The 57,671-nt window shown below is 40.7% G+C and carries 54 protein-coding genes (1 of these 54 running past the window's edge); 13 read left to right on the top strand and 41 right to left on the bottom strand.

What is annotated here, in order from left to right:
- Positions 1–303 carry the 3' portion of a preprotein translocase subunit SecA gene (locus AWN68_RS17520; RefSeq protein WP_068418737.1) on the top strand. Its footprint begins 2,061 nt before the window's first position, so 303 of the gene's 2,364 nt are visible here — the last part of the coding sequence; its start codon lies beyond the left edge, outside the window; it ends in the stop codon at positions 301–303.
- A 158-nt stretch (positions 304–461) separates the two neighbouring features.
- A complete protein-coding gene (locus AWN68_RS17515; protein ID WP_068418734.1) occupies positions 462–1,415 on the top strand; it encodes an aldo/keto reductase in 954 nt (317 codons plus the stop codon).
- A gap of 148 nt (positions 1,416–1,563) precedes the next feature.
- Here AWN68_RS17515 and AWN68_RS19050 read toward each other — a convergent pair whose 3' ends face one another.
- Together AWN68_RS19050 and AWN68_RS17505 are read right to left on the bottom strand one after the other, a co-directional pair.
- The gene (locus tag AWN68_RS19050; protein WP_157716320.1) at positions 1,564–1,713 is read right to left on the bottom strand and encodes a hypothetical protein; all 150 of its coding nucleotides are present in this window, start codon (positions 1,711–1,713) and stop codon (positions 1,564–1,566) included.
- 960 nt (positions 1,714–2,673) lie between these two features.
- Positions 2,674–2,865 (bottom strand): cold-shock protein, encoded by a 192-nt coding sequence (locus AWN68_RS17505; RefSeq protein ID WP_068418728.1) that lies wholly within the window; start codon positions 2,863–2,865, stop codon positions 2,674–2,676.
- Positions 2,866–2,926: 61 nt separating this feature from the next.
- Between AWN68_RS17505 and AWN68_RS17500 the strand changes: the two genes are divergently transcribed.
- Positions 2,927–3,445 carry a SixA phosphatase family protein gene (locus AWN68_RS17500; protein ID WP_068418725.1) on the top strand — a complete coding sequence of 173 codons (519 nt, stop codon included), beginning with the start codon at positions 2,927–2,929 and terminating at the stop codon, positions 3,443–3,445.
- A 154-nt stretch (positions 3,446–3,599) separates the two neighbouring features.
- Here the strand turns inward: AWN68_RS17500 and AWN68_RS17495 are convergent, their stop codons facing one another.
- The 16 genes from AWN68_RS17495 to AWN68_RS17415 form a co-directional block, all read right to left on the bottom strand.
- Complete coding sequence (locus tag AWN68_RS17495; RefSeq protein ID WP_068418722.1) at positions 3,600–4,652, bottom strand: M20 family metallo-hydrolase; 1,053 nt, start codon at positions 4,650–4,652, stop codon at positions 3,600–3,602.
- Position 4,653: 1 nt separating this feature from the next.
- Positions 4,654–5,439 carry an acetylglutamate kinase gene (gene argB, locus AWN68_RS17490; RefSeq protein WP_068419134.1) on the bottom strand — a complete coding sequence of 262 codons (786 nt, stop codon included), beginning with the start codon at positions 5,437–5,439 and terminating at the stop codon, positions 4,654–4,656.
- A 5-nt stretch (positions 5,440–5,444) separates the two neighbouring features.
- Positions 5,445–6,395 carry an N-acetylornithine carbamoyltransferase gene (locus AWN68_RS17485; RefSeq protein ID WP_068418720.1) on the bottom strand — a complete coding sequence of 317 codons (951 nt, stop codon included), beginning with the start codon at positions 6,393–6,395 and terminating at the stop codon, positions 5,445–5,447.
- A gap of 58 nt (positions 6,396–6,453) precedes the next feature.
- Positions 6,454–7,581: an aspartate aminotransferase family protein gene (locus tag AWN68_RS17480; RefSeq protein WP_068418717.1), complete on the bottom strand. Its 1,128-nt coding sequence runs from the start codon at positions 7,579–7,581 to the stop codon at positions 6,454–6,456.
- A 9-nt stretch (positions 7,582–7,590) separates the two neighbouring features.
- Positions 7,591–8,544 (bottom strand): N-acetyl-gamma-glutamyl-phosphate reductase, encoded by a 954-nt coding sequence (argC, locus tag AWN68_RS17475; protein ID WP_068418714.1) that lies wholly within the window; start codon positions 8,542–8,544, stop codon positions 7,591–7,593.
- Positions 8,537–9,739 carry an argininosuccinate synthase gene (locus AWN68_RS17470; protein ID WP_245658029.1) on the bottom strand — a complete coding sequence of 401 codons (1,203 nt, stop codon included), beginning with the start codon at positions 9,737–9,739 and terminating at the stop codon, positions 8,537–8,539. Before AWN68_RS17470 ends, argC begins: the two co-directional genes overlap by 8 nt.
- Positions 9,729–10,409, bottom strand: a complete 681-nt coding sequence (locus AWN68_RS17465; RefSeq protein WP_068418711.1) for a GNAT family N-acetyltransferase — start codon at positions 10,407–10,409, stop codon at positions 9,729–9,731. The genes AWN68_RS17470 and AWN68_RS17465 overlap by 11 nt, the downstream gene beginning before the upstream one ends.
- 332 nt (positions 10,410–10,741) lie before the next feature.
- Positions 10,742–11,350 (bottom strand): YkgJ family cysteine cluster protein, encoded by a 609-nt coding sequence (locus AWN68_RS17460; RefSeq protein ID WP_068418708.1) that lies wholly within the window; start codon positions 11,348–11,350, stop codon positions 10,742–10,744.
- Between the two features lie 110 nt (positions 11,351–11,460).
- Positions 11,461–12,174 (bottom strand): hypothetical protein, encoded by a 714-nt coding sequence (locus AWN68_RS17455; protein WP_068418705.1) that lies wholly within the window; start codon positions 12,172–12,174, stop codon positions 11,461–11,463.
- 24 nt (positions 12,175–12,198) lie between these two features.
- Positions 12,199–12,969 (bottom strand): LytR/AlgR family response regulator transcription factor, encoded by a 771-nt coding sequence (locus tag AWN68_RS17450; protein WP_068418702.1) that lies wholly within the window; start codon positions 12,967–12,969, stop codon positions 12,199–12,201.
- Positions 12,966–13,994 (bottom strand): sensor histidine kinase, encoded by a 1,029-nt coding sequence (locus tag AWN68_RS17445; RefSeq protein ID WP_068418700.1) that lies wholly within the window; start codon positions 13,992–13,994, stop codon positions 12,966–12,968. Before AWN68_RS17445 ends, AWN68_RS17450 begins: the two co-directional genes overlap by 4 nt.
- 19 nt (positions 13,995–14,013) lie before the next feature.
- Positions 14,014–14,703: a hypothetical protein gene (locus AWN68_RS17440; protein ID WP_068418698.1), complete on the bottom strand. Its 690-nt coding sequence runs from the start codon at positions 14,701–14,703 to the stop codon at positions 14,014–14,016.
- A gap of 64 nt (positions 14,704–14,767) precedes the next feature.
- Positions 14,768–15,412: a hypothetical protein gene (locus AWN68_RS17435; RefSeq protein WP_245658028.1), complete on the bottom strand. Its 645-nt coding sequence runs from the start codon at positions 15,410–15,412 to the stop codon at positions 14,768–14,770.
- Positions 15,413–15,872: 460 nt separating this feature from the next.
- On the bottom strand, positions 15,873–18,038 hold the full coding sequence (locus AWN68_RS17425) for a TonB-dependent receptor (protein ID WP_084362921.1): 2,166 nt from the start codon (positions 18,036–18,038) through the stop codon (positions 15,873–15,875).
- Between the two features lie 290 nt (positions 18,039–18,328).
- The gene (locus AWN68_RS17420) at positions 18,329–20,962 is read right to left on the bottom strand and encodes an ABC transporter permease (protein WP_068418688.1); all 2,634 of its coding nucleotides are present in this window, start codon (positions 20,960–20,962) and stop codon (positions 18,329–18,331) included.
- The gene (locus AWN68_RS17415; RefSeq protein WP_068418685.1) at positions 20,956–21,294 is read right to left on the bottom strand and encodes a PadR family transcriptional regulator; all 339 of its coding nucleotides are present in this window, start codon (positions 21,292–21,294) and stop codon (positions 20,956–20,958) included. The genes AWN68_RS17420 and AWN68_RS17415 overlap by 7 nt, the downstream gene beginning before the upstream one ends.
- A gap of 195 nt (positions 21,295–21,489) precedes the next feature.
- Between AWN68_RS17415 and AWN68_RS17410 the strand changes: the two genes are divergently transcribed.
- Both AWN68_RS17410 and AWN68_RS17405 read left to right on the top strand, forming a co-directional pair.
- A complete protein-coding gene (locus AWN68_RS17410; RefSeq protein WP_068418682.1) occupies positions 21,490–22,293 on the top strand; it encodes a hypothetical protein in 804 nt (267 codons plus the stop codon).
- Positions 22,290–23,342 (top strand): YCF48-related protein, encoded by a 1,053-nt coding sequence (locus AWN68_RS17405; RefSeq protein ID WP_068418680.1) that lies wholly within the window; start codon positions 22,290–22,292, stop codon positions 23,340–23,342. The genes AWN68_RS17410 and AWN68_RS17405 overlap by 4 nt, the downstream gene beginning before the upstream one ends.
- 9 nt (positions 23,343–23,351) lie before the next feature.
- On the opposite strand, the gene AWN68_RS17400 is transcribed toward AWN68_RS17405, so the two are convergent.
- Entirely contained in the window at positions 23,352–24,089 is a 738-nt protein-coding gene (locus AWN68_RS17400) for a nitroreductase family protein (protein WP_245658027.1), read from the bottom strand.
- Complete coding sequence (locus AWN68_RS17395; RefSeq protein WP_068418676.1) at positions 24,082–25,533, bottom strand: SLC13 family permease; 1,452 nt, start codon at positions 25,531–25,533, stop codon at positions 24,082–24,084. Before AWN68_RS17395 ends, AWN68_RS17400 begins: the two co-directional genes overlap by 8 nt.
- A gap of 420 nt (positions 25,534–25,953) precedes the next feature.
- Here AWN68_RS17395 and sucD point away from each other — a divergent pair, with 420 nt between their 5' ends.
- The gene (gene sucD / locus AWN68_RS17390) at positions 25,954–26,829 is read left to right on the top strand and encodes a succinate--CoA ligase subunit alpha (protein WP_068418673.1); all 876 of its coding nucleotides are present in this window, start codon (positions 25,954–25,956) and stop codon (positions 26,827–26,829) included.
- Positions 26,830–26,877: 48 nt separating this feature from the next.
- Here the strand turns inward: sucD and AWN68_RS17385 are convergent, their stop codons facing one another.
- From AWN68_RS17385 to AWN68_RS17315, 15 genes are all read right to left on the bottom strand, one after another.
- Positions 26,878–28,080, bottom strand: coding sequence for a M20 metallopeptidase family protein (locus AWN68_RS17385; RefSeq protein WP_068418670.1), 1,203 nt, complete (start codon positions 28,078–28,080; stop codon positions 26,878–26,880).
- Positions 28,077–28,601, bottom strand: coding sequence for a hypothetical protein (locus AWN68_RS17380; protein WP_068418667.1), 525 nt, complete (start codon positions 28,599–28,601; stop codon positions 28,077–28,079). The genes AWN68_RS17385 and AWN68_RS17380 overlap by 4 nt, the downstream gene beginning before the upstream one ends.
- The gene (gene secA, locus AWN68_RS17375; RefSeq protein ID WP_068418663.1) at positions 28,594–31,947 is read right to left on the bottom strand and encodes a preprotein translocase subunit SecA; all 3,354 of its coding nucleotides are present in this window, start codon (positions 31,945–31,947) and stop codon (positions 28,594–28,596) included. The genes AWN68_RS17380 and secA overlap by 8 nt, the downstream gene beginning before the upstream one ends.
- A gap of 69 nt (positions 31,948–32,016) precedes the next feature.
- On the bottom strand, positions 32,017–32,784 hold the full coding sequence (dapF, locus tag AWN68_RS17370) for a diaminopimelate epimerase (RefSeq protein ID WP_245658026.1): 768 nt from the start codon (positions 32,782–32,784) through the stop codon (positions 32,017–32,019).
- Positions 32,785–32,918: 134 nt separating this feature from the next.
- Positions 32,919–33,278: a 50S ribosomal protein L19 gene (rplS, locus tag AWN68_RS17365; RefSeq protein ID WP_068418660.1), complete on the bottom strand. Its 360-nt coding sequence runs from the start codon at positions 33,276–33,278 to the stop codon at positions 32,919–32,921.
- Positions 33,279–33,364: 86 nt separating this feature from the next.
- Entirely contained in the window at positions 33,365–34,042 is a 678-nt protein-coding gene (gene trmD, locus AWN68_RS17360) for a tRNA (guanosine(37)-N1)-methyltransferase TrmD (protein WP_068418657.1), read from the bottom strand.
- A gap of 2 nt (positions 34,043–34,044) precedes the next feature.
- Positions 34,045–34,578 (bottom strand): ribosome maturation factor RimM, encoded by a 534-nt coding sequence (gene rimM / locus AWN68_RS17355; protein WP_068418654.1) that lies wholly within the window; start codon positions 34,576–34,578, stop codon positions 34,045–34,047.
- Positions 34,579–34,589: 11 nt separating this feature from the next.
- Complete coding sequence (locus AWN68_RS17350) at positions 34,590–35,234, bottom strand: 30S ribosomal protein S16 (protein WP_068418651.1); 645 nt, start codon at positions 35,232–35,234, stop codon at positions 34,590–34,592.
- A gap of 145 nt (positions 35,235–35,379) precedes the next feature.
- Positions 35,380–36,573 carry a DUF4221 family protein gene (locus AWN68_RS17345; protein WP_068418648.1) on the bottom strand — a complete coding sequence of 398 codons (1,194 nt, stop codon included), beginning with the start codon at positions 36,571–36,573 and terminating at the stop codon, positions 35,380–35,382.
- 32 nt (positions 36,574–36,605) lie between these two features.
- Positions 36,606–37,736, bottom strand: coding sequence for a DUF4221 family protein (locus tag AWN68_RS17340; RefSeq protein ID WP_157716318.1), 1,131 nt, complete (start codon positions 37,734–37,736; stop codon positions 36,606–36,608).
- 109 nt (positions 37,737–37,845) lie between these two features.
- The gene (locus AWN68_RS17335) at positions 37,846–38,295 is read right to left on the bottom strand and encodes a hypothetical protein (RefSeq protein WP_157716317.1); all 450 of its coding nucleotides are present in this window, start codon (positions 38,293–38,295) and stop codon (positions 37,846–37,848) included.
- Positions 38,292–39,449: a DUF4221 family protein gene (locus AWN68_RS17330; RefSeq protein WP_068418640.1), complete on the bottom strand. Its 1,158-nt coding sequence runs from the start codon at positions 39,447–39,449 to the stop codon at positions 38,292–38,294. Before AWN68_RS17330 ends, AWN68_RS17335 begins: the two co-directional genes overlap by 4 nt.
- 9 nt (positions 39,450–39,458) lie before the next feature.
- Positions 39,459–39,749 carry a hypothetical protein gene (locus AWN68_RS17325; protein ID WP_068418636.1) on the bottom strand — a complete coding sequence of 97 codons (291 nt, stop codon included), beginning with the start codon at positions 39,747–39,749 and terminating at the stop codon, positions 39,459–39,461.
- 10 nt (positions 39,750–39,759) lie between these two features.
- Positions 39,760–40,911 (bottom strand): DUF4221 family protein, encoded by a 1,152-nt coding sequence (locus AWN68_RS17320; protein ID WP_068418634.1) that lies wholly within the window; start codon positions 40,909–40,911, stop codon positions 39,760–39,762.
- A gap of 2 nt (positions 40,912–40,913) precedes the next feature.
- Positions 40,914–41,210, bottom strand: coding sequence for a hypothetical protein (locus tag AWN68_RS17315; RefSeq protein ID WP_068418631.1), 297 nt, complete (start codon positions 41,208–41,210; stop codon positions 40,914–40,916).
- Positions 41,211–41,603: 393 nt separating this feature from the next.
- On the opposite strand from AWN68_RS17315, the gene AWN68_RS17310 reads away from it, so the two are divergent.
- The 3 genes from AWN68_RS17310 to lpdA are packed head-to-tail and all read left to right on the top strand — an operon-like array spanning position 41,604 to position 47,336.
- A complete protein-coding gene (locus AWN68_RS17310; RefSeq protein ID WP_068418629.1) occupies positions 41,604–44,354 on the top strand; it encodes a 2-oxoglutarate dehydrogenase E1 component in 2,751 nt (916 codons plus the stop codon).
- Between the two features lie 6 nt (positions 44,355–44,360).
- Positions 44,361–45,905, top strand: coding sequence for a 2-oxoglutarate dehydrogenase complex dihydrolipoyllysine-residue succinyltransferase (gene odhB, locus AWN68_RS17305; protein ID WP_068418626.1), 1,545 nt, complete (start codon positions 44,361–44,363; stop codon positions 45,903–45,905).
- Positions 45,906–45,935: 30 nt separating this feature from the next.
- A complete protein-coding gene (gene lpdA / locus AWN68_RS17300; RefSeq protein ID WP_068418623.1) occupies positions 45,936–47,336 on the top strand; it encodes a dihydrolipoyl dehydrogenase in 1,401 nt (466 codons plus the stop codon).
- A gap of 87 nt (positions 47,337–47,423) precedes the next feature.
- Here the strand turns inward: lpdA and AWN68_RS17295 are convergent, their stop codons facing one another.
- Entirely contained in the window at positions 47,424–47,849 is a 426-nt protein-coding gene (locus AWN68_RS17295; protein ID WP_068418620.1) for a hypothetical protein, read from the bottom strand.
- 193 nt (positions 47,850–48,042) lie between these two features.
- Between AWN68_RS17295 and carB the strand changes: the two genes are divergently transcribed.
- Together carB and AWN68_RS17285 are read left to right on the top strand one after the other, a co-directional pair.
- Positions 48,043–50,856, top strand: a complete 2,814-nt coding sequence (gene carB, locus AWN68_RS17290) for a carbamoyl-phosphate synthase large subunit (RefSeq protein ID WP_068418617.1) — start codon at positions 48,043–48,045, stop codon at positions 50,854–50,856.
- A gap of 6 nt (positions 50,857–50,862) precedes the next feature.
- On the top strand, positions 50,863–51,099 hold the full coding sequence (locus tag AWN68_RS17285) for a hypothetical protein (RefSeq protein ID WP_068418614.1): 237 nt from the start codon (positions 50,863–50,865) through the stop codon (positions 51,097–51,099).
- A 139-nt stretch (positions 51,100–51,238) separates the two neighbouring features.
- Here AWN68_RS17285 and AWN68_RS17280 read toward each other — a convergent pair whose 3' ends face one another.
- The 4 genes from AWN68_RS17280 to AWN68_RS17265 form a co-directional block, all read right to left on the bottom strand.
- The gene (locus AWN68_RS17280; RefSeq protein ID WP_068418611.1) at positions 51,239–52,435 is read right to left on the bottom strand and encodes a 6-bladed beta-propeller; all 1,197 of its coding nucleotides are present in this window, start codon (positions 52,433–52,435) and stop codon (positions 51,239–51,241) included.
- Positions 52,436–52,478: 43 nt separating this feature from the next.
- Positions 52,479–53,156 carry a CPBP family intramembrane glutamic endopeptidase gene (locus AWN68_RS17275; protein ID WP_068418608.1) on the bottom strand — a complete coding sequence of 226 codons (678 nt, stop codon included), beginning with the start codon at positions 53,154–53,156 and terminating at the stop codon, positions 52,479–52,481.
- 153 nt (positions 53,157–53,309) lie between these two features.
- On the bottom strand, positions 53,310–54,389 hold the full coding sequence (locus AWN68_RS17270; RefSeq protein ID WP_068418606.1) for a 3-oxoacyl-ACP synthase III family protein: 1,080 nt from the start codon (positions 54,387–54,389) through the stop codon (positions 53,310–53,312).
- A gap of 10 nt (positions 54,390–54,399) precedes the next feature.
- A complete protein-coding gene (locus AWN68_RS17265; protein ID WP_068418603.1) occupies positions 54,400–54,999 on the bottom strand; it encodes a TetR/AcrR family transcriptional regulator in 600 nt (199 codons plus the stop codon).
- 173 nt (positions 55,000–55,172) lie between these two features.
- Between AWN68_RS17265 and accD the strand changes: the two genes are divergently transcribed.
- On the top strand, positions 55,173–56,015 hold the full coding sequence (accD, locus tag AWN68_RS17260; protein ID WP_068418600.1) for an acetyl-CoA carboxylase, carboxyltransferase subunit beta: 843 nt from the start codon (positions 55,173–55,175) through the stop codon (positions 56,013–56,015).
- Between the two features lie 135 nt (positions 56,016–56,150).
- Here the strand turns inward: accD and AWN68_RS17255 are convergent, their stop codons facing one another.
- Positions 56,151–56,369 carry a PLDc N-terminal domain-containing protein gene (locus tag AWN68_RS17255; RefSeq protein ID WP_068418597.1) on the bottom strand — a complete coding sequence of 73 codons (219 nt, stop codon included), beginning with the start codon at positions 56,367–56,369 and terminating at the stop codon, positions 56,151–56,153.
- A 234-nt stretch (positions 56,370–56,603) separates the two neighbouring features.
- On the opposite strand from AWN68_RS17255, the gene AWN68_RS17250 reads away from it, so the two are divergent.
- Positions 56,604–57,581, top strand: a complete 978-nt coding sequence (locus tag AWN68_RS17250; RefSeq protein WP_068418594.1) for a radical SAM protein — start codon at positions 56,604–56,606, stop codon at positions 57,579–57,581.
- Positions 57,582–57,671 lie beyond the last annotated feature (90 nt).

Below are 57,671 nucleotides of genomic sequence, written 5' to 3'. Positions count from 1 at the left end.
TCGCCTTCAACTGAATTTCACAAAATTATGGCCGAGGCATTTATTAAAATGATGGAGGACCTGGATGAACGCATAGAGCAGGAAATTCTTGAAAAGGTAATGGACAAAAAGGGAAGAGCTCTGTTGATGGATCTTTTATCAAATCCGTCCTCAACATATACCGAACTCATCACCGATCAACCCTTTGGTGAATGGGCTGAGCTATTATACATTCCAACTTCAGGAGCAGACATTGGGCTTTCAAAGTTATTTTTCTGGCCTATTCTAGGCATTTTCCGCAAGAAAAACGATACTCCTACGTAATGAATACAGTCTCAAAAAAGTACAGTTAGTGGATATGTTTCCACAGACACATCATGTGGAGAATATTATGCTGTTGATAAGGAAAAGATAAATGCAAAAATCAATGAACTGACAGCGTAGTTCATTAGTTTAGGGGGTAAAATTTCTTTAGAGGCATTATGAACCAACTGATATTTAAGAACGGAGATGTATTAGAAGCCATCGGACTCGGAACTTGGAAGTCTGAACCAGGCGAAGTTTATCAAGCGGTTAGAACAGCCATTAAACTAGGCTATCGCCATATTGACTGCGCTTGGATTTACCAAAACGAAGCCGAAATTGGAAATGCTTTTGCCGATGCCTTTTCCGATGGTGACGTAAAGCGCGAAGATCTTTTTGTGACTTCAAAACTTTGGAATTCATTCCACGCACCAGAAGATGTGGAGCCTGCTTTACAAGAATCCTTGAAAGCCCTGCAATTAGACTATTTGGACCTGTACTTAATCCACTGGCCGATTGCGCATAAAAAAGAAGCCATCAACCCTAAAACTGCTGACGACTTTATACCGATTGACGAAATGCCAATTGCAGACACTTGGAAAGCCATGGAAGCCTGTGTAGATAAGGGCTTGGTAAAACACATTGGCGTTTCAAACTTCAATATTCCTAAGCTGAAAAAGCTGATGGAAACCGCCATCATTCAGCCAGAAATGAACCAAGTGGAGTCACATCCTTATTTGGCTCAAAACGACTTATTGCACTTCTGTATAGAGAACAACATTCATTACACCGCTTATTCTCCTTTAGGTTCAAAGGACAGGGCAGAAGGAATGAAGGGGCATGACGAGCCAGATATGTTTGAAAACCCTGTGGTTAAAGCAATTGCTGAAGCCCATAATGTTCATCCTGCTCAAATTTTAATCAAATGGGCAGAAGCCCGAGGCACTGCTGTAATTCCAAAATCGGTAAACCCAGAAAGATTAAAGAAGAATTTGAAGTCGGCTAAAATTGAATTGAGCAAAGAAGATATGGCCAAACTGAACAAGCTTGACAAAGGCTATCGATTCCTGAATGGTAAGTTTTGGGAGCGAGAAGGCGGAAGTTATACCGCAGATGGGCTTTGGAATAACTAGCCCTGCCTAGCACCTATTAAAATTCTTTAAAAATCAGCGTTGGAAACAAGGCTGGTTTTTTTATACTATTTCCTTTCCTCGCTTATTGTAAATATTAATTGAAGGATATGATAAGGAAGTACAAGCATGTGCTCTAACCTGCTGTTGATTAATTAAAAAGGCTCCATAACCAAAGGGTAATAGCAAACACAATTAGCACTGCTAACACTTTCCAACCAAACCTAGAAGCTGGGCCGAAAACATTATCTTCAAACTCAGGCTCTTTTTTATCTTCAGTTATTTCTTTCCGGCTCTTCATCTCCCCTGTCTTTTGTTTTATCGAGTCCAGTCCGTAAACTTACTCACTCAGTACTCCAACTGGTTGAAGCGTCTCGCTACGATCAAGAACACAGCCTAGTATAAAACCCTTATTTCAATTATACCTTTTTGATTTTTAAATCTCTTGTGCTAGGAAAACTCCAGCCTAAATGATGCACTTAAAGTGCATAACAAAATAGGTACTCACCGCAGGTAAGCACCAGTTATCGCAGTGGGCAAGTGAGCGTCAGTTGGTGTGTTTAAAATGGATAACAAAACAGGTGCTAAGCACGGGTAAACAGCATTGCTACTAGATCAAAACCATCAACAGAACTGCTGACAATAAAAAATAAAGTATGCTTAAGATCGTATGAGCTTTCTTTTCGCTTCTATGTCTCTGGTTATACGCGTTAAGTATCTTTTTATATTTCCCATCTCTTATGAACACAAAATAATTTAACAAGGCAGTGGATATAAACACAAAAATCATAGGTGTATAGCTCTCAAAAAACACATCTGCTTCTTTGATATCCAACATCATTAAGGCTAGCGACAAAACAGCAACATTGATCGATACAAACAGAGTTAATACCATGCTCGCTATTTGCTCCGGGTTATAGTCTCCTGAAGGTGTCTTGAGGGTGAACTGATAAAGTTTGATATAAAGTATTTTGTAAAAGCTCATAATCGGATAAAGACAAAAGCAAGAGAGGAACTCTGTTTTCTGCTCACTGGTCGAACTGTCTCCCTGCAACCACATGCATTGCCTAATATAAAAAGCTTATTTCAATTATACCTTTTTGATTTTCAAAGCTTACTTCCACTGGATTATAATAACCCACCAAACCTATAAAAACAGAAGAGGTTACACCATTGCTGATGTAACCTCTTTGTGTTTTTATGATCTACAAAAAAACCCCGACTAGTCGGGGTTCTGTAATCAAAAATCTATAATTTTTAACTATATTTTCTTGACATTCACAGCGTTAAGACCTTTACGGCCTTCTGCTTTCTCGAATTCAACTTTATCATCTTTGTCAATGGCATCGATTGTACCAGAAACATGAATGAAAATTTCTTCGCCTGTTGCGTCATCAACAACAAAGCCGAAGCCTTTGTCATTGTTGAAGAATTTTACTACTCCTGTATTCATTGTAAATTGTAATAAGTAATTAATAATTTTATTTGTATTACGACAAATGTAGCCATTAGTTATGAAATCCAATAAAACAGGCAATAAAAAACTGTATATCGTCCGACATGCCAAATCTAGTTGGGGGAATGCGCATCTATCTGATTTTGAGCGACCTTTAAATCATCGGGGTGAAAATGATGCGCCAGATATGGGGCAGCGACTGGCCATGAAAGGCGTCAAACCATCGCTTATAATATCCTCTCCTGCCAACAGGGCGTTAACGACAGCAAAAGTCATTTCTGCTAAAATCGGTTACCCTGTTTCGGACATTATGGAAGAAGAAAGGCTTTATCATGCATCTACCAGAACTATAAAAACGCTGTTGAGCCGAGTGGCTGATGAACACGATACCGTCATGATTTTTGGGCATAACCCCGGGCTGACCTACTTGATCAACGAAATCAGCAATTTTGATTTAGACAATTTACCCACCTGCGCTGTTTGTGGTATTGAATTCGAAATGGAAAGCTGGAAAGATATTCAAACCACCCGAGGTCATCAATTCTATTACGATTACCCGAAATCGAAGAAGGATTGACAGTCTAGTTCCTTCGTAAACTCAGGATGAAAAGTGCGCATAGTTAGGCGCAGCATTATAATCAAACCGAAGCGCTGAAACTGAAGGCTACTTCTTTTCATTCCCTGAGCTCCGAGACTTCGGAGAAGGGTCTAAATTTCAAGGCTAATCTCAATCACAAAACCTGCTTCAAGAGTTTAATATAAAACTCAATCCCCTCTTCTATTTCATGAATGAAAACAAATTCATCGGCTGTATGCGATTGTGCAGAATCTCCAACACCGAGCTTTAATGAAGGATAAGGCATCAGCGCTTGATCAGACATTGTTGGAGAACCATAGGTCCTTCTACCCAGAGCAATTCCCGCCTGAACAATCGCATGATCCATTGGAATGGAGGAAGGATTCAATCTAGTCGACCTTGGCTCCACTTTCGATTTGATATGTGCTCTAATAATCTCCAGAATTTGGGTATTCGAATAACAATCTGTACTACGCACATCCACCACAAACTTGCATTCATCCGGCACTACGTTGTGCTGCTGGCCTGCATTAATCATTGTCACCGACATGCGCACTGGCCCCAGTGTTTGAGAAATTTCATCAAAGGTATAGGTGCGAAACCATTCAAGATCTTTCATGGCTTTGTAAATGGCATTTTCGCCTTCGTTTCGGGCAGCGTGGCCAGATTTCCCTGTAGCCACACAATCCAACACCATCAATCCTTTTTCTGCGATCGCCAAATCAAGCAAAGTAGGCTCGCCCACTATGGCGAAATCTATATCGCCCAATTCTTCTAGAATACTTTCCACCCCATTCTTCCCAGAAATTTCTTCTTCGGCCGAAGCCGCCAAAATCAAATTGTATTTGAGGTCAGGCGCATGATAGAAATGGAGAAAACAAGCCATAAGGGAAACCAAACTCGCTCCAGCATCATTGCTTCCCAAGCCGTAAAGTTTACCGTCTTCCACCTCAGGAGAAAATGGATCTTTGGTGTAGCCTACATTCGGTTTTACAGTATCGTGATGCGAGTTGAGCAGAATGGTAGGTTTCCCCGCATCGAAATGTAAGTTCTTCACCCAAATGTTGTTACCTTTTCTTTGGGTTGAAATTCCTTTATCCTGAAAAAAGGCTTGAATCAAATCAGCCGTTTTATCCTCTTCTTTACTCAAAGAAGGAGTCGCAATAAGCTGTTTTAGTAAATCGAGTGCCTCGTTGAATAACTGCATTTTAATTGCTGATTAGAGTTCCAGATTGGTCATTGGCTAAGGCTGATAAGTTTTCAAAAGAACCGATTCTCACCGATTTAGCGCCATGCGTCAATGCCAATAAAGCACAATCCATTTTGGGAAGCATGCCTTCATTAATCACCCCACTCTCTTTTAACCCCGCAACTTCTGCCCTCTTAATTTCAGAAATTACAAGCTTGTTTTCGAAATCGGAAAGCACACCAGGTTGCTCGAAGCAGTAAATCAATTTCACTTCAAATTGCTGGGCTAAAGCAGCGGCCACCGAAGCCGCAATGGTATCGGCATTCGTATTCAGCATATGGCCTTCGCCATCGTGGGTCAAAGGAGCTAAGACTGGAATAAGTCCAGAATCGATGAGTTTTTTGAGGATCTCAGTATTGATATTTTCTGGCTTTACATCGCCCACAAATCCATAATCAATTGCTCCAATGGGTCTTTTTGTGGCTGGAATTACATTGGCATCTGCACCAGTGAGCCCAATAGCGTTTACCTTCAAGGCTTGAAGTTTACTGACGATTCGCTTGCTCACCAAGCCACCATACACCATGGTCACCAAGTCAATGGTTTCCGCATCGGTGATTCTTCGTCCGTCAATCATTTTGGGTTCAACGCCTAGCTTCTTGCCAAAGTCGGAAGCAATTTTTCCACCTCCGTGAATTAGAATTTTCTCTCCTTCTAAAGTTGAAAACGATTTTAGAAAAGCATTTAAAGCTGACGCTTCATCAATGACCTTTCCCCCAACTTTAACAATGGTAAGCTTTTTCATATTCATTAAATCTGGGGCATTAACAATTCATGAAACACCGCTTGAGCAGCGTAAACTCTGTTTTCAGCTTGTTCTAAGTGAATGGCATTTGGGCCATCCAAAATTTCATCTTTAATTACCAAGCCTCTTCTTACAGGCAAACAGTGCATTACTTTTGCGTTATCAGTCAATTTCAATTGCTTCGAACCGAACGTCCAGCTTTCATCTTGAGATAAAATTTGTCCATAGTCATCATAAGACGACCAGTTCTTTACATACACAAAATCAGCTCCTTTAAGCGCTGCTTCTTGGTTATGAAAAACCGAGATTCCTTGCCGAAACTCTTCAGCTAAATCATAGCCTTCTGGATTGGCAATACTGAAATCAACTTCAGCTTTTCCCATCCATTCCGCAAAAGAATTGGGAACAGCTTGAGGCAAAGCTTTTACGTGTGGTGCCCAAGTCAGCACTACTTTGGGTTTGCGGGTTGCAGTCCATTGCTCTTTGATCGTAATCAAATCTGCCAAGCTCTGTAATGGATGTCTGGTGCCGCTTTCTAAACTCACAATCGGCACACCCGCATATTTGATAAATGCATTCAGCAATTTTTCCGAATAGTCCGCTTCTTTCGATTTCAGTTCAGGAAAAGTACGCACGCCCAACACATCGAAATAACGTCCCATCACGGCTGCGGCTTCCTTAATGTGTTCGGCCTTATCGCCATTCATCACCACGCCATCCTCGAACTCCAATGCCCAGCCATCTTTCCCGATGTCGAGCACAATGGCCTGAGCTCCTAGATTTTGAGCTGCCACTTGTGAACTCAAGCGCGTCCTCAAACTCGGGTTGAAGAAAATCAAACCGATTCTTTTGCCTTCGGCCAGTTTGGTTTGAAAAGGATTTTCCTTTAACGACAAAGCCTTTTCAACCAATGTATTAATGTTTTGTACGTCTTTTACTGAAGTGAAATTTTTCATTCTTTCTAATTCGTCACAGAAATGAATTTCTGGATTTTGGGAGCGTCTTTCTGACCCCCTATTTGTTTAATTCTTTACTTAATGCAGCTAAAAACTGATCCAGTTCGGCCTTGCTAATGCTCAGCGGTGGCAATAATCGAATCGTGTTTTTATTGGAAGCCGAACCCGTGAAAATGCCATATTCAAAAATCAATGTTTTGCGCAAAGCGGCCACATCAAAATCAAATTCGGCACCGATCATTAAGCCCTTTCCTCGGACTTCTTTCACTTCTTTAATTTTCTTCAATTCGGTTTCGAGATAAACGCCCATTTCAGCAGCATTCTTTAACAAGTGCTCTTCTTCTATCACTTCCAAAACCGCAAGCGAAGCGGCACAAGCCAAATGATTTCCTCCGAAAGTAGTGCCCAACATACCATGCCAAGGCTCAATTTCTGGTGAAATCAAAACACAGCCTACTGGAAAACCATTGCCCATTCCTTTCGCCATGGTAATAATATCGGCCCTTACTATAGAATGCTGGTGAGCGAAAAACTTACCTGTTCTTCCAGTCCCTGACTGTACTTCGTCTAAAATTAATACGGCTTCATAGCTGTCACACAATTCTCGTGCTTTGGCTAAAAAGGCATCACTCGGTGTATATAGACCAGCGACTCCCTGAATTCCTTCAATGATCACACCTGCTACGTCATCGTCAAAAGCTTCAGTCAATGCTTTCAAATCGTTCAAAGGCACAAAAACCACCTCGTGACCATTGTTGAATGGCGCTACGATTTTCGGGTTATCTGTTGCGGCAACCGCTCCAGAAGTTCTGCCATGAAAAGCATTTTCCACTGCAATAATCTTACGATTCCCAGTATGGAATGAAGCCAATTTCAATGCATTCTCATTGGCTTCGGCACCAGAGCTACACATGAAAAACTGGTAGTCGTAGTAGCCAGAAATTCGGCCCATGGCCTCGGCCAATTCTTCTTGAAGTGAATTTTGAACCGCATTGGAATAGAAACCAATTTTAGATAATTGATCTGTAATTCGTTTCACATAATGCGGGTGGGTATGGCCAATGGAAATAACCGCATGGCCACCATATAAATCCAAATACTCTTTCCCTTCCTTATCCCAAAGTTTAGCTCCAAGCGCACGCACAGGCTCAATTGGGTAAAGGGGATAAACATCAAATAATTTCATAGTTATCAATTAAAAAGCACTTGGTTTTAGGTTTAAACCTAGTTTTTCAGGAAAGCCAAACATCAAATTCATGTTCTGTACGGCCTGACCACTAGCACCTTTTAGTAGGTTATCAATGGCAGAATGGATTACCAAATAGCTGCCATGTTTTTCAAGATGAAGCACACATTTATTGGTATTCACCACTTGCTTCACATCAATGGCCACATCGCTTACCCAAGTAAACGGATGGTCTTCATAATATTCTTTATACACCTGAATTGCTTCTTCCAATGGCCACTCGCAATGCTGATAAGCTGTCACAAAAATGCCTCTAGTAAAGTTTCCTCTATAAGGCACAAAGTTGATCGGTTTATCGAACCAAGGTTGAAGTTGTTGAAGGCTTTTTCCTGTCTCCTCCATATGTTGGTGGGTGAAGACTTTGTAAGCCGAAACATTGCTGTCGCGCCAGCTAAAATGCGTACTGGCAGAAGGTTGAACACCTGCACCTGTCGAGCCCGTCATGCCTGAAAGGTGTACCTCTCTTAACATTCCGTTATAGGCCAAAGGCAGCAACGCCAATTGGATGGCAGTAGCGAAACAACCAGGATTGGCCAAGAAACGGGCATTCTTAATTTCATCACGATTGAGTTCTGGCAAGCCATAAACGGCCTCATTACTCATTCTAAAATCATGGCTCAAGTCAATAATCTTGACAGTGCCTGGCACTTGATTCTCCTTCATAAATTCTGAAGAAGCGCCATGCCCCATGCAAAGAAAAAGCAGGTCAATATCGAAATGGATCTGATCCGTAAAGTTCAGTTCGCTGTCTCCCAAAAGATCGGTATGCACATTGTGAATTGGCAAACCTACCTGACTTCGGCTATGCGCAAAACTGACGTCCACCTGAGGGTGATGAATCAGTAAACGCAGCAACTCGCCTCCTGTGTAGCCTGCTGCTCCAACTATTCCTGCTCTAATCATTTTCTTGATTTACTTGGTGGTAAATGGCACTTTGGTTACCGAAAATCTTAGCGAAGCCTTTTACGTCATCACCCGTCCAAGCATTGTTCATTTCTCCGTAGTTGCCAAACTTGGCCGACATCAGATCATGCTCAGATTCGATTCCGATCAATTGATAGCGGTAAGGCAAAAGCTTGAAAAACGCCTTGCCTGTCACAAATTTCTGACTGCTTTCCATCATGCTTTCCAAATCGCGCATTACAGGGTCCATAAACTGTCCTTCGTGCAGCCAGTTGCCATAAAAAGCGGCCACTTGGTCTTTCCAGTAAATCTGCCATTTGGTCAAAATGTGTTTTTCCAAAGCCTGATGTGCCTTGATGGTAAGAATGGCAGCCGAAGCTTCAAACCCCACCCTTCCTTTGATTCCAATAATGGTATCGCCTACATGAATATCGCGACCTATGCCAAATGGTGCTGCTATTTTCTCTAAAGCCTGAATAGCTTCAAATGAATGCGTAAACTCTTTCCCGTTAATTGACTTCAATTCACCTTTTACAAAGCCAAGTTCTAAATCCTCTTCAACCGTTTTGGTCACTTGGGTTGGCCAAGCTTCTTCAGGTAAATAACCTTTAGAACTTAAGGTTTCTTTACCTCCAACAGATGTTCCCCAAAGCCCCTTATTGATTGAGTAAGCAGATTTTGAAAAGTCCATATCTACACCTTTCGATTGCAAATAGGCGATCTCTTCTTCCCTCGAAAGCCTCATATCCCGTATAGGTGTAATGATTTCCGCGTCCGGTAAATAGGTTTGGAAAATCATATCGAAACGCACTTGGTCATTACCTGCACCTGTACTACCGTGCGCTATATATTCAGGATTGAGTGTTTTAGCATACTTAGCAATGGCCATGGCCTGACTTACCCTTTCGGCACTTACAGACAGTGGATAAGTACTGTTTTTCAGCACGTTGCCAAAAATCAAGTACTTAATTACGCTTGAATAGTAGTTCGAAGTTTCTTCGATCGTTTTATGGCTAGTCACCCCCATTGCATAGGCGCGCTTTTCCACTTCGTCTAGCTCCTTCTGAGAAAAACCGCCCGTATTCACCAACACCGAATGAATTTCTAAGCCACGTTCTTCACTTAAATATTTTACACAATAAGAGGTGTCGAGCCCTCCGCTATAGGCTAAAACTACTTTCTTCTTATTCATCATTTTTCTTTCTTTTGGCTTCTGCCTTCAACAAAATATTCTTCTTAAAATTTACCCAACGTTCAAACAAGCTGAAGTCCTTATCCAACTCGCGTTCCACCCACTGGGTTCTTTTAGGCTTTACGTTTTTCTCCCACACTGGATTAAACAGCATGGCTGTACAGATACAGTTTGACCTGTTTTTGGCTTTTAATATCTCATAATTGACACAGCTTTGACAGCCCTTCCAGAAATCTTCGTCTTGGGTCAATTCAGAATACACCACGGGTTTATAACCCAGTTCGGAGTTGATTTTCAGCACCGCTGCACCTGTAGTAAGCCCGAAGATTTTTGCTGTTGGGTACTTCTTTCTTGACAGTCTAAATACAGCTGCTTTTATTCGTTTAGATAATCCAAGACCACGAAATTTATTCGCAACAATGAGACCCGAATTGGCCACGAACTTCTCATGACTCCACACCTCGATGTAGCAGAAACCTGCCCACTCGCCCGCTTCGGTGACCGCCACAACAGCTTTGCCTTCACGCATTTTTAGGGCTACATATTCGGGAGTTCTTCGCGCAATTCCAGTACCTCTAATTTTGGCTGAATTGGCAATTTCTTCAATAATATCTTCTGTAAAGCGGGTATCCTCTTCTGTGGCTACCCTAATTATGAACTTTGTTGATTCCATTTTCACTATTAATTCTGGACCATGAAAACGACTTAATGTTTTCAGAAATCCCAAAAGGAAATATGATTTAAAATTTAGAAAAGAATATAGGTAATATTGGGGACTTGACTACCGCATAGGTAGTCTATATATATGAGGCGACTAGCGCCTAAAAAACTTAGGTGTATACACAGCAACCTCAGACACTGGGAGTGTCATGTTTATGGCTGGTGATATGTTCGCTTCGTTCTTCATTCTGAAATGAGGGACAAAGGAAATCAAAAGTTTGGAATGGACAACGGTTTTATTCAGGAATTTAAAAAATAGAACAGGCTCTATTGACTTTAAACCAATTAAGCACTCAATTTCCCGTAACCCGCTGGTGGTTTACGGTAGGCATAATAACTCATCACGACTTCCATCGCTTGACGAATGGCCTGATTAATGGGCATCATTTTCGTGCCTAGTTCAGTATCGATGCTACGGAGTCTAAAATAGTAATCGCTCATCATTGGTGCAGGAATACCGTCTTCTATGTCTTTCTCAATTTTGGCAATGGTATCTGCCTGCCCTGCCTTCATTAGTTTACAGGTAATAAACTGAGCCTTTCCGTTTTTATCGCGTGTAGCGGAATAACCAAAAAGACGACAAATTAAGCCGCGGTAAGCGTATTGCGAGCAACCTCCTTTGTCTAGAGAATCTTTCACAGGATTGAATAGCGTACACATTGAACTTTCATTCGTCAGCAGATTCTGATAAAATTCATCAATGCGTTTGGTCAGAAAAAGGTGAAAAGCATAGGGAAGAAACTCTAGAGGAGTTGCCTCAATATCGGCCTTGAAGCAGCATTTACCACAGCCAGAAACACAATGAAGCCCGCTATTATCGCGCAGGGTGTTCATTTCTTGCTCAAGGGCGGCAAAAATCTTTTCTACCGATTTTACTTTTCTGACGATTGACATAAGGGCTGCGAAGGTAGTGGAGAAAACCTTCGCTTTAACATTAGCTCAAAGATTTACTTTGGTGATTTAGTCTCTAAAAACCAATGATTTAGAGTGGGTTCAACCGGAGTTTATAGCTTAGTAAAGCTCACTTGTGACCTGACAGGCAGTTTATCCTCTTCTAAACTCAAATAGGCAACTCCCGAAAGTGTTTTACCACTCCCTTTTTCAATGTAGATCATGCCAAAACCTGAAGTAAGTATTTCTGAAGAAAACTCGATTGCCCAGAAATTGCCCAATTCATGAATATAAAACTCTCGCTCTTCTCGCTTGCCATTATCCCAAATAAAGAGTTGTTCATTGGCCCTGAATTCAAAAGTTTTATTCTGGAAGAAACCAGAGTTTCCGTTGCCTTTCCAAGAAGTATTTGACAGTTCTACTGGAGCGGCTTCTGGGGAATAATGTGCAAAGAAATAATCAGTCGTTGGGTTTTCATCAATGGTAGATTTTAGCACCAGCATTCCTTCTTTGTTGACGCTTCCATAAAGGGTGTCTTGCAATGATTCCAACCTCACTTTGGCTCCATCATTGAACACTGTCCAACTCTCTTTTACATCTGAGTAAAAACTCTCTGCTTTAGTCTCTGACAAAACTGTCAAAAGCATTAAGCCCGGCTCAACAAAGGCTTTTTCATCACCAAAACCATCTTCACTGTATTTCAATTCACCCATCTCCATTTCTGGCGGAATCGCCTTGATGTAAGCCAAAAGCCAATTTCCTTTTAGGTTTTGAGCGCTAAGAGAAGCCGAAAGAACAATTAGAAATGAGAATAATAGAATACGCATGCCCGAATATACGGTAAAAAGACATTAGCGGTCGAGCCACTTTTTAAAATCTTGCACCTTGTCTCGACTTACAATCGCATCGGTTTCGTCTGAATGAATTAAAATAAGTCGGAGACGAGAATTGGAGTAGGTAATAATGTCCTTTACCGCCTCTAGTGAGACCAAGTATTTGCGGTTAATGCGGAAGAATTTCTGTGGGTCAACCAACTGTTCCACTTGTTCCATGGTATAGTCGATGATGTAGCGGTTCTTCTCTGTGGTTTGAAGGTAAGTGGCCTTTTCTTGGCTGAAAAAGTAAGCTGTTTCGGCTGTTGGAATGGTGTGAATATGCTCTCCAATTTTGACTACAAAGCGTTCCTTATATTGCTTTGTCAGCATTTGCATCGCTTGCTGAATCAGCATCATGTCCATTCCTGATTTTTGCACAGGTGCGCTGGGCTTAAATCTGGCTTCATACTTTTCTAAAGCGTTTTCTAAATCTTCTGGGTCGATGGGTTTCAGTAAGTAATCAATGCTATTTACCTTAAACGCTTGAATAGCGTATTCGTCAAAAGCGGTGGTAAAAATGATGGGTGAAGAAACTTCTACTTGCTCCAGAATTTCGAAACTGAGTCCATCTGCCAGTTGAATATCGAAGAACAGAAGATCGGGTTGGGGGTTTTCTTTTAGCCAGTTCACCGTTCGTTTTACCGAATCCAGTTTGGCAAGTATTTCAATTTCTGGATTAATTTTCTCTAATAAGCTAGCCAATCTTTTGGCCGCCATCGACTCATCTTCAACAATCAGTACTTTCATTTCTCAAAGGCTAATAATGGAAGTTTCACAATAAATTCGCTCGGCCCATCAATCACCTCCACACGTATAGGGCTCAAGAATTCATACCTAGATTTAATATTCGAAAGCCCCATTCCTGAGCTCTCCTCCAACGGAATATTCTTTTTCTGAAGGTTGTTTCGAATCACTAACTTTTCTCCATTCTCAATTTCAATATGAATCGTAAGTGGCTCTTCTTCTGCAATTATATTGTGCTTTATGGCATTCTCTAAAAGCATTTGAACGGCCATAGGCGGTAACATTTTCTGCTCAAATCCTTCGATACTTATATTGAGTTGAAGTTTTTCATCAAACCTTATTTTCTGTAGAAAGAGGTAAGAGTTGACAAACTCCATTTCGGTTTGAAGACTGACTACTTCTTGTGCCCGTGTATCTAAAACATAACGATACACTTTCGAAAGCTCACGAATAAACTTGGCCGCTTGGTCCTGATCTTCATACACCAAGTTGGTAAGCGCATTCAAACTATTGAACAAAAAGTGTGGGTTGACTTGATTTTTGAGCGTTTCATATTTGGCCTCCATCTGCTCCTTTTTCAGCCTTTCCGCATCCAAGCTGGCCTTCTTCCAGTTCTTTAAAAATTCAACCGAATTCAGGAAAAAAGAAATAACAAAGGTAATTCCGACAGAGATTAATAAGGTCCATTTAATATCCCCCATATCAATATCGAAGCCATATTTCAATACCAAGTACAGCGAATAAACTGCCAATGGGGTATACACAATTACCCCCACTACCCCCAAAAGGAATCGCTTACTTGGGTTTTCTAACCATGGAATTTTATAGGAGAGATAGGTGGAAACATGTGCATTACCCTGCCAAAGTAAGATCCATTGAACAGCCGAAACTATCATTGAGGCAAGGGCAACGTCCCAATTATTAAAACAGCTGGTACACCAAAAGTATACTGATGGGCCACCTAACAAAGCGATAAGTGCTGTTTCCTTCAGCTCGCGTTTCCAATTGATTGTTTTAAGATATCCCATTTAGGCTAAAGTACTGATTTTATACTTTCTCTGCGTTGACATATTTACCAACACCGAATTGTTTTCTGTAACGGTTGGCATAATATGCAATTAATGGCGAACCGATGGCAGCGGGTAAGACCCAAAGTAGCCAACCCTTATTTCCTAAGGCCTGAAAAAGAGCTCCATTTTGAACTAGAAACGCTGTAATGCTGGCAATAAAAGCACCTCCCATTAAATTCATATGAGCAAACCACCACCACATTTTATCGGGTTTGGCATTTCTAAACCCTTTGATGTTGAGCCAAGCCGTGTTGGCCGTAAAAAAGCCAAAAATAACCGATAAGTAACCAATGGTTGACGAAAAGTTGCTCAAGACTAAAAAGCGAATTCCAGCGCCTAAAAGGGTTAAGCCAAAAGCGATGGCAATAAAAGCCGCTATCCAATCTACAGGCAATGGCTTAAGCGTTTTTTTGAGCTTCAACACCCGTTGGCCTGCAAAAGTCATGTAGAAACTGAATACTGCTATAATGGTAAGGAAGAAATTGAACCTCACAAAGATCACAATCAGGATTGCACTGATGAAGATCCAAGCCATTGACCAAAAGAAAACCTTTCCGGCATCGCGGTGAATCTTCCCTCCTTTTCTTCCAAAGAAAGCGGCCAAAATACCTGAAAGCAAAGTGGTAATTCCTGCTGTTACATGAGATATGATGAGTGCTTTTTCCATGATTGAATCTTTTAAAATTAAAAAAATAAAGGGCTCGCTTTCGCAAGCCCCAACTAATTACGTTTTACTTTCCGCAGCTAGACATTAACTCCTGGGCCATTTCTATTCCCCAAGTTGGGTCAAAGCTCTTTCCTTTTTCCTCAGCCTTGAATAAGGGGATGCTTTTCTGTACCAAACCACAAGCTCCGGCTGTAGATGATCCGAAAAATTGAGCCGTACCATACTGCATTTGTGCCATCATGGCCATTGCTCTAGGGTTTTCAGCATCCAATTGCATGGCATGTCCGAAGGTTTGTGATGCCAAACCTGATAGTGACTGGCCTCTTGACGCTGGGTCTGCTGCCAATTGCGCCATAAAGTAAAAACCTTCTAAGGCCACAACTTCGCTATTATTTGGAACAAGGCTCTTGGCTTTTTCAACGAATGGTTTCGCTTTGTCTAAAAGCTGATCCTTGGCCTTCACTCCCTCTACCAGCATAGAAGCATTGATATAGCTTAAAGCCGCATAATATTGTGGATGCCATTGGTCGGTTGCATTAGCAGCGATGCGTTCAAACTGACCAGCAGAGGCTTGTAGGTTTTCCACATTACGCTCAGCTCCCATCGACTGTAAGCCTTTCACCATGGCATTCATATAGGCCTCTTGGTTTTGGGCGCTTAGGGTTAAACTAGTAATAAAAAGAGCGATTAAGATTGTTAACTTTTTCATAGTATGTTTTTTAAAAATTTTGAGTTCGTTTCTTAATGATGATACTAAGGTGCGGGGAAATGACTGGCTTAGAAAAAAAGTATTACCGAACCGTAGAATCTTCAGGATGAACCGTAGAGAGAGAAATTTCAATGGGCCAAAACTCAAATTTCAAGAGCTTTTGATCCTGAGTAGTAGTAAAAGCTGGCACTGGGACAATTCCCCCTTTTTGAAAAAGGGGGTTAGGGGGATTAGAACTACAACTTTATTGGCACCAATCCTCAATTCTCCCCAGCCTGCGGCTGGCAGGCAACCTCTCCCGAAGCTTCGGGATCCAAGGAGGAGTGTTCGCAGTATCATTAATGCCCCATAATCTTAGATGTGCCTTCTACTAGAAAACCACTGTTCGAAGGCACATTATATAGATAAAAAGCTAAGAAGCTCATACAGCCGCATTAGTCTATTATCTAATGTCTAAATACTATAGGTTATCCAACTGATTCTCTTGTCCATCTTTCGTCAGGGTGATAAAAAGGGCTAGAAAAACGAAACGTTTGGCGCCTTGCCCTACCTCCTGTCGCTCATAAATACCTTGAGCGTTTGCTTGGTTCGCATACTGATAGCCAAACACATTATCACGTCCAAAAATATTTGAGGATGACATGTAAAGGATAATATTAGGGGTAAGAAGTACGGCAGCGTTTAAGCTTAAATCGTGAAAAGTTGGAGTCTTGTCATTCTGAAAGCCAGACTTATTTGGGTTGTGAAATGGCCTGCTTGATGCGAAATTATATGTGGCTCCAAACTGAGTTCTCAACGGCACAACAAAATGCTTGACCACAAAAGAGAAGTTATGATTGGAAACAAAAGAAGGCGTGGCCAAACTTGAGAAATCTTGATAGTCTCTTTCTGAATCCACATAAGAGTAAGAAACCCAGTAATCCGTGTTTTCAAAAGTCTTGCTATCTCTCCAGAATACGTCCATCCCTTTGGCTTCCCCAAAGCCAGCGTTTGAGTAATTATTGGGGTTGAAATCGTTGGCATTAGTGAACTTCACTAAGTCATCATACTTTTTCAAATAGGTTTCTACTCTGAAAACACGATCCTCATGAATGTACTGATAGTTCAGAATGTAATGTGTCGCCTTCTCTGGCTTTAAGTTCTGATTCACCAAAGCATAGTCGTTTTGTGCGGATTGCAAATACTGCCCGTAGGCCAGCGAAAACTGCCCTTTTTCCGTCAGCTTATACGACATCGCTAATCGCGGATTGACCCACGTTTGGTTCAATAGGGAAGAATGCTCTAAACGCAAACCCGTGCGCACCACAAACTTATTCGAAGCGAAGTAATCCGTTTCAACAAAAGTGCTCGCAATGTTTTCTTTAAAGTCGAAAGCATCATTTGGTCCGTTTTCGATATTGAATTTATTGGTGTATTTCTTAGTGAAGAACTCAGTCCCCATGTTCACACTCACCTTTTCAGCTGCTTCCCAGTTAAAGGCAAGTTTAGCATGAACGCCTTTTTCGTCCTCCTCGATTTCATCGGTATTGAAACCAATTTTCTCTTGGTTCAAAGTGGTAGAAACCCCAGCCCGAACAGTCCAACGATCAGCGATAATATCTTTGTAACTGGTATTCAAATAGAAGTAATCGTTACCAATTGAAACAGTGTCTTTCGCTCCACCATTATTAATGTTGGGTTGACGAATGCTCAGGTTCGAAATATCCATATTGGTGTATACCTTCAGCAAACCATTTCCACTTATTTTTTGTCGAAAAACCAATTCGGCTACTTTCCCATTAGGTGCCTCTTTCCAATCAAAGTCCTGTTTGATCATGTCTTGATAAGGGCGTAAATCGGTGTATTGCACTTTGGCAGAAACACTGGTATTGTCCCACTTTTTAGTGTAGGCCAAATCGCCCCCAACCGTCATCAGCGAAATATCTCCTTGCGTTTTCTCAGCAATATCGTTGGAGTTTAAAACCAAGGCCGAAGAAAGCGCTTGGCTATATTCAGCAGAGTATCCACCCGTACTAAATATGGTACCTTTGAACAAAAAAGGACTAAATCGACCACGGGTAGGTACATTTGGAGCCGTAGCGCCAAAAGCATTTCTAACTTCAAGACCATCAATAAAAACCTTGGTTTCGTAGCCTTCCCCTCCACGGACAAATAGTCTTCCCGACTCACCAACGGTGGCTGTACCAGGCAAAGTGTTTATTGCGCCCATGATATCACCGGCCGCACTGGCGGTGGTTACAATGTCAAGTGGCTTCAATACCGTCACCTTCTTAATATCGCTGGCTTCAAATGCTCCTGCGGTAATGATTACGCCATCAATTTTATTGATTTGCTCCTCTAAAATTACTTCCTCTTGAATTGGTTGACCGTTCAATTCAAGTATCTTTTCGAAAGTTTTAAAACCAATAAAACTGACCATTAGGGTTCGCTGCCCTGTTTCGCTTGTTTGGAAACCGAAAGTGCCATCGGTTTTAGAATTGGCACCATCAAAGGAGTCTTTTATATACACATTGGCAAAAGGGATGGCTGCTCCCTGACTGTCTGTTACTTTCCCTGAAATAATGGTTTGCGCACTAACTCCCATTGAAAAGAGAAGCACTAAAAGAATAAATTTGAAACGTTGCATTGTTGTTGTTTTTGAGTTTCAGCCCATCGGGCTCGTTGTTGACTCAAATGTGCACTGCTCCGTTTCCGAATTGAAATTAGTCTTACCGAACCGTAGAATTAGGAGGATGAGTTGTTTGCTTTTTATAAAACCGGGAGTGGTGCGCCTTTGTGTATTCCAAAAATATCATAATTTTTCGCCTCAAACCGACTTGAGTTTTTAATCATAAAACGTGATGAATTGATTCAGTTGATGTAATCACAAATGCCAGACGTTAATCTGGCATTTGTGATTTTCAGGGTCAGAATTTTCTACTCACACCTTAGGTTTTCCACCGGATTTCTGCGGGCTGCTCTCATGGATTGATAACCCACTGTAAGCAGGGCAATAATCAAAGTACCCACAGCAGAAATAATAAAGATGAAAGGATTAAGTGCTATTCGGAAAGGGAAGTCTGCAAGCCAGCCATCCATGTATAACCAAGCTAACGGAATGGCAATTATTGAAGAAACAAGAATGAGAATAGTGAAATTCCGAAACAATAAGCCCAATAATGTAGTCATTGAAGCACCCAAAACCTTTCTGATGCCGATTTCCTTTTTGCGCTGTTCCGTTACATAAGCTGCCAAACCGAACAAGCCCAAACAGGCAATACTGATGGCCAGTCCAGCAAATACTGAGAAGATCGTTTTCAATCTAACTTGATCATTAAAGGAGTTGGAGAATATGTCATCCAAAAAGTCATACTCAAAAGGTTTACCTCCACTAAATTTATCCCAGATAGATTCACTTGCTGCCAATACATCACTGGTCATGTTGGCTTTAAATTTCACACTAACGCTGCCCGTACTATTGCCCAAAAAGAATACTTGAGGTTGAATTTCTTCGGTCATAGACCTGAAATGAAAATCTTTGGCCACCCCCACTATCGTGTAAGTACTCCCGTTCTCCATTACCGATTTAATTTTTCTTCCAACTGGGTTTTCCGCATAGCCAAATCGCTTAATGGCAGCTTCATTTAACACCATGCCGGTAGAGTCTGAGGCAAATTCTTTTGAAAAGAACCTTCCATCTGCCATTTTCAAATCATAGGTTTTGGCATAGTCCTCATCCACGTACCAAATTTGCAATGAAACAGCCTCATCTGTAGTTGTCGCATTTTCACTTAAAAATGGTGAGTCATTATAAGTATTTGTTGCTGGAATAAAATCGCTTATTGTCGCACTTTCGATTACCGCGCTTCTTTCTAATTCGGTTTTAAAAACCTGAATCTGATCACCCAAAAGTTGGGTTTCATTAATGACCAAAATTTGATCTTTATTAAAACCCAATTCTTTATGTTGAAGGTAATCCAATTGGCTATAGATAAATGCTGAGCCAATAATTAGAAAGATAGATGTTGAAAATTGCACAACTACCAATATGTTCCGCATCAAACTAGCCTTTTTGCCTTGAGTCATTTCCCCTTTCAAAACCTTTGATGGTAAAAAAGAGGATAGAACAAAAGCAGGATAAACTCCGGCCAATAAGCCAACAATAAGCGTAGCCACAGTAAAATAAGGCCAGAGTCCGTTTAAGCTAAAAATGGGGTTTACTATTTCTTTACCGGTAAGCTGATTAAAAAAGGGCAAAAACAGTGTGACAATAGCTATTGCAGCAATACCCGAAACGAGACTATTTAATATAGATTCTGTTAGGAATTGGTTGACAAGTTGCCCCTTTAACGAGCCCAATACTTTTCTTACGCCTACTTCTTTGGCCCTTATAGAAGCTCTCGCTGTAGCCATATTCATAAAATTGATACAAGCGATCAGCAGTATAAAAAAGCCAATGATACTGAACAGATATACATTTTCGATGGAACCACCCGAACGGAGTTCAAAATCCAGGTTGGAATAGAGGTAGATATCTTCAATGGGTTGTAAAAAATAAGTAGCGGCCAAATTACCGCTGGCCACAGCATCTTTAAGGTCTACACCCATCATTTGTTTTACCTGGTCGGCCAAATGCCTTTCTATGAAGGCCGGAAATCGACCATCTACAACTTCTTTCGCCTCCTTTGAATTTAATTTCAGATAGGTTGTAAAATTATTGCCCAACCAAAAATTTCTACTCGCATCATCTCTATTGAGCATAGTGATGAACATATTATAGTCAAAATGGGTATTGTCAGGAATGTCAGCAATAACTCCAGTAACTTTAATATCCAATTGATCATTCACCCTGATCACTTTATTCAAAGGGTCTTCCTCACCAAAAATTTTCTTGGCAGTAGTTTCTGTAAGCACAGCCGTATTGGGCTCGTCAAGTAAGTGGTTTCTATCTCCTCTTAAAAGGGGTAGAGAGAAAATAGAAAAGAACTCTTGATCAGCCCAAGTGATATGGTCTTGGCGGATGTAGTTATTATTATAAGAAATTAATTGGGTTAAATTACCCCTTGTTCTAGCGGCCTCTACCACTTCAGGAAATTCTTCCTTAGCAGTTTTCGCCATTGGATCGGGAGCGAAGGAAAGATTAAAGACATTATCCCCAAACTTCAAATTGGAGGCAATACGAAAAATCTTATCGGAATCTTCAAAATGCTTATCGAAGCTAAGTTCATCCTTTACGAAAATGGCAATGAAGAGACAGGCTGCCATACCAATTGCCAACCCCGTAAGGTTGAGGAATGAATAAAATTTTTGACGCCTCATACTGCGATACGCCATCTTAATGTTGTTTTTGACCATTGTTGTATGTATTAAGTTTAGACTCGACCAAGTATCACGAAGAAGCGAAAACCTAAAAAGAAGAAGTACATTCAAAAAGAACTTTAAATCAGCTCTTCTTTTTCCTACTTCCTTAAAGTTTGACCTATAATGCTCCTCCAAGTCACCCAAAATATCCTCTCGGAAGTCAGGGTGACAGTAGAATGAAAAAATCCATTCCCCAATTTTTTTTAGCATAATTTAAAATCAAAAGCGATATCAGGAATCAGATTTCTAAGCTCTAGACGGGTTTCAATGTTATAGTCCATGGCTTTTTTACCTAAAGCTGTAATTTTGAAATAGCGCTTCCGCTTCCCTCCCCGTTCACTTGTAGTTTCTCCAAGTTCCGAAATCAAAAAGCCTTTCTTTTCCATTCTGCGCAATGCCGACTGTAAAGCTCCTACCGAAACTTTTCGCTTCAATCGGGTTTCAATTTCACCTTTAATGGCTACTCCGTAAGCTTCTCCATAAAGTACACCTACCGTTAACAAAACGATTTCTTCAAATTCTCCGAGCTGAAATTTCTTCATCTTATAAAATTGTTACCCTCAAACTCCAAAGGGCTTGTTATTAATTTCCTAAATGTAGTTTTTAAATTACGTGATTAAAAAACAAAAGTTCCTAAATGTAGTTTTAATGAATTCTTTTTTTTTCAAGAAATGCGTTTGAAAACCAATGGTTTTTCTAAAATATCACCACTACCTTAGTTTACAAATCAAAACCTTATGAAAACCAAGATCTTATTATTTCTCTCGCTCTTCTTTGTCTGTTTAATACAAAGTTGTGGTTCGGGGACTACTCAAGAAGCCACTGAGGCCGAATACGGCAACCCTCCAGCCGAAGGCTTTAATATTGAAGGCTCAGACCCTAAAGCCATTGAAGTGGCCGACCAAGTAATGGAAGCCATGGGCGGCCGTAAAGCTTGGGACAACACACGTCATATTGCATGGAATTTCTTTGGCTCTCGTAATTTGGTTTGGGATAAATGGACAGGAGATGTGCGTGTGGATATGCGTAACACCACTTTCTTGATCAACATTAACGACAATACTGGAAAAGCATTTATTGACGGAAGAGAAATTACAGATTCCGATACTCTGAATAACCTGATTGGCAGAGGCAAAGGTGCTTGGATCAACGACTCCTATTGGTTGCTAATGCCTTATAAGTTGAAAGACTCTGGTGTAACCTTAAAATACAAAGGGGAGGAAGCTACTAACGAAGGCGTAATGTCAGATAAGTTAGAACTCACATTTGAAGGCGTGGGTAACACTCCAAATAACCGCTATTGGGTATGGGTCGATAAAACGGATCACTTGGTAAAACAATGGGCTTATTACCGTAATGCTGCAGATACATCACAAGGCTTTAATGTCCCATTTAAGAATTATCAAAAGATGGGGAATATTCTCATTTCAGGAGATCGTGGAGAACGTCAACTGACCGATATTATGGTGTTTGATGAATTACCTTCTTCAGTGTATAAGTCAAAAGAAAAGCCAGACTTGGCTGCAATGAAAAAACCATGAAAAGACTGATCTACTTATTGCCGGTTCTTTTTTTACTGTCTTGCGGAAGCTCAGAAAAAAAGGAAGAAGAAAGCAAAGTGCTCACGCCTTATTGGCAAGCCCAAACTTCGGGTTCGAAGGCCAGCTTACGAGGGCTCAATGCCGTAACTGAAAATGTAGCTTGGGCCAGTGGCACTAAAGGCACAGTACTCAGAACGATTAACGGAGGAGAAACCTGGGAAGACGTAAGTGTTCCAGCTTCAGATACGATCGACTTTAGAGATGTTCAAGGTTTCGATGCCAATACGGCCATCGTGCTGAGCGCAGGATTACCAGCTGTTATCTACAAAACCACGGATGGCGGTCAAAGCTGGCAACAAAAGTACCTTTCTATGAAAGAGGGCACTTTTTATGATGCCATGGACTTTTGGGACGATCAAAACGGAATCATTTTTGGTGATGCTGTGGATAGTCGATTACTTATTCTTAAAACCAAAGATGGTGGGGAGACTTGGCAGGAACTTCCTTTCGAACAAAGACCCATTGCCAAAGATGGGCAAGGCGGTTTTGCGGCCAGTGGCACTTGCCTCATTACGAATGGAGCGTCTGATGTGTATATCGGCCTTGGTGGAGATGAAGCTAGTCTTTTCTATTCTTATGATATGGGGGAAACTTGGGAGAAAACCATTACGCCACTTCAATCAGGCGAATCAACTGCTGGAATTTTCTCTATTGCTTTTAAAAATGAAAACGAAGGCCTAATGGTGGGCGGTGACTATCGTGGAGATTCTCTAACAAGAATCAATAGCGCCTATACTTTAGACCGAGGGAAATCATGGTTTCCTTTAATGGCTTCTTTAAAACCACAAGGTTACCGTTCTGGAGTGGCCATTTTTAATGACCTAGTTTTGGCAGTCGGACGCGAGAGCTGTGATTATTTTAGAGAAGGAATGGAAGGTTATGCACCAATGGAAGGTAAATATTATTCAGTAAGCGTAACCAAAGACAATAAAGCTGCCTATGCTTCTGGCCCAGGAGGTTCGGTAGCCAAATTAGGTTTCAAAGAATAAAACGAAGAACTAAACCTCAAAAATAACTTCGTCATTAGGGATCCTAAAACGCTCTGAATAAATACCGTCCCCGGCTGCTGGGCCACAGCCGATAACCATGGTTACTTCGGCTTTGCGTGGAAGTTTGAGGAATTTCTTGATCCGAAGTGAATCCATGCCCTCCATAGGACAAGTATCATAACCTTCGGCTTTCATACTGAGCATAAAAGTTTGGGCAGCCAAGGCCGCACTTTTATGAACACTGATACGAACATCCGTAGCATTTCCGTGTCGCACCATTGGCCTATTTAGGCCTACAAAAAAGAAGATGCATTTCTTAATAAAGCCCCAAACACCAAATGGATCGTTGTAGTAATATTTAGGAATTAGGCTCTCATAATAATTAAGGGCTCTTTTGGCTCCTTTGGTTTTAGGCTCACCATAAACCCGCTTCATTTCTTTGACCAAAGCCCTTTGTCTTCTTCTCCAAAGATCTTTTCGGGCTACAAAAACCACCAATTCTCTAGCTGTTTTTGCAGCTTTCTGATTCATACACATCCAACTAACTCTCTCTAGTGCTTCTTCAGAACGAATTCTATAAAATTCCCAAAGTTGCATATTGCTGCTATTGGGTGAAAGTATTGCTCTTTCAATACTCCGCTGAACAGCTTTAGGGTCGAAATCAGCTTGGCCCTCATAGATCCGCACAGACCTTCTTTCTTCGACAATCTTGTCAAATACTACCGCACTTTCTTTCATGTTATCCATACACAAGAGGAATCAAGGTTTCTGATAAAATAGCTAAAAGAAGAATAGCCACAATATTAAGAATAAAACCCGCCCGAATCATTTCCTTCATCGGGATCATTCCAGAAGAAAACACTATGGCATTTGGCGGGGTAGAAATAGGCATCATAAAGGCATAACTTGCAGCCAAAGTAACCGGCAAAGAAAGGTACATTGGATTGATATTTAAGCTTAGCGAAATACCCAAGACTACTGGAACAAAAATAACCGCAAGGGCCACATTACTCATGATCTCAGTCATAAATAGCATGAACGCACTCAAGCCCAAAACCAATAACAATCGACTAACATTCCCTTGTTGTGCTATAGCCTCACCCACAATCTGAACAATTTCGGTAGTTTCCATGGCCTTAGCCAAAGTGAGACCTCCACCAAAGAGCAACAAAATTCCCCATGGTAGTTTTTTGGTGTATTGCCAATCCAATAGAAATTCTCCCCTTTTCAAACTCACAGGAGTTGCAAACATAAGTATGGCTCCTATCATTCCTATTAAAGTGTCGTTCAACAATGTGGTATTAAACCAAGTGTTCAAGTTCCCTCGGAGGATCCATGCAACAGCCGTAGATACAAATATGAGCGCCACCAACTTCTCTGCTCGGCTAATCTTCCCCAGTGATTTAATTTGGTCATCAATAATTTGAGAAGAGTCGGCTAGATTCTTAATTCGGTTGGGAAAAAGTACCCTCGTCAATAAAAAATAAGTGATAGTGAGCATGATTAAGCAAGTAGGCAACCCCACCTTCAAGTACTGGGCAAAACTCACCTCATAATTCATCATTTCACTCATAAAGCCTACCCAAGCTACATTGGGAGGTGTTCCAATAATGGTTGCAGTGCCTCCAATATTAGCGGCATAGGCGATGCCCAGCATAAGCACCAATGAAAACCTCTTTTTCCCTTTGTCTTCCGTATTGTCTAGCTTCAGCAAACTTGTGATAGAAAGTGCAATAGGGAGCATCATTACGGTTGTGGCTGTATTACTAATCCACATGGAAAGAAAGGCCGTGGTAAGCATAAAGCCCAAAATTATTCCATTTGGATTGGTTCCCGTAAAGCGAATTAGGTTCAGCGCAATTCGTTTATGAAGGTTGTGTCTCTCCATTCCCAAGCCCAGAATAAAACCCGCCATGAACAAGAATATGATGGGGTTTGCGTAAGGTGCTGTAGCTTCATTTGCATCGAAAACGCCCGTGAGCTGAAACAAAACGATGGGAAGTAAGGCAGTAACAGGAATAGGAGCTGCTTCGGTAATCCACCATAGAATCATCCAAGCGGCAATACCTACCACTTTCCAAGCCTCAGGAGATATCCATAGATCAGGGGATAATGATAGGATTAGAAAAAAGACAAGGGGGCCAGCGATTAGCCCAAAAATTTTAGCGGCTTTAAAATCAGGTGTACTCATTTTCTATTTTGGATGACTTACTAAGGTAACATTTTAATAGAGCGATCTTTAATCAGGACAGTTCAAACCTGCAATTTCTACCAAGCCCTAAAAAAAGAAAAGAGCCCCAACCTCGAGCTCTTTTTCTTAATCAACCTTAAAATACTAAAAACTAACTATGTATAATCAACCTTATATTAAACTTCTACCTAATAAGTATTATTTCTCAATTCTTCTATCAAAACACTTATGGATAGGTATACCGACATTAGAAAGAAATTGTTTCAGTATTCAGAATAAAAATTCGTTAAAAAAGGTTAACAAAAATTTCGAACATCGGGGAGAGAATTGTAATTCGGCCAAACAGAACATCTACACCAATTAATCCTTTGGCTTAGCCATTTATTGTTCTATTTTTGCCACAAATTTAAACCCGCTGTAATGAGTGTTTTAGTTAATAAAGATTCTAAAATTATTGTTCAAGGATTTACCGGTTCTGAAGGTACTTTCCACGCTGAACAAATGATTGAATATGGTACAAATGTAGTTGGTGGTGTTACTCCGAATAAAGGAGGTCAACTTCACTTAGGCAAGCCTGTGTTTAATACTGTTGAAGATGCAGTGACTTCAACAGGTGCAGACGTTTCCATTATTTTTGTTCCACCAGCATTTGCAGCTGATGCCATTATGGAAGCGGCTGATGCTGGAATCTCTGTGATCATCACCATTACTGAAGGAATTCCTGTAAAGGATATGGTAATGGCCAAAGAATATATCAAAAACCGAAATGTTACTTTGATCGGCCCTAACTGTCCAGGTGTAATTACTCCAGGTGAAGCTAAAGTAGGTATCATGCCAGGCTTTATTTTCAAAAAGGGAAGAATCGGTTTGGTATCTAAGTCGGGTACTTTAACTTATGAAGCGGCTGACCAATTGGTAAAAGCTGGTTTAGGAATTTCTACTGCAATTGGAATTGGTGGCGACCCAATTATTGGTACTCCAACAAAAGAAGCTGTAGAACTTTTAATGAATGATCCAGAAACTGACGCCATCGTTATGATTGGTGAAATTGGCGGTAACTACGAAGCCCTTGCTGCTGAGTACATCAAATCTACTGGTAACAAAAAGCCTGTTGTAGGATTTATTGCTGGACAAACAGCGCCTCCAGGTAGAAGAATGGGCCATGCTGGCGCAATCATTGGTGGAGCTGAAGATACAGCAGAAGCCAAAATGAAAATCATGGCTGAATGTGGTATCGTTGTAGTAAACTCTCCAGCTGATATTGGAGCTACAATGGCTGAGCTACTTAAGGCTTAAAAGAAGAAATTCTAAAAATTATATAAAGCCTCAGAAATGAGGCTTTATTTATGCCTTTTTGAGGAGATTAAGTTGATTCAAGGCAATCCAAGACATCAAACCAATTCCAAGCTCAATGGCATCTTCGTCTATATTGAATTTTGGGGTGTGAACACCCAAAGTGGTGCCCTTTTCTGGATTCCCCGTTCCTAAACGATAGAAGCAAGAAGGCACTACATGCGAATAGTAAGCAAAATCTTCTGCTCCCATCCATAAGTCTAGATCAACAATATTCTCTGCCCCTAAATATGATGTCGCTGCTGCACGTGCCGATTGAGTCGTTATAGGGTCATTGGTTAAGTAAGGATAGCCAACATCGATTAACACATCGCAACTCCCTCCCATTGCCTCCGCAAGTCCTTCAGCAATACTTCTGATTTTTTTATGCGCTTCAAAACGCCACTCTTCATCCAAAGCCCTAAAAGTCCCTCCGATTTTCACTTCATCTGGAATAATATTCTGAGCATGGCCTCCTTCAATTTGGCCGAAAGAAAGTACAGTCGGTTTTTTTGGGTCGGCATTTCTGCTCACTACTTGCTGAAGCGCCACAATAATATGAGAAGCAATTAGAATTGGATCAATCACCTTATCTGGAAGTGCGGCATGGCCTCCCTTTCCTTTTACCGTAAGGTATATTTCATCGGCACTGGCCATGTACTGCCCTTCTCTAAAACCAATCTTTCCAGTTGGAATATAAGGCATCACATGCTGTCCAAACATGGAGTTAGGTTTTGGGTTCTCCAAGGCTCCATCTTTAATCATCAAAGATGCGCCACCGGGATTTTTCTCTTCTCCAGGTTGAAAGACAAGTTTCACTGTTCCTTCAAACTGATCTTTCAGCTGAACCAAAATACGCGCGGCTCCTAAGAGACATGAAGTATGCACATCATGACCACAGGCATGCATTACACCGACATTCTTTGATTTGTAAGGGATATCGCTGAGTTCCGTAATCGGCAAAGCATCCATATCGCCACGCAAAGCTACGGTTCTTGATGTAGGGTTCTTACCCTCTATTAATGCGGTAAGTCCAGTTCCAGCAACCCCTTCCTTCGGTTCGATTCCTAATTTTCGTAACTCAGCGGCTACGTATTTTGCGGTTTCAAATTCCTGAAAAGATAATTCAGGATGAGCATGAATATGCCTGCGGATAATGATTGTGTCTTCTGCATATTGAGAAGCCAATTTTTTTATTTCATTCAGCAAACTCATTTCTCAAGTTTGAATTGTTCTGGAACAACAGTAGCGGCTGGGTAATACTTTCTTATTTTTTCATACAAAGGTTGCGCCTCTATCTGTTGATAGAACTCCCCAATCTTCACGAAATAGGTCGGTAATTTATATTGAATTTGAGCTTCCATTGCTGGAAGAATATCAAAAAGACGGTTCCTGACTCTACCAGCCTCTACTTGGTTTGTCCCCGAATACACCATGATGGTATAACCAGAAAGCGTTGCCAACTTATTATTCCTTGTGGTAATGGAATCCATCAACGTATTCATCTTATTCGATATTTCGTATGATGAACGAATGGCCTGATTTTTTTCCATTTGCATCGTATCGACCGAAATTGATTTGGCTTCAATTGTTGGCCGATACTTCGACAAATCATCAGAATAGCTTAAGTCAACATCATCTCCATCCATATCCTTTTTAGGAATGGCTTGATTGGCACAGCCAACCGCCAGCAGAATGACCGCCAAAAGCAGTGTATGTGAAACAAACTTATTCATTAATTACCACGCATTTATTGCTCAGAATATCTTCTTCGACTTGTTTAAACTTAACGTCCTTTTTGACAGTTCCGTCTTGGTACTGAACATTTACTCGGTCATTTCTGCCGTAAATCTTTTCAGACTTAATAGGAGCGATTTTTTCAACCGGAGGTCTGTTTCTAGTATCCTGTCTTCCAGCCAAAGCAGACTTAGATTCTTCTTTGCTTTCATTTAGCTTTTGCTGACCTCCTCGGCTTCTTGCCTCTTGAACCCTATCAGGAGCTTGTTGAGGGATATCAGCTTTAGTAAGGAAGGAAATAGTTTCTTCGTTTACTTTAGAAAGGAAAGCTTTGAACAACTGGAAAGCCTCAAATTTATAAATCAAAAGGGGATCCTTCTGCTCATAAACGGCATTCTGCACCGACTGTTTCAAGTCGTCCATGTCGCGCAAATGCTCTTTCCATGTTTGGTCAATTACAGCTAGTGTAATCGATTTCTCCATGGCTTTGATCAACTCAGCGTTTTCTGTTTCTATAGTTTTATTTAGGTTTACAGCTACTCCAATTTGTCTTTTTCCATCCATAAATGGAAGGAGGATATTCTCAACTGTAGCGCCTTTTTCCTGCTGAATATGCTTCATCAACGGCAGCGTCTTTTCTGCTATCAACTTGTTCTTTTTGTTGTAGTCTTCATAAACCTCTTCATAGAGATCATTGATGAGCGTATTGACATCTGATTGAGTGTATTGGTCAAGGTTGATCCTTGTATCCATACCCAAAGTGCCAATGCAACTCAGCTTAAACCCATCAAAATCGTTGGTCGGTTTTGTATTGTTGATGATGTCTTCGCAAGTGTCATACATCATGTTCATGATGTCCAACTGTAAACGTTCGCCCATCAAAGCATTCTTTCTTCGTTCGTAAATTACAGAACGCTGTTGGTTCATGATGTCATCGTACTCCAAAAGTCGCTTTCTCGTACCAAAGTTATTTTCTTCAACCTTGCGTTGTGCTCTTTCAATAGATTTGGAAATCATGGAATGCTGAATCATTTCACCTTCCTTCAAGCCCATTCTATCCATTAGTTTGGCCACTCTATCTGAGCCAAAAAGTCTCATCAAGTTGTCTTCCAATGAAACAAAGAATTGAGATGAACCCGCATCACCTTGACGACCCGCTCTACCTCTCAACTGACGGTCAACACGTCTTGATTCGTGTCTTTCTGTACCAATAATGGCAAGACCACCAGCAGCCTTAGACTCTGGCGCCAGCTTAATATCCGTTCCACGACCAGCCATGTTTGTAGCAATCGTAACTGTACCTGGTCTACCCGCAGCTGCCACAACATCCGCTTCTCTAGCGTGTTGTTTCGCGTTCAATACTTGGTGCTCAATCTTTTTAAGATGAAGCATTCTGCTCAAAATTTCTGAAATTTCTACAGAAGTAGTACCTACAAGTACTGGTCTTCCTTCGGCAGTAAGCTCAACAATTTCGTCAACTACGGCATTAAATTTCTCTCTTACCGTTTTATATACTTTGTCTTCTCTATCTTCTCTTGAAATTGGTCGGTTGGTAGGAATGACCACCGTATCCAATTTGTAAATTTCCCAGAATTCACCTGCTTCGGTTTCTGCAGTACCCGTCATACCCGCTAATTTGTGGTACATTCTAAAGTAGTTCTGCAAAGTAATAGTAGCATACGTTTGTGTAGCGTCTTCCACCTTCACATTTTCCTTTGCTTCAATAGCTTGGTGCAGTCCGTCAGAATATCTACGGCCGTCCATTACCCTACCGGTTTGCTCATCTACAATTTTCACTTTACCACCTTCAAGGATATATTCCGTATCCTTTTCAAACATGGTATAGGCTTTCAGTAGTTGGTTTACCGTATGAATTCTTTGGCCTTTTACAGAATAATCTTGAATGGCTTCTTCTTTTTGTTTGAGTTTATCCTCATCACTTAAAGTATCATCCTTTTCCATTCTGGCTACTACTTCACCAATATCGGTCATAATAAAGAAGCTTGGATCTTCTCCTTCTCCAGTAATTAAGTCCGTTCCTTTTTCTGTCAGGTTTACCGCGTTTGTCTTTTCATCAATAGTAAAGTAAAGCGGTTCATCTGCCTTAGGCATATTTTTTTGATTGTCTTGCAGATAGAAGTTCTCTGTCTTCTGCATCACCATCTTCATTCCTGTCTCACTGAGGAATTTAATCAATGGCTTATATTTCGGAAGGCCGCGGAAAGCTCTAAATAAAGCCAATCCTCCTTCGTCTTCATTTCCTTCTTTGATTAATCGCTTAGCATCATTCAAGTACTGAGAGCAAAGCTTCTTTTGAGCGTCTACCAATTTGGTGACACGTGGCTTTAATTCATGAAACTCATGTTCGTCACCCTTAGGAATAGGACCAGAAATGATCAATGGAGTTCTCGCCTCATCAATCAATACTGAATCGACTTCATCGACCATGGCATAATGGTGCTTGCGCTGAACAAGCTCCTTGGCTTCTCGGGCCATGTTGTCACGCAGGTAATCGAAGCCAAATTCATTATTGGTTCCATAAGTAATATCAGAGCGATAGGCTTGTCTTCTTTCTTCAGAGTTGGGTTGGTGCTTATCAATACAGTCAATGGTAAGACCATGGAATTGGAATAGCGGTGCCATCCACTCAGAATCTCGTTTTGCTAAGTAGTCGTTCACGGTAATAACGTGCACGCCTCTTTCTGCCAAAGCATTCAGGTAAGCTGGTAGCGTAGCCACAAGGGTTTTACCTTCACCAGTAGCCATCTCAGCAATTTTACCTTGGTGCAATACAATTCCACCAATCAGCTGAACATCGTAGTGAAGCATTTCCCAAGTCACCTCAGTGCCTGCTGCTAACCACTTGTTCTTCCAAATGGCGGTATCGCCAACAATTTCTACTTGAGGCCCTATGGCCGCAATTTGCCTGTCATGCAAAGTGGCTTGCACTTCAAGCTTACCCACTTCTTTTAATCTTCTTGCCGTTTCCTTTACTACTGCAAAGGCATCGGGAAGCACGTCCATAAGCACTTTCTCAAGTTCTTCATCACGTCTCTCTTCCAGCTTATCTATTTCCTCAAAAATACTTTCTTTTTGAGCGATTTCGAGACCTTCCTCACTATCAACTCTATGATGAAGCGCTTCAAGTTCGCTATCAATTTCTTTTAGGAAGTCTTTAATCCTCCCTTTAATTTCTTGGGTCTTCCCCCTCAAAGCCTCATCAGAGATGTTGCTCAATTCGGCATACGCTTTGTTGATCAGGTCAACATAAGGCTTTACCTCTTTTATATCGCGATCTGACTTTGATCCAAAAACCTTTGCCAGCCCCTTTGTTAAAAAACTCATACTGTATTTTTAATATGGTCTAAAGTTAATTTCTTGTATAGAAAAAGTAAACATAAGCTTGATTTATATTCACAGCTCAATTACTCCTTCAAATACTTTTTCAGCAGGACCTATTAAATAGATGTCCTTAAAAATGTTATCCTCTTGATTAAAAGAAACTTGAAGCTCCCCACCAACAGCGTTAAGTCTGATGGGAGATTCAGCACCCTTAAGCGCAAAAGACAATGCGGCAGCGGTACAACCGGTACCACATGATAAAGTTTCGTTTTCAACCCCTCTCTCATACGTCCTAATGACGAGTGAGTTGTTAGGGCACTCCTCAATAAAATTGACGTTTACACCTTCTTCCTTAAAACGGTCGGAGTAGCGTATTGCCCTGCCATTTTGCACTACATCTATATCGTGCGCATTGGGGATATACTTTATGTAATGAGGAGAACCCGTGTTAATCAAAAAGTCGTCTCCGATTAGTTCGTGTTCAGCAACATCATTCATCAGCAAATGAACGTCTCCGTCTGCTATAAAAGCTTCATGAGGCCCATCGATCGCTAAAAACTCAGTGTCATCTTGAATAATACCCAAGCTTCTTGCAAACATCACAGCACAACGACTTCCGTTGCCACACAAACTCTGTGACCCATCAGGATTGTAGTATATCATTTCGAAGTCGAGCTCAGCATGATTCTCAATAAGAATAACCCCATCGGCTCCAATACCAAACCTACGATCGCATAACATTGCTATCAGCGAAAGGTCGGATTTATTGAATTCGCCATCACGATTGTCGATCATCACGAAATCGTTACCAGTACCTTGATATTTATGAAACTTAATCACCTTGAAATACTTATTAGATGGCCAAAGGAACAATAAATGCGCCTCAATTAAAAAAGTGACATATTGGCGCAGAAAAAAGTTCGGGCATAAAAAAACCTCCAAATGGAGGTTTTAAATTCTTTCTAAAGGAATGACTATTTAGCCAATTTCTCTTTAATTCTAGCAGCCTTACCATGTCTACCTCTTAAGTAGAATAATTTAGCTCTTCTTACTTTACCTTTTCTAAGCACTTCGATTTTATCGACATTTGGTGAAAGAAGTGGGAACACTCTTTCAACGCCAATCCCGTTAGAAATTTTTCTTACAGTGAAAGTCTCACCGTTCGTGCCTGAATTTTTTCTCTGAATTACAGTTCCTTGGAACTGCTGAATTCTCTCTTTACCACCTTCTTTAATCTTTACGTGCACGTTGATAGTGTCACCTGGATTGAACTGTGGCATCGAAGTTCTTACTTCGTTGTTTTCTTGTTCTATAAATTTGATAAGATCACTCATGATTTCTATCTCTAACAGCCTCGTCTAAAATCGGACTGCAAATATATGGAAAATGTTTTTGTAACAAGCAGGCTGTCAATAATTTTTTATTCATCTAGCATTCCAGGTCGCCTTGCCCTAGTTCGCGCTACGGATTGTTCATACCTCCACTCTTCAATCTTGGCCTGATGACCCGATAAAAGCACTTCTGGCACTTCCATTCCTTTGTACTCCGCAGGCCTTGTATAGACTGGCGGAGCCACTAAATCATCCTGAAAAGAGTCGGTCAAAGCTGAGGTTTCATCAGACAGTACCCCGGGAAGCAATCTAATAATAGAATCTGCTACCACAGCTGCGGCTAACTCACCTCCAGAAAGCACATAATCTCCAATACTGATTTCTCTAGTAATGAAGTGCTCTCTCACTCTTTCATCTACTCCCTTATAATGACCGCACAGTAAAATAAGATTCCCTTTTAAGGAAAGCTCATTCGCCATGCCTTGATTGAGCAGCTCACCATCAGGAGTCATGTAAATGACTTCATCATAATCTCGTTCAGCCTTTAGTTTGGAAATACACAGATCAATCGGTTCAATCATCATTACCATACCAGCGCCTCCACCATAAGCATAATCGTCAAGTTGACGTTGCTTGCTGGTTGAGAATTCACGCAAGTCATGCACCACTACTTCCACCAGACCTTTATCCTGCGCTCTTTTTAAAATAGAGTGCGAAAAAGGACTATCCAGTAATCGCGGCAACAATGTGATGATGTCGATCCTCATGATTAATCTTCTAAGTAAACATCCACCAAGCCTTCGGGAATAAACATATGAATTTGATTATTCTCTTTGTCTATTTCCTTTACCAATTCATCCGTCAGCGGTACAAGTACTTCCTTAGTGCTTTTATGCTTTATTGAGAGCAATGTCTGCGGCCCAGCCTCAAACACATTCTCTACCTCACCCACCGAATCACCAGTGTTGGCATCGATTAAATCAAAACCTACAAGCTCATGAAAGTAGAAATCTCCTTCCTCGCGTTCAGGCAAAGTAGATAATGGCAAATAAAGCGCACAGCCTTTTAAAGTCTGTGCTAGCTCTAGAGAATTGGTGTCTTCAAAAGCCATAATGGCCCTATCTCCATTTAAGGAGACGGCTGTAATAAAAAAAGGAATCAGTTGCTGCCCTTGTTGGACAAAAACTGATTCCAATGTTTTATATTCTTCAGGATAGTCCACGTCTAACAAGACTTGAACCTCACCCTTTAAGCCGTGCGGTTTAACGATATACCCTAATTGGTAACAATCTTCAACCGTCATGACCGAATAAATTAATCTTCTTTTTTCTCTTCAGCAGCAGGTGCTTCTTCAACAGCTGGAGCTTCTTCAGCTACAGGTGCAGCAGGTGCTTCTTCAGCCGCTGGAGCCTCTTCAGCAACTTCTACTTCCGCGCTAGCTTCTGGAGCAGCTTCCTCTTCAGGAGCTTCTTCAACAGCAGGTGCATTAGCAGCTTCCGCCTCAGCTTTTCTAGTAGCAATAGCTTCAGCTCTAGCAGTATTCACTTTAGCTTCTGCTTCTAACTTCGCTTTCTTAGCGTCATCTTTTGCTTTTGCTAATTGCTCTACTTTACCAGTGATCTGAGATTCTTTACCGTCTAACCAAGCTTGATATTTTTTATCAGCTTCTTCTTGAGTGATCGCTCCTTTGATCACACCAATTTGAAGGTGTTTTCTTAGAAGAACTCCTCGGTAAGAAAGCATTGCCTTTACAGTATCTGTAGGCTGCGCTCCATCCATAACCCACTTAAACGCCTTCTCATTATCAATTTTGATAGTAGCTGGGTCTGTGTTTGGGTTATAAATACCAATTTTTTCAATAAAGCGACCATCACGTGGTGCTCTTGCGTCTGCGATAACTACATCGTAAATCGCTTGTTTCTTGCGACCTCTACGGGCCAATCTGATTTTTACTGCCATTAACTTTTAAAGTTTAGCGAGGATCACGTCCTCTAATCTTTGAGATCACGTCTCAAAAATGGACTGCAAATGTACGGGTAATATTTTAATAATAAAACCATCAACTAGAAGGCATTAGCAATAAGATTCAAACAACCCCATAGCCCTATCGAACAAGCATCAAATTATCGAAAACCATCTTATTCTCATCAACAGAGTTTCTAAGTACATATATTCCTTCAGGCCCTTCAAACAAACCAATCTCAAAAAGATAGTCCTTCGATGAAAATTTGCTTTCAGCCAACAAATTAAATTCTTTGTCAATCGCCATTACAGTATAAGTGAACTCTGGTTGGAAATCTTTATTCCTTAATGGTTCTATATCGGCCAAGGACAACCTTGTAATCCGATAATAAATTTCTCTTTTCGCATCAAACAATATCCCTATATACCTGCCAGACGCTTTCACTTGTAAGCCTAGCTCTGCTTGATCTGATGGTTCATAATCTAAAATGGGGAACCCCAACAAGTATTTGCTCCTTACTTCTATCCCCTTTGTTTTTCCTGATGGACTGAGCACCCAAAGGCGATGGTCTAAAGGTAAATTTGAGACTACATTATTGTCATTGTCTTTTACCGACCTTATTTCTGCTAAATCCCTAAAGCTAGACCATGAAGTGTTTCCTTTAAATTTTACGGAAATGTCCTTATAAGGGCGCGGGTCATATTCCAAAAAATCCGAACGCCAGTTATTAATATCCACCTTAATAAAAGTTGAATTTGCATCCCTTCCTAAACTTGGAATATAACTAGAGATGATCAGTTCCTCTCCCCGCTGCACAATTGCCCCAAAGCGCCCCGACATGGGCCTTGCACCTCTTTTGAAGACATCTCTAAGTTGAATTCTCATGTCAACCCAACCCTTATCATCCATTAAAGCCATTTGAAAATCACCTCTGAAGTTCACAATAGGGTTGGAAGGATAAACCCAAATACTGTCTGGGCTTCTATAAAAAAAGTAAGATGGATCACTCACCATATTTCTCCCATAATGTATCAATGGGATGGTCTGATTTACTAAGCCCGATTCAAAATCAAAAAGCTTAATAGATTCAACCATATTTTTGAACTCAAGATACCTGCCGTTGCTAACATTATTCAGATACGCCAGTCTATTTTCTTCTGGAATGTATTGAAATCTACCCACTGTAAACAATGGAGAAACGGTAGTACTATCAAAGAAAAATGAAACAGAGTCAACAACTTTAACATCTCCAATAAGAGTAACCTCCTTAGTATCTTTTCCAGTGCAGGAAAACAATAAAGCTGATAGCGTCAAGTAAAGGAATAGATTCTTCATGACAGCAAAAACTATTAAAATAAATGTTGTTTCTATTTATTGAATTTCAACAAGCCTATGGACATAATATCTTCACCTTTGTTATTTGGCAACAAGACCCATAAACCCTCAGGACTCAAAAAAACACCTTTTTCGGGAGTTGCCTCTCGAGAACTAAACAAAACTTCTGTTTTTTTACTCAGGCCAGAATCAAATAGCATCCACGAGTAAGAGTCAGGCACGTACTTTTTGGAGTTTGATAAATACTTTGATTCCGTTTTTGAAACATTATCCAATTTAGCTAATCGATAAAAGAGCTTATTATTTTGATCATAGAAAACCCCAAAATATCTTGCGCTCCCAAATACAATCTTCTTGTATCCTATATCATCAATTTCAAATCTGTTTTTATCTCTAGAGAGCAATTCAAAGCCCTCCACACTCTCGCTTTTTGCCTCAACCTCTTTTACTTTTCCATCTCTTAATAGGTATAGGTTTTGGTTCAATGGGTAATTAATTACCATTTCATTATTTTCAGCATTAAAGGCTAATCGAGACTCATAGAACTCCTGCTGTGCACCTTTGGGTATTCGTGACAAATCCATGTTTCCATATGCAGCAGGAGCCTCTAGAAAACCATATTCTCTGGTCACCATATTATACTTCAAAACAGGCGCAACTCTATTCCTTTCCTTCTGCTCTGAAATGTTAAATGATAGAAAAAAATGCTCTTTATGAACAACGATAGCCCCTGAAACTCTGGTCAATCTTGGAAATGGTGTAAAACGATATCCATCTTTAGACTCAAAATCGAAGACATCAATTTTCCTTCCCTTATCGTTCACCATAAAAAGTTTGGAGCTTTGGAATTCTGAAAAAACAAAAACCGAATCCTTGTTATGATAATAGAAATAGTAGGGTTCACCGGGTATCTCTTCAGGACCATAAGATGAAAGCTTCGTTTCTTTGACAGTTTCTCCTGATTCAAAATCAAAGTACTTTATGGACCTCGTGACTCTATTCCAGTAAGCCAACAAACCTGTATCATCACAATACTGAAACACACTCCCAAAATACCATGGCATAGCAGTTTCACTATCAAGCTTCAGGTCTATAACTTTTTCAAATACTTCATGATTAAATTGCGCTGTCTGCCCCAAGACAACAGTACATAATTTAGCCATAAAGAAATATATAACTACTTTTTTTAACATACAGTCAAATAGAAATTTGCGCAAAAAACCACTCTACTTTGGATACAAGCTATATCTTACAGATAAATTTATCACAAAACTATTCCACCTGCTTCTCCAGCCACTCCCAATCAGAACCATCTTCAGCATTCATAAAAGTAACTTTTGCCTTACCATCCTTACCTATTTCTAGTAAAGAGGGATACATATGAGATAGCCCATGGTCTAATGCAACAGACAACTCTATAAACCCTATATCAGAAGTGTCCTCTTCGCCTAACACTTTAAGCCTAACCCTGATTCCTTTTTTTGATCCATAATTGGTGAAAGCATATTTGATTATGGGTGAATTATAACGGGGCAACATGAAATCATAGGACTTCTTTACACAGTTTGAGCAGCCATTTTGAGGGATTATCAGCACAAATCTTTCACTATTCAATTTTATTGAAGCCTCCTCAAAAAAAGGTTTGTAGTCGATTTCCAGTTTACGCTTACAACTTTGCAAAGCGAACAGCATCACAAAACAACAGATAGTTACCCTCTTCATTTTTTCAATCCTATTATTGAAATACCCATTATATCCTCGCCTTTAAGGCTGTGTTGAGGGCCACAAAGGCCATCAGGTGTAACAAAAATCCCCCTTGCGAATAACACTTCTCTTCCATGGATTATTCCATCTGCAATTTTGTGGAATTTAGAATCATAAATGGTTACAGAATATTGAACTGGGTCATAGACCTCCTCTCCTTCCAAACGCCTCTTGTAGGTATCCCTTCCTTGCTCCACCATACCAATACGGTAATATTGATCGAGGTAAGGATTGTATATCACTCCATAATACCAAGCACTACTAGAACCAATTGACCGGACATCTATGTTATTGGGATCATACGCTACCTGCCTCTTTCTTTTTAAAAAATGAAAATCGCCAATAGCCTTACTTTTACCATCGAGTTTCTCTATACCCTCACTCCGAATTCTGTATACATTATGGTCTAAAGGAAAGCTAACAATCAAATCTCCATTTTTAGTGTTTTCAGCAATCCTACTATTGTAAAAATAATAGAAGTTATTCCATACAGTGGTCTGAAGGTCTATGTTTTGATAAGGCAATGGATCGGCTAAGTAGTTAAAAGTATCTGTATCCATATTCAATTTAATAATTGGAGCCATGGTATTTTGTGACCCCTGATCAGATATCTCTAAACCGATGTAGGCAAAAGGAGGCCTAACCACCAGGGCGCCAAAAAGCGTTGAGGCACTTGGGTAGCGAATCTTACTATAATCATCACTTGAATAATGGAATGTATTGAGCTTCTTGCCTTCTGAGTTCATAAGGAACATCCTGAAGTTTGTCCCCCTGCTAAGTATAAAAATGGAATCCTTATTATGGTAATGAAAATAAAAAGGGTCAGGGCCTATATCATCAGGTCCCTGTAGAGCAAACTGAGTTTGTCCTACCCCTTTACCCGTTTTAGCATCAAAGTACTTAATGGCTTTGGTTAGTCTATTAAAATAAGCGATTGCCTTTCTATCCTCACAATACTGGAATGAACTCCCCATTGAATTCGGGGGAGCCGTTTCGTTATCCAAGGCAAGATTCAATTCACCTATTACCCCAACTTGAGTTTTCTGAGCCAACCCAGATATGCACCACAAAAACAATAATGTAATTAGGGCAGGTTTAATTATTTTTCGCATCTCCAACACCTATCTATAAACAGGCACCATTGCATTACCTCGACAATCAAACGTAACGCCTGGAGCCCCATGAGGCAAACTCAAATCGCACCACATTACCGTAGCCTTATTACCATCTGGGTCACCATCAATAGGAAGATCCCCCATATTTGTACAGACACCCTCATTGGCTGGAGCGGGCTCACTGGCTGTTGCAGGAATCTCCATGCACCACATCTCAATAGGCACACGAAACATTGTGGCCATTGCCGTAACACTCACAAATGTGAGCGCTAAAATAATTTTCATTCTTGTTTTCATAATTTCTGTTTTAATAATCTAAATCTAAAAGCTCAAAAATCATTTCATCTTCATTGTTACCTAAGGGCTTTAAAACCCAAAGCCCCTCAGGCCCCACAAACACGCCTGATCTGAACATATAATCCTTAACCATATAAGTCTTCTCCGAAAGAATATTGAAGTCTTCATCGAGCACCATGACCGAATGAAGCCTAGGGGGCAACCTTGACCTCACCCCACTTTTATATTCTTTATACACCTTTTCCGTATAGGGTATGCGGGCTACCCTATAATACAGCGATCGGTAGGGGTCGTAATGCAATTCAAGGTACTGCCCTGACAGCCTCAAAACATTAAGACCTTGCTCTGTAACTTGGCTTGGCGCTAGTTCCTTTGAAGGACGGCTCATTAACTTAAACTCATCAAAATACTTAGTCTTTACAGGGATTTTCCTCATTGAACGGAATCCGTCATCAGAAACATATACAGAATGGTCCAAGGGATAGCTCAATACAAGTGCTCCTCGCTTATCATTATATACTATATCCCCCTGTATAATCTGCATGATATTTATTATCCGTTCATACATCCCAGAATTATATTGTTTCGGCTCGTCTAGCACCTTGACCTCCTTTGATCTAAGATCAATCTCTACCAAAGGTGAATAATCCAGCAATGGCTCTTTCATAAGAATTGTTTTGAGCGCATAAATCTTATGATTCTGAACCACCATATTACTAGGGCCATCGGCTAATATTCCGTTAACCATTTCTTCCCCAGTCTTATTCTTTGCTATTGTCTCGTATTTACTCAAAACCCTTCCCTCTCCGTTAATCAGAGATATCTGATAATTGAAAAAATTGGAATACACTAAAATTGAATCCTTTGAAATCAACTGAAAAGTGTAGGGTTCTGGACCAACAAAATCAGGCCCATTTTTACCCAATGGTATTGACCTCAATGTTTCACCCGTTTTATAATCAAAAACTTTGATTTCACGTGAGATAGAATTCAAGTAAAATAACTCGTTGTCAAGATATTTATACACCCCCTCACTAGCTGCATCTGGTGTGGTTGTCACGTTATCCAACAATAATGTGAGCTTTTTGCTTTGAGCCACACCACCATTAACAATCATCAGCTGTTGAACTACAGCAATTATAACAACAGTGAAATATCGCATACTTAATTATTACTGTAATCTCCTTGAGTATCAGCATGTAAATTCCCATTCCCTGCACAAGGCCCAGAATTTGCCCCATAAGTACCAACTGGCATACATCTAGATGTATCAACATCGCCCTGGAATTCAATATGGGTTTCCCCATTTATAACACAAACACCCCCTTGCGGTACTTCACCACCTCCAACGTAAACCCCAGAGTATATACAATAAGTCCATACATCAGGGCGATAATTAAAAGCAAATAAGCTAACTGTTAGAACAAGCCCCATCCCCATAATTAAAAATTTCTTTTTCATAATTATTCTTGATAAAAGTAAAACATGAGTTAAACGTAAATACAAAATTCGAAAAATCAAAAAGTTATATAAAGATTATATTTTGCATTATATATATTTTATTTACATTCAATAATGTATTATAGCATATATATTATATGTAAAGAATAATTAACTACTTGAGAAAAGGACAAGTACTTTCAACACATCATCCAGTAATCCAAAATGGCTACCTATTCTCACATAGAAGATATCTTCCGCCACAAACACAACTATAAGCTCCCAAATACGATAAAGAACAAAAACAGCTTCTCGAAACATAAAAACAAACATATTTATATAACCGCATAAGCGGTTTTTAATAACTACACTAAAGGTCTACCTTTGGTACTCATAAGAGGCAAACACCTGTTCATGGATAATTATTCTTATTTAAGCAATGCAGATCCTAAGGCTTTAGAAGCTCTTTATCAGCAATTCAAAAATGACCCCAACAGTATTGACGAGGGTTGGAAAAAATTCTTCGAAGGTTTTGAGTTCGCTCAAACGGAGTATCCAATGCTGCCAAATGGTCAAGCAGCGGGCGCTAGTCAAACTGCTACTGGTAGCAATACCGTTTCAGACAAAGAGGTTCAGGTAAGAAACCTGATCCACGCTTACAGAACCAGAGCGCACCTAAGATCTAAAACCAACCCAGTTAGGGAAAGAAAAGACAGAAAGCCAATTCTTGAATTGGCCGACTTCAACCTTAACGAGGCGGATTTAGATACTTTATTTATTTCTGGTGAAGAATTGGGGATCGGTAAAGCGCCTTTAAGGAAAATCATTGAAACGCTTAAATTCATATATGAAGGGACTGTCGGTTTCGAATACATGTATGTGCGTGATCCTGAAAAACTAAAGTGGCTCAGAGAAAAAATTGAAAAAGATGCGCTTTCATTTAAGCCGTCTCATGCGCAGCGCGAAAGAATTCTAAGCAAACTCAACGAGGCCGTAGTTTTCGAGAACTTCCTTCACACCAAATATTTAGGCCAGAAGAGATTCTCTTTAGAAGGTGGTGAAACTACAATTGCCGCTTTGGATGCCATTATTAATAAAGGTGCCGAACTTGGTGTTAAAGAAGTAATGATTGGAATGGCCCACCGTGGTCGCTTAAACGTTTTGGCCAACATCATGGGCAAAACCTATGAGCAAATCTTTAGTGAATTTGAAGGAAATTCTACACCAGACCTCACCATGGGTGATGGTGACGTTAAGTATCATATGGGCTTCTCAAGCCAAGTTACTGCGGTAAACGGTGAAAAAGTGGAGCTTAAACTTGCGCCTAACCCTTCTCACTTAGAAGCGGTAAATCCAGTGGTTGAAGGCTTCGTAAGGGCCAAAGGTGACGAGGAATACAATAGAGATCGTACTAAAATATTACCAATACTTGTTCATGGTGATGCTGCTGTTGCCGCACAAGGTATTGTATATGAGGTAACTCAAATGGGCAACTTGGAAGGCTACAATACAGGCGGAACCATCCACTTTGTAATTAACAACCAAGTTGGCTTTACTACCGACTTTGACGATGCTCGTTCAAGTATTTACTCTACAGATGTAGCGAAAATTATTGACGCCCCCGTGCTTCATGTTAATGGTGACGATCCTGAAGCAGTAGTTTTCTGTGTTCAGTTTGCTACAGAATACAGACAAAAATTTGGTGAAGATATTTTTGTGGACATGGTTTGCTACCGTAGACACGGCCACAATGAAAGTGACGAACCTAAGTTCACACAGCCTTCCTTGTATAATATCATTTCAAAACACCCGAACCCACGCGAGGTGTATAACAAACAGTTGATCGAAAAAGGAGAGATCGAAGGAGCTTTGGCCAAGAAGTTAGACAAAGAATTCAGAAGCCTGCTTCAAGACCGATTGAATTTGGTGAAGCAAAAGCCGCTACCTTATGTATACCAAGCCTTAGAAGAAGAATGGCGAAATTTGCGAAGATCAACTCCTGAGGATTTTGAACAGTCACCAGAAACTGGAATTTCAAGTGATACTTTAAAGAAGGTCGCTGATGCTCTTACTACCATTCCAAAAGGATTCAAGCCCTTAAAGCAGATAGAAAAGCAGTTGAAGCAACGTAAAGACATGTTCTTTAAAGACAAGTCTTTGAACTGGGCAGCAGGTGAACTTTTGGCTTATGGATCACTTTTGCTGGATGGCAAAAAAGTACGTTTAACAGGCCAGGATGTTCAAAGAGGAACATTCTCGCACAGACATGCCGTGTTACACGATGCAAGCACGAACGAAGCATATAACAGCTTAAACAATATTGGTGCGGACAATGAATTCGAAATTTACAACTCCCTACTTTCTGAGTTTGGTGTAATGGGTTTTGAGTTTGGATACGCGATGGCCAATCCGAATGCACTTACTTTATGGGAAGGTCAATTCGGTGATTTTGCCAACGGTGCCCAAGTAATGGTAGATCAGTTCATTTCATGTTCTGAAACCAAATGGCAGCGCATGAATGGTTTAGTACTTCTTCTTCCTCATGGTTATGAAGGCCAAGGCCCGGAGCATTCAAATGCAAGACCTGAACGCTACTTACAATTGAGTGCTGAATACAACATGGTAGTGGCCAATATTACCACGCCTGCCAACTTCTTCCATGCATTGAGAAGACAGTTGACATGGGAATTCAGAAAACCATTGGTGATTATGTCTCCAAAATCTCTATTGCGTCACCCAAAGGTGGTTTCACCAATAGAAGACTTTACTTCAGGTCGTTTCCAAGAGGTAATTGGCGATGATTACGTAACTGCTAAATCTGTAAAACGCGTGCTCCTTTGTTCTGGGAAAATCTATTACGATCTACTTGAACGCCAAGAAGCTGAAAAGCGTAAAGATGTAGCCATTGTTAGGGTAGAGCAAATTCAGCCATTCCCAACGACACAGGTAAACGCAATCCTGAGCCAATATAAAGGAGCAGAAGTTTTCTGGGTACAAGAAGAACCTGAAAACATGGGTTACTGGTGTTTTGTACTAAGGGCCTACAAAGACACAGCTCTTACATTAATATCTCGTAAAGCGAGTGCTTCGCCTGCTACAGGTTATGCCAAAGTACACGCTGCCGAGCAACAAAAATTAGTCGATCAAGCTTTCGCAAAAAATTAAGAAATCATGAGTCTTGAAATCAAAGTACCTACCGTTGGAGAGTCAATAACCGAGGTTACAATTGCCCAATGGTTCAAAAAAGAAGGTGAGTCTGTGGAAATGGATGAAGTTATTTGTGAGCTGGAATCAGACAAAGCCACATTTGAACTGAATGCCGAAGCCGCAGGCAAATTGCACATTATCGCCCAAGAAGGTGACACGCTAGAAATTGGCGCTACCATCTGTGAAATTGATACAGATGCAGCTGGAAGCAGTGCCCCTGCACCAGAAAAGGATTCAGCCAAGGAAGCTCCAAAAGCTGAAGCCAAAGAAAGTGCTGGACCAAAACCTACTGGTGAAACCAAGGAAATGATTGTGCCTACTGTTGGTGAATCGATTACTGAGGTCACCATTTCTAGCTGGCTGAAAAACACTGGCGATTATGTAGAACTTGACGAGATTATTGCAGAAGTAGATTCGGATAAAGCAACTTTTGAATTACCTGCCGAAGCATCTGGTATACTTACCATTATTGCAGAAGAAGGCGACACTATCGAAATCGGTGCAACGATTTGTAAAATTGAAGTGACGGAAGGCGGTGCGCCACAAGCAGAGGCTAAAGCTACAACGAGTTCAGCTCCAACTTCTCAATCTTCTTCTCAAGATCAAACTTATGCCACAGGCCATGCCTCTCCGGCAGCGGCTAAAATTTTAGCTGAAAAAGGAATTGATCCTAAATCAGTAAAAGGAACGGGCGTAGACGGCAGGATCACCAAAGAAGATGCTGAAAGTGCTCAGAAATCTGCACCAGCACCTAAAGCGCCTGAAAGCAAAAAAGAAGATTCAGCTCCAGCGATTAGTGTTCCAGGCGGACGTAACGAGAGCAGAGAGCGCATGTCGGCTTTAAGAAAAACAGTAGCGAAGCGTTTGGTTTCGGTGAAAAACGAAACTGCCATGCTCACTACCTTCAACGAAGTGAACATGAAGCCTATCATGGACATTCGTAAGAAATACAAAGAGTCATTCAAAGCCAAACATGAAATTGGTTTGGGTTTTATGTCATTCTTTACCAAAGCGGTAACCATGGCTGCCAAAGATTGGCCAGCAGTAAATGCTCAGATCGATGGTAACGAAATCATTTATCACGATTTCGTGGATGTTTCTATTGCGGTATCAGCACCAAAAGGTTTGATGGTTCCTGTAATCAGAAATGCCGAAAGCATGACCTTCGACCAAATTGAAAAAGAAGTGATGAGGTTGGCCTTGAAGGCAAGAGATGGTAAACTTACCATTGAAGAAATGACTGGAGGAACCTTCACCATTACCAACGGAGGTGTTTTCGGTTCTATGCTTTCCACTCCAATTATCAACTCTCCACAATCAGCTATTTTGGGAATGCACAACATTGTGGAACGTCCAATGGCAGTAAACGGTCAGGTTGAAATTCTTCCAATTATGTACTTAGCCCTTTCTTACGATCACCGTATTGTGGACGGAAGAGAGTCAGTGAGCTTCTTGGTAAGGGTAAAAGAATTGCTCGAAGATCCAACCAGACTATTATTAGGAGTATAAATCTAAAATCAAACATCCAAAATCGTAGATATGAAATATGATGTAACAGTGATTGGTTCGGGTCCTGGCGGTTATGTAGCAGCTATTCGTTGCGCTCAGCTAGGAATGAAAGTGGCCATCATCGAAAAATACGATACATTAGGCGGAACTTGCTTAAACGTAGGTTGTATTCCTTCAAAAGCATTACTCGATTCCTCAGAGCATTACCATAACGCAGCGCACACCTTCAAAACGCACGGCATTGAATTAGACAACCTTCAGGTAAATCTAAAACAAATGATCGACCGTAAGGCAGGTGTTGTAACAGATAACGTAAACGGTATCGCCTTCTTAATGAAGAAGAATAAAATTGATGTTCACACTGGTCTTGGTTCATTTATAGACAAAAATAACATCAAGGTTACCGATAAAGACGGCAAAGAAACCAAGCTTGAAACTGATAAAGTAATCATCGCTACAGGCTCAAAACCTTCTTCGCTTCCATTCATCAAAATTGATAAAAAGCGTGTCATCACTTCTACCGAAGCCTTAGAGCTTAAAGAGATACCAAAGCACTTGATCGTTATTGGCGGTGGTGTAATTGGAATGGAATTAGGTTCGGTGTATGCCCGTTTGGGTGCCGAAGTATCTGTAGTAGAATACATGGATTCGCTTATCCCGACTATGGACAGTACTATGGGACGTGAGTTGAAGAAATCGTTGAAAAAGCTCGGCTTCAACTTCTACCTAGGTCATAAAGTAACCGAAGTAAAGGGCACAACGAAAAACGTAACCGTTAAAGCTGAAAACAAGAAAGGCGAAACAGTTGAATTGAATGCAGATTACTGCTTGGTTTCAATTGGAAGAAAGCCTTACACTGAAGGTTTGGGCTTAGAGAACATTGGCATTACGCCAGATGATCGCGGTCGAATCGAAGTAGATGAGCATTTAAAAACCAAAGTGGATAACGTTTACGCCATTGGTGATGTCATCAAAGGTGCCATGCTAGCCCATAAGGCTGAAGAGGAAGGTGTTTTCGTAGCGGAAACTATGATGGGCCAAAAGCCGCACATCAACTACAACCTAATTCCAGGTGTGGTGTATACTTGGCCAGAAGTAGCAGCCGTAGGCTATACTGAAGAGCAGTTGAAGGAAAAAGGAGTTGAATACAAAACTGGTTCATTTCCTTTCAAAGCTTCAGGTAGAGCTAGAGCTTCAATGGACACTGATGGTTTAGTAAAAGTATTAGCCGATAAGAATACAGACGAAATTCTAGGTGTACATATGATTGGCCCAAGAACAGCAGATATGATTGCTGAGGCAGTTGTTGCTATGGAGTTCAGAGCAAGTGCCGAAGACATTGCAAGAATGTCGCATGCGCACCCAACCTATACGGAAGCATTTAAGGAGGCTTGTTTAGCTGCAACCGACAATAGAGCGTTGCATATCTAAGCAATAACCTAAATAGCATAGAACGAAAGAAGGCCGTCATATGACGGCCTTCTTTATTTTTTAATTAAAAATCTTTAGTGTTCTAATTTAATTCGATTTCCTTGTTCCTTGAACTGGGAATGAGTCAGCACCCATATTTACATAGCCCGACATACTATCGCCATCAAAAGAACCTTCAATATTGGCGGTAGTACCCATTACATCAATGGCTCCAGAAAAAGCTTTTCCTACTACAGTGAATCCAGAAACATTCAGTGTGCCAAATTGGTCTGTTTCCATTACAGCTGCATAAAGACCATTGTCTCCAGTAATTCGCATAATACCATAACTATCAGTGTCAGGCGTTTGCACGCTATAGTCCCAAACGCCTCTTGGGTCATAAGCCTTTTCCTTGGCTTTCTTCTCAACCTTAGCTGTATCATTAGCCGTTGCCTTACCTGATGCGCAGCCCACAATAGAAATTGCCAAAAGCAAGCTCAATGTAAGTGTTAAAAGTGATTTCAAATTTTTCATAGTGTTGTTTTATTAGCATAGAATATTAATCTGAATTTAAACTTTTTTTCCCTGCAATTGGGCCAAAACTTCCATAAAATCATTCACAGATGCCAAATATTAGAATTAGCCTCTTCTTGGTTTTGATTATAAGTTTTACGCCATAACTTTGTGCCAATTTACACCCTAGTAAAACCGCACGTACCTCTTACAAATGCCTAAAGACAATAGCATAAAATCTGTCCTCATCATCGGAAGTGGGCCTATCATCATCGGACAAGCTTGTGAATTTGATTATTCTGGTACTCAAGCTTCAAAATCATTAAGGGAAGAAGGAATCGAGGTAACCCTCATCAATTCCAATCCTGCCACAATCATGACCGATCCGGTAACGGCCGATAATGTTTATCTGAAACCTTTAACCAAAAGGTCGATCATTGAAATTCTAGAAAAACATCAAATTGATGCAGTACTTCCTACAATGGGAGGCCAAACCGCACTCAATTTGGCGATTGACTGTGACAAAGCCGGAATTTGGAAAAAGTATGATGTTAGAATTATTGGCGTAGACATTAATGCCATCGAAACCACTGAAGATCGTGAGAAATTCAGGTTGAAGATGCAGGAAATCGATGTTAACGTTTGTAAAGGAGAGACCGCAACTTCATTCTTAAAAGGAAAAGAAATTGCACAAGAAATTGGCTTTCCGCTCGTAATTCGTCCTTCCTATACATTAGGAGGTTATGGTGGTGGTTTTGTCAACACCCAAGAAGAATTTGACGCTGCGCTAACGCATGGCTTAAATGCTTCACCAATTCACGAAGTACTGGTAGAGCAAAGTATTTTGGGTTGGAAAGAATACGAACTTGAATTACTAAGAGACAATATTGGCAACGTCATCATCATCTGTTCTATTGAGAACTTTGATCCGATGGGCGTGCATACTGGCGATTCAATTACTGTGGCGCCTGCCATGACCTTACCAGACACGACTTACCAAGAAATGCGTGACTTGGCCATCAAAATGATGAACGCCATTGGGCAGTTTGCTGGAGGTTGTAATGTACAATTCTCGGTTAATCCAGAAGACGACACCATTGTTGGTATCGAAATCAACCCTCGTGTTTCGAGGTCTTCGGCATTAGCATCTAAAGCTACGGGTTACCCAATTGCGAAAATTGCCGCTAAGTTGGCCATTGGTTACAACTTAGATGAATTGAAAAACCAGATTACAAAAACCACATCGGCCTTCTTCGAGCCAGCATTGGATTATGTAATCGTGAAAATACCACGTTGGAACTTTGACAAATTCAAAGGTTCTGACAGAAAACTTGGCTTGCAAATGAAGTCGGTAGGTGAAGCCATGGGAATTGGCCGAAACTTCCAAGAAGCACTTCAAAAAGCATGTCAATCATTAGAAATCAAGCGTAATGGATTAGGAGCCGATGGCAAGGAATTAAAAGACCAAGCCGCCCTACTCTACAGCTTAGAAAACCCAAGCTGGGATAGACTTTTCCATATCTATGATGCCTTCAAACTTGGGATTCCTTTAAAAACCATCCAGAGGAAAACGAAAATCGACAAGTGGTTCCTTCAGCAAATTGAAGAAATGATCCAGTTGGAAGATGAAATTGAAAAGCACAACCTTCAATCTTTACCTGAAAGCCTGCTAAGAATGGCCAAGGAAAAAGGTTATGCCGACAGACAAATCGCGCATTTGATTAAATGTCTTGAAAGCGAGGTTTTCAATAAAAGACACGAAATGGGCATCAAACGAGTGTACAAGCTCGTGGACACCTGCGCAGCTGAGTTCGAAGCCCAAACGCCATACTACTACTCGTCTTTCGATGAAGAAAACGAATCGATTAGCAGTGACAAGAAAAAGGTGATCATTCTAGGTTCGGGACCTAACCGTATCGGACAAGGAATTGAATTTGATTACTCATGCGTTCACGGCTTATTGGCCGCCAAAGAATGTGGTTACGAAACCATCATGATCAACTGTAACCCTGAAACGGTTTCTACAGATTTTGATGTAGCAGATAAACTCTACTTCGAACCAGTTTTCTGGGAACACATTTACGACATCATTCTTCATGAAAAACCAGAAGGTGTAATTGTTCAATTGGGCGGGCAAACTGCCTTGAAATTGGCAGAGAAACTTGATCGTTACGGGATCAAAATCATCGGCACAAGTTACGATGCCCTTGATTTGGCAGAAGACCGCGGTCGTTTCTCAGAGCTATTGGCCGAAAACAACATTCCTTACCCTAAGTTCGGTGTAATTGAAGACGCTGACGAAGCCATAGAGCTTTCGAAGATCTTGGGCTTCCCATTGCTAGTGCGTCCTTCTTACGTGCTAGGAGGCCAGAGCATGAAGATCGTGATCAACGAGCAAGAGCTTGAAGAGCACGTCATCAACATCCTAAAGGACATCCCTGGTAACCGCGTGTTGCTGGATCACTTCTTAGAAAATGCGATTGAGGCGGAAGCCGATGCCATTTGTGATGGAGAAGATGTTTACATCATAGGAATTATGGAACACATTGAACCCGCTGGAATTCACTCTGGTGACTCATATGCTGTGCTTCCTCCTTATAGTCTTGGTGATTTTATTATCAGACAAATTGAGGCACACACTAAGAAAATTGCACTTGCGCTCAACACTGTTGGGCTGATCAATATTCAGTTCGCCATAAAAAATGATAAAGTTTATATCATTGAAGCGAACCCAAGGGCATCGAGAACCGTTCCGTTTATAGGTAAAGCCTACCAAGAGCCATATGTGAAGTACGCTACAATGGTAATGTTGGGTGAGAAAAAGATCAAAGACTTTGATTTCAAGCCAGTTAAGAAAGGCTACGCCATTAAAGAACCGGTTTTCTCATTCCATAAATTCCCGAACGTGAACAAGGAACTTGGGCCAGAGATGAAGTCTACTGGTGAGGCCATTTACTTTATAGAAGATCTCATGGATGATTATTTCTTGGAGATCTACTCAAAAAGGAATTTGTACCTAAGCAGGTAAAGCAATATGTTAAAGTTTTTATTCTTCGTAATTCTAATTGGCTGGATTATCCGCAATGTGCTCCGCTTCTTTGTAGCGGGCCTAACAGGTCAGCAGAGGACTGCTGGTGCTCGCCAACAGCAGACTCAACAACATCGTCCCGAAGGGAAAATCAATGTTGATTATGCACCTAAGAATACGAAAGAAAAATCCTCTGACAATTTCAGAGGTGGAGAATATGTAGATTACGAAGAGGTGGACTAATCCACCTCTTTTTTTTATACTTATCTCTGCATTTGCATAACTAGTCTTAGCGTCTCGCTGAGACTATAACCCTACTAAACATAGAGATTTTTAGGTCGCAGCGAGACGCTAAGACCAGTGGGAGTGTAAATGGAATCAATTAATCCACCTCTATTTCGTTCACCTTTTTAAACTTCACAAACCACAACAAAGGAATTTCTTCCTTGCCAATTGAATCCACCATCCTCTTTTGCTGCGCTGTTAACTTGTCCATATCCAGTAATCCAGACAAAAGTTGAGAGTTATAGCTTGTAACAAAATATCCATCGTGCGAAGCGAAAAAGCTAAGGTAGCCATTATCTCCTCGATCATTCTTAATGGCAGAACTGAAGGTCATCACTTTTTTGGTTTGCATATCATATAATGCTGGCTGATACTCTTTTCTATTGGAAGATAAAAAGAAAATACTCTGATCCGTTTCTTGCAGCGCGCCTCCATGAATTGCCCAATAATCCTTTTCTGCGATAATCTCTCGAACCCTTTGAGAAGTAAGAGATGGATCCGTAATGTAAGTATCAATAAAATCTTCGGGCATAGCATCGACTCCAAAATCGAAACGATATGCGATTTCGGCTTCGCCTGACTCAAACTTCCATACGTCATGAGAGTACACCCCAACCGCTAAAGGTGTTTTAGAAGCACTAAAATGACTATACATGCCTGTTGAGTTTTCTGTCCTAACGGCTTTATTAAAAGGCTCATATACTGCTACCATATTCGCATTGCTGTCCAGAACCATTGACCTGGTCGTAACATCATCAAAAACACCATGCAAATCTGGATAAATTGCGAATTGAGAGTTGCCCACATAGGCCATATCACTAATATAAACATATGAAAAGGTCGATTTTACTTCTCTTATGAAATCTCCTTGCATATCGAACCACAGAAACTTACCTGGAGCCGCAAGAATTATTTGGTTATTATCATCGTCATAGGCCATACTGAATATTTCCTGATACTCACCAGGCCCATTCCCTTTTTGGTCAATCTTAAAAAGGAAATTGCCTTCCTCATCAAAAGCCATTACTTTATGATTTCTTCTATCCAAAATCAATATTTCCTCTTTCGCAAAAAGGACTTTTGACGCTTCTGAGAAAAGGGCCTCTTCACTGGCTTCAAGTTGAACAAAATAGACATCTTCAATTAAAGCATCCAAAGTGCCTTCATAACGTTCGGCATTAGCAACATCAATAATTTTTATACCACCATCTGTTTGGGTTTCAGTAGACGAAGGATTACTAGTACAGGCAGAAAGAAAAAGAAATATTAGAAAGGAATAAAAAAGTGGTTTCATGGGTGGTTGCTAAAGGTTTACTTAAGACTAACGCATTTTAAGACTATTCCTTCTTAAGATACTTAATAAATAACCAGGTAACCAAAGGCGGCACAAAAACAGAAATCACCAAACCCAAAATCATGATTGCTCCTTCTGGCTCAATTCCGCCAGTGGCCACCAAGGCTATTTCACCCAAAGGGCCTTTAGAAAACAGTCCGTTGTTGATCGCATTCCACCCAAGGTGAAGCCCAAAAGGAAGCATGATACTTTTTGTTTTGGCAAAAGCATATGCCCAAACCAAACCCATTAAGCCTGTCAGTAAAAACACGTAAATCATGGGCACTACATTCCCAAATGCCCCAAACGAAAACCAATGATAGGCGCCAAAAGCAATAGCGGAAATGAATACGCCTTTCTTACTGCCGAGTTTCTTGATCAGGATGTAAAGTAGAGCGCCTCGGTAAATCAGTTCTTCCGTAAATACGGATTTGAGATCGAACCAAAATGAATCGAGTAACAGCGTAAAATTGAATTGACTATTCAAAAGCCAAGTTTCTAATCTTAAACCTGCCAAAGCAAGGGTAACAGCGGAGCAAATGACAACGGAAACCAAAAAGCCCAAGCCAAACTGTTTGAGTTTTTTGACTACGGGGGTAAAGCCCAAAACCAACAGGCTCTTCTTTTCAAAAAGAAAGAGTATTAACCAGGATGCAAGAAGAATAATTAGAATGCCAAGCATAGCAACTACAAGTCTAAGGCATTCTTCTTTGAATAAAAAATGGGTTCATTGCTGAACCCATTTAAGTAATTTCTCTCTCTAGTCTTAGCGTCTCGCTAAGACTTCAACTTTTTTGGTCGCAGCGAGACGCTACCTACGGCCAGTGGGGCGCCTTTAAGGCACTTTATACACCATTGCATTAATATGCATTCCCGCACCCACAGAAGCAAAGACTAGAATGTCTTCTGAGTTGATTTGATGCCCTTCCAGTTCATTTCGTTGAATCAAATCCAACATTGTAGGAATCGTGGCTACTGAACTATTTCCCAAATCTTGGATAGTCATAGGCATAAACTCGGCCATTGGCTTTTCTTGTCCACAGATTTTGAAAAGCTTCTTTAAAATGGCCTCATCCATTTTTTCATTGGCTTGGTGGATCAAAATTTTATCTACGTCTTTTAACTCCACACCCGCTTTGTCCATTGCTGTTTTGATGGCTTCGGCTACGTTTACCAACGCGTATTCGTAAATCTTACGGCCTTTCATCTTGATAAAGCGCTTGCCGTTCTTCTTTTCAGGATGGAAAGTTTCGCCCATTTCTAAGTAACTCAATTCAACCGTAGCATCCGTTCTAGAACTCTGCGAAAGCACACCTCCATTAGTATCGGCTGAAACGCCTTGAAAAATAGTAGCGCCTGCTCCATCAGAGAAAATCATTGAATCACGGTCATGCACATCCACAATACGACTAATGGTTTCTGTACCCACCACCAAAACGTTTTTGGCATCACCCATTTTTATCATTTGGTACGCTTGGATACTTGATTGCAGCCAGCCTGGGCAACCAAAAACCACATCGTAACATGAAGTCGCTGGATTCTGAATATTGAGGTTATGCTTTACACGTGAGGCCAAGCTCGGCATCATGTCCGTGCGCTGCGTACCCACTTCCATATCTCCAAAATTGTGAGCTACAATAATATAGTCCAGCTCTTCAGCATCTATTGTACTATTGGCCAAAGCATTTTTAGCCGCAATCGTGGCCAAGTCAGACGCTTTTTGATCGTCATTGGCATAGCGCCTAGCTTTTATCCCAGTAATTCCTTCAAATTTCCGAATGATTTCAGCATTATCGGCTTCAAATTTCTCTCCGTTTTCCTGATAGAATTCAGAGTTAAGGAAATCTTCATTTTTAACTATACGTTCGGGAATACAGCTCCCCACTCCATTAATAATTACTTTGCAATCGCGCATAATTCACTTTTTAATTGTGTTTCACGGCATCCCAACAGGCTTCTGCAGCCTGATCTATCCTGTCGTCTGAAAGATTTTGATTGTTGTCAACATGTTGTTTGAGCAACGACACAATTGGTCCATATAGAAGCGCAATAATGGTATACAAAGGCAAGTCCTTCATCGCTTTAGCACGCTTTGATTCAATAAAGAACATCATCACGGGGGAGAGAATCATAAAAGACTCTTCTCTAGTAAGATTGCTCATATAGGGCGCGTAACGGTGCTGCTCAATAAAATTAAATTCCTTTGGGTGCTTCATAAAGTAATACACCATATTTTTCCACAGGTGCATAAAGCGTTCCTTGAAAGCACCTTCTTCACTATAATTATCGAGCATTGCTCGAATAATATCACGCTTAATCTCTTTGAAAAGTTCATTGATAAGCTCCTCTTTATTCTGAAAGTAGCGGTATATAGTACCCGCACCAACTCCAGCACGTTGTGCAATAATAGATATAGGCGTGCCATGAAAGCCCTGCTCCGAAATCAAATCCAGAGTAGTTCCTAAGATTAAAGAACGTTTATCAAGCTTATTTCCAAACATTTGTCTTGCGGAATGAACGTTCATTCCGCGCTACGAAGGAAAAGAGAAATGAATAAAAAAACAATGACTTTTTTGCTTTTCCTTCGCCCCACTAAGGTTTTATGAGAGGTTCTCACGATTAGGCTTTGGGCTACCACAGTTTTGACCTATTTTTGTTCCCTATTTATTTATAAAATTCAAGCTTAATAAGAACGCATATGTCTTGGTTTGAGAGAAAAGTTAAAGGGATTACCACCCCTACAGAACAGAAGAAAGATGCACCAGACGGTTTATGGTTCAAAACCCCTAACGGGAAGATTGTTCATACCCGCGAGCTTAAAAACAATGCATATGTAAGTCCAGAAGATGGTTTTCATGTGCGCATCGGTTCAAAAGAATACTTCGAAATAATTTTCGATAATAATAAATTCACTGAAATGGACGCCAAATTAACTTCTGGTGATCCGCTTAAGTTTGTTGACAGCAAGCCTTATCCAAAAAGGATTGTAGAAACGCAGGCCAAAACCCAATTGACAGACGCTGTTCGTTCAGCTCATGGCAAAATGAACGGGATTGACATTGTGGTTTCCTGCATGGACTTTGCCTTTATTGGAGGTTCGATGGGTTCTGTTGTGGGTGAGAAAATTGCAAGAGCAATTGACTTCGCCTTGGCCAACAAAATGCCTTTCTTGATGATTTCGAAATCAGGTGGAGCACGAATGATGGAAGCAGGTTATTCGTTAATGCAGATGGCAAAAACATCCGCCAAACTTGCTAGACTTGCCGAAGCAGGCATTCCTTACATTTCGTTATTGACCGATCCTACTACGGGTGGAGTAAGTGCTTCTTACGCCATGTTGGGCGACTTCAACATTGCTGAGCCAGGTTCATTAATCGGTTTCGCTGGCCCACGAATTATCCGCGATACGGTAGGTAAGGATTTACCAAAAGGCTTCCAAAGTGCTGAATTTGTACTCGATCATGGTTTCTTAGATTTCATTGTTGACCGCAGAGATTTGAAAAAGCAATTGACAACATTGTTGAGTATGTTGAATAATTAAATGCATATTTCTTAAAGCCCTTTGTGGGGTTTTACCCAACATGAGACGGTAAATATTAAACCAAAAAAAAATTTAGGCCTATGGAGTTTGAAATTCCATAGGCCTAAATTTTTAATAAGTAAATATTATTTCAGACTAGCGAGACTCAGACCTCCCCTTTATTCCATTTGGCAACAGATAGCTAACAAAATAGGCCGCACTCCCAAGTAATGGAAGGAAAACGGCAATTAATATCCAAAGAAGCTTATTACCAAAACCAATAGGCTGGCGCATAATTGACACAATAGTGATTGCTAGAATAACAATTACCAATACGGTTATTAGCGGCACGATATAAGGTGGGTATAAATTCATATCTAAAATTTATTTTTCTTCAGATTAATCATAAAAATAAGCATTATAAAAACAAAAAAGCGCATTGGTAGTACCACTTATTAGGCGACTGAGAATAAAGGTCAGAAATACACCTTCTATTTTCAGATATAAAAAAAGAACAACTTATGGCGAATGAGAAGCAGCCTTAATCAACTATTCATCTAAATCAAATACAGGCTTTTTGTTATTGTTCATTAAAGCTACTTTTAACCCATGCGGTTAATCTCCCATCCCATACTTTGCAATTACTACGTTACTTATCGCTGCAACGCGACTTGTAACTTTTGTGATATTTGGGAGAAGCCATCGCCTTATATCACGCTTGAAGATGCCAAACAAAATTTCAGCGACCTTAAAAAGCTAGGCGTTAAGGTGGTCGATTTTACGGGGGGTGAACCGCTACTCCACCGCGAATTACCCGAACTTCTCAAACTGGCAAGATCCTTTGGCCTGATTACCACCGTAACCACTAATGGCTTGCTCTACCCTAAGCGCGCAGAGTCGCTCAAAGGTTTGGTAGATATGCTCCATTTCTCACTCGATTACGCCAACAAAGAAAAGCATGACACCGCTCGTGGGGTAGCCTGTTTCGATACCGTCATGGAGTCCATTCAGCTGGCCAAAAGTTTGGGGGAAAGACCCGATATTCTGATGACGGTGTTTGAAGAAAACATTGATGAAATCGAAAAGATATATCAACAGATTACGCTTCCGAACAACCTTGTCCTCATTCTAAACCCAGTTTTTGAATATAACGAAGTCGAAACGGGGCCTTCGCTTTCTTCTTCAACCTTAGACCTTTTAGAAAAATGGGCCAAGCACAAAAACGTATACCTGAACGAAGGCTTTATCGAACTGAGGCGTGATGGCGGCAACCACATTGATAAACCAATTTGCAAAGCAGGTTCAACCACAATTGTGATTTCCCCTCAAAACGAATTGGTAATGCCCTGCTACCATTTGGGGATAGAAACCATTCCGATTGAAAACGATCTGTTTAATCTTTATCAGTCAGAAAAAGTGCAAGCCGCCATTGCTATGGAAGGCCGTTACGATGCCTGCGAAGGCTGTGCGATCAACTGTTATATGCAGCCCAGTTTTGCAGTTGAAATGAATAAGTATTGGTGGAAGGCGCTCCCCAGCACCCTCAAATACAACCGCATCAAAGGCACTTGGAAGCAGCTTTTTTGATTGCATTAATTTAATCTCCTTTCTTTTCCTGACCCTGAGACTTCAGGGAAGGATCTAAATTTTTCGATCCATGATTCTGTTTCTAGTTCC

This window comes from Roseivirga echinicomitans (assembly GCF_001592935.1).
Classification (GTDB): Bacteria; Bacteroidota; Bacteroidia; order Cytophagales; family Cyclobacteriaceae; genus Roseivirga; species Roseivirga echinicomitans.
This window is presented reverse-complemented; position numbering and strand designations above follow the sequence as displayed.

Bases quoted from the DNA above. Each gene is read 5' to 3' on its own strand.
- argC (WP_068418714.1), bottom strand. From the start codon at position 8,544: ATGATTAGAGCAGGAATAGTTGGAGCAGCAGGCTACACAGGAGGCGAG.
- AWN68_RS17395 (WP_068418676.1), bottom strand. From the start codon at position 25,533: ATGAGTACACCTGATTTTAAAGCCGCTAAAATTTTTGGGCTAATCGCT.
- rimM (WP_068418654.1), bottom strand. From the start codon at position 34,578: ATGACGGTTGAAGATTGTTACCAATTAGGGTATATCGTTAAACCGCAC.
- trmD (WP_068418657.1), bottom strand. From the start codon at position 34,042: ATGAGGATCGACATCATCACATTGTTGCCGCGATTACTGGATAGTCCT.
- argB (WP_068419134.1), bottom strand. From the start codon at position 5,439: ATGAAAAAGCTTACCATTGTTAAAGTTGGGGGAAAGGTCATTGATGAA.
- AWN68_RS17415 (WP_068418685.1), bottom strand. From the start codon at position 21,294: ATGAAGAAATTTCAGCTCGGAGAATTTGAAGAAATCGTTTTGTTAACG.
- AWN68_RS17380 (WP_068418667.1), bottom strand. From the start codon at position 28,601: ATGAATAAGTTTGTTTCACATACACTGCTTTTGGCGGTCATTCTGCTG.
- AWN68_RS17485 (WP_068418720.1), bottom strand. From the start codon at position 6,395: ATGAAAAATTTCACTTCAGTAAAAGACGTACAAAACATTAATACATTG.
- AWN68_RS17505 (WP_068418728.1), bottom strand. From the start codon at position 2,865: ATGAATACAGGAGTAGTAAAATTCTTCAACAATGACAAAGGCTTCGGC.
- AWN68_RS17310 (WP_068418629.1), top strand. From the start codon at position 41,604: ATGGATAATTATTCTTATTTAAGCAATGCAGATCCTAAGGCTTTAGAA.
- sucD (WP_068418673.1), top strand. From the start codon at position 25,954: ATGAGTGTTTTAGTTAATAAAGATTCTAAAATTATTGTTCAAGGATTT.
- AWN68_RS17465 (WP_068418711.1), bottom strand. From the start codon at position 10,409: ATGGAATCAACAAAGTTCATAATTAGGGTAGCCACAGAAGAGGATACC.
- AWN68_RS17285 (WP_068418614.1), top strand. From the start codon at position 50,863: ATGTTAAAGTTTTTATTCTTCGTAATTCTAATTGGCTGGATTATCCGC.
- AWN68_RS17425 (WP_084362921.1), bottom strand. From the start codon at position 18,038: ATGCAACGTTTCAAATTTATTCTTTTAGTGCTTCTCTTTTCAATGGGA.
- odhB (WP_068418626.1), top strand. From the start codon at position 44,361: ATGAGTCTTGAAATCAAAGTACCTACCGTTGGAGAGTCAATAACCGAG.
- AWN68_RS17495 (WP_068418722.1), bottom strand. From the start codon at position 4,652: ATGCAGTTATTCAACGAGGCACTCGATTTACTAAAACAGCTTATTGCG.
- AWN68_RS17280 (WP_068418611.1), bottom strand. From the start codon at position 52,435: ATGAAACCACTTTTTTATTCCTTTCTAATATTTCTTTTTCTTTCTGCC.
- AWN68_RS17345 (WP_068418648.1), bottom strand. From the start codon at position 36,573: ATGAAGAATCTATTCCTTTACTTGACGCTATCAGCTTTATTGTTTTCC.
- AWN68_RS17405 (WP_068418680.1), top strand. From the start codon at position 22,290: ATGAAAAGACTGATCTACTTATTGCCGGTTCTTTTTTTACTGTCTTGC.
- secA (WP_068418663.1), bottom strand. From the start codon at position 31,947: ATGAGTTTTTTAACAAAGGGGCTGGCAAAGGTTTTTGGATCAAAGTCA.
- AWN68_RS17500 (WP_068418725.1), top strand. From the start codon at position 2,927: ATGAAATCCAATAAAACAGGCAATAAAAAACTGTATATCGTCCGACAT.
- AWN68_RS17265 (WP_068418603.1), bottom strand. From the start codon at position 54,999: ATGAACGTTCATTCCGCAAGACAAATGTTTGGAAATAAGCTTGATAAA.
- AWN68_RS17400 (WP_245658027.1), bottom strand. From the start codon at position 24,089: ATGGATAACATGAAAGAAAGTGCGGTAGTATTTGACAAGATTGTCGAA.
- AWN68_RS17335 (WP_157716317.1), bottom strand. From the start codon at position 38,295: ATGAAGAGGGTAACTATCTGTTGTTTTGTGATGCTGTTCGCTTTGCAA.
- AWN68_RS17440 (WP_068418698.1), bottom strand. From the start codon at position 14,703: ATGGAAAAAGCACTCATCATATCTCATGTAACAGCAGGAATTACCACT.
- AWN68_RS17325 (WP_068418636.1), bottom strand. From the start codon at position 39,749: ATGAAAACAAGAATGAAAATTATTTTAGCGCTCACATTTGTGAGTGTT.
- AWN68_RS17385 (WP_068418670.1), bottom strand. From the start codon at position 28,080: ATGAGTTTGCTGAATGAAATAAAAAAATTGGCTTCTCAATATGCAGAA.
- AWN68_RS19050 (WP_157716320.1), bottom strand. From the start codon at position 1,713: ATGAAGAGCCGGAAAGAAATAACTGAAGATAAAAAAGAGCCTGAGTTT.
- AWN68_RS17255 (WP_068418597.1), bottom strand. From the start codon at position 56,369: ATGAATTTATACCCACCTTATATCGTGCCGCTAATAACCGTATTGGTA.
- AWN68_RS17445 (WP_068418700.1), bottom strand. From the start codon at position 13,994: ATGGGATATCTTAAAACAATCAATTGGAAACGCGAGCTGAAGGAAACA.
- accD (WP_068418600.1), top strand. From the start codon at position 55,173: ATGTCTTGGTTTGAGAGAAAAGTTAAAGGGATTACCACCCCTACAGAA.
- AWN68_RS17410 (WP_068418682.1), top strand. From the start codon at position 21,490: ATGAAAACCAAGATCTTATTATTTCTCTCGCTCTTCTTTGTCTGTTTA.
- AWN68_RS17315 (WP_068418631.1), bottom strand. From the start codon at position 41,210: ATGAAAAAGAAATTTTTAATTATGGGGATGGGGCTTGTTCTAACAGTT.
- AWN68_RS17480 (WP_068418717.1), bottom strand. From the start codon at position 7,581: ATGAAATTATTTGATGTTTATCCCCTTTACCCAATTGAGCCTGTGCGT.
- AWN68_RS17455 (WP_068418705.1), bottom strand. From the start codon at position 12,174: ATGCGTATTCTATTATTCTCATTTCTAATTGTTCTTTCGGCTTCTCTT.
- AWN68_RS17250 (WP_068418594.1), top strand. From the start codon at position 56,604: ATGCGGTTAATCTCCCATCCCATACTTTGCAATTACTACGTTACTTAT.
- AWN68_RS17460 (WP_068418708.1), bottom strand. From the start codon at position 11,350: ATGTCAATCGTCAGAAAAGTAAAATCGGTAGAAAAGATTTTTGCCGCC.
- AWN68_RS17320 (WP_068418634.1), bottom strand. From the start codon at position 40,911: ATGCGATATTTCACTGTTGTTATAATTGCTGTAGTTCAACAGCTGATG.
- AWN68_RS17470 (WP_245658029.1), bottom strand. From the start codon at position 9,739: ATGATGAATAAGAAGAAAGTAGTTTTAGCCTATAGCGGAGGGCTCGAC.
- AWN68_RS17275 (WP_068418608.1), bottom strand. From the start codon at position 53,156: ATGCTTGGCATTCTAATTATTCTTCTTGCATCCTGGTTAATACTCTTT.
- AWN68_RS17350 (WP_068418651.1), bottom strand. From the start codon at position 35,234: ATGGCAGTAAAAATCAGATTGGCCCGTAGAGGTCGCAAGAAACAAGCG.
- AWN68_RS17340 (WP_157716318.1), bottom strand. From the start codon at position 37,736: ATGGCTAAATTATGTACTGTTGTCTTGGGGCAGACAGCGCAATTTAAT.
- carB (WP_068418617.1), top strand. From the start codon at position 48,043: ATGCCTAAAGACAATAGCATAAAATCTGTCCTCATCATCGGAAGTGGG.
- lpdA (WP_068418623.1), top strand. From the start codon at position 45,936: ATGAAATATGATGTAACAGTGATTGGTTCGGGTCCTGGCGGTTATGTA.
- AWN68_RS17295 (WP_068418620.1), bottom strand. From the start codon at position 47,849: ATGAAAAATTTGAAATCACTTTTAACACTTACATTGAGCTTGCTTTTG.
- AWN68_RS17270 (WP_068418606.1), bottom strand. From the start codon at position 54,389: ATGCGCGATTGCAAAGTAATTATTAATGGAGTGGGGAGCTGTATTCCC.
- AWN68_RS17450 (WP_068418702.1), bottom strand. From the start codon at position 12,969: ATGAAAGTACTGATTGTTGAAGATGAGTCGATGGCGGCCAAAAGATTG.
- AWN68_RS17420 (WP_068418688.1), bottom strand. From the start codon at position 20,962: ATGCTAAAAAAAATTGGGGAATGGATTTTTTCATTCTACTGTCACCCT.
- AWN68_RS17515 (WP_068418734.1), top strand. From the start codon at position 462: ATGAACCAACTGATATTTAAGAACGGAGATGTATTAGAAGCCATCGGA.
- AWN68_RS17330 (WP_068418640.1), bottom strand. From the start codon at position 39,449: ATGCGAAAAATAATTAAACCTGCCCTAATTACATTATTGTTTTTGTGG.
- rplS (WP_068418660.1), bottom strand. From the start codon at position 33,278: ATGAGTGATCTTATCAAATTTATAGAACAAGAAAACAACGAAGTAAGA.
- AWN68_RS17435 (WP_245658028.1), bottom strand. From the start codon at position 15,412: ATGAAAAAGTTAACAATCTTAATCGCTCTTTTTATTACTAGTTTAACC.